Source organism: Actinoplanes sp. NPDC019969, from assembly GCF_055562375.1.
Window position 1 is genome coordinate 113,134 of sequence record NZ_JBVHFK010000002.1, and the last position, 46,808, is coordinate 159,941.

A 46,808-nucleotide genomic window follows, 5' to 3' on the forward strand; every position below is an offset into this window, starting at 1 on the left:
ACGCCGAAGCTTTCTTGATCTTGCTCGATCGCCTGGACGTCGTGCCTTTCCCCGGGGAGCGGGAACTGAGGTAAGGGGATGAGATGACCCATCAGATCGATCTCGAAGCCGAGATCCAGCGCCTGCTGACCGAGCACGAACGCATCGCCGAGCAGGGCATCACCGTGCACCGCCGGGAGAACGTGGTGGTGCTCGGCGGGGAGGTGGAGAGCGCCCAGCGGCGCGACGAGATCTGCCGGCAGATCACCGGCCACTTCCCCGAGATCGAGATCACCTGTGACATCGGCATCACCCGGGCGCAGGCGCCGAGCGAGGTGGAGGAGATTTCATGATCCGGATCGCCGCTGTGGGCGACGTTCACGTGGACAAGGATGTGGTGGGCCGCTACCGGCCCGCCCTGGAACAGCTGCCGGACCGGGCCGACGCGCTGCTGGTGGCCGGCGACCTGACCCGGCACGGCACCCCCGAGGAGGCGAAGTGCTTCGCCACCGAGTTCGGCGGGCTGGCCGTGCCGGTCGTCGTGGTCCTCGGCAACCACGACCACCAGAGTGATCAGCAGGAGCAGGTCACCGAGGTGCTCACCGACGCCGGGATCACCGTGCTGGAGTGCTCGTCGACGGTGCTGGAGATCCGCGGGCACCGGCTCGGGATCGCCGGCGCCAAGGGGTTCGGCGGCGGGTTCGCCGGGGCCTGCGCCAGCAACTTCGGCGAGCGGGAGATGAAGAACTTCGTCGGCACCACCGAGGACATCGCGGCCCGGCTGGGCGAGGCGCTGCGGTCGGTCGAGTGTGACGCGCTGGTGGCCCTCACGCATTACGCCCCGGTGCCGGAGACGCTGGTCGGCGAGCCGCTGGAGATCTACCCGTTCCTCGGCTGCTACCAGCTCGGGAACGCGATCGACTCGGCGCCGGCCGCGCTGGCGCTGCACGGGCACGCGCACCACGGCTCGGAGCGTGGGCGTACCCCCGGCGGGGTTCCGGTCCGCAACGTCGCGCATCCGGTGATCAAGCAGGCGTACAACGTGTACCAGTTGCTCACCGACTCGGTGGACGCGGAACTCGTACCCGCCTGAGCCAGGTTTCCGAATTTCGGGGTTCGGGTATCCGAGCAGACATGGACCTGTTGCTCTGGATTCTCGCCGTTGTTCTCGTGGTCGCCGGTGTGCTCGCGCTGTTCCGGCGGCAGATCCTCTGGGGTGTCGTGCTGATCATCGTCGGTCTCCTGGTGGGCCCCGGCGGCGTCAGCATCTTCACCTGATCCCCTCGCTCTCCCGACCCCCTGACATCGAACCGGGGTCGCCGCGGCCCGGTCCTTTCCGGACAAGGCCTCGGTGACTCCGGTTCTTCTCTTTCGTGCGCCGCCGCACACAAGGTGCGATGTGAGTCCGCCGATATCTGACTCAATCCCCTTCCGTGGCCGACGTTCATCACTTCACCTACGGCGCCTACAACCCGATAGCCGCCTACCTGCTGGCTTTCCTGGGTTCCTTCCTCGGTCTGCTCTGCACCGGCCGGGCCCGGGACGCGCACAACCGCGGCCGCCGCAACCGGTGGCTGGTGATCGCGGCCTTCGCCATCGGCGGCGGTGGCATCTGGCTGATGCACTTCTCCGCGATGCTCGGCTTCGACGTGCCGGACAGCCCGGTGCGGTACGACCTCGGCCTCACCCTGCTCAGCCTGGCCTTCGCGGTGCTGACCGTCGGCGTCGGGCTGATCCTGGTCGGCCACGGCAGGCGCAGTGTCGGCCGTACCATCGCCGCCGGGACACTCACCGGGCTCGGCGTGATCGCCATGCACTACACCGGCATGGAGGGGATCCGGCTCTCCGCGACCATCCACTACTCCCCGCTGCTGGTGGTCGCCTCCGCCCTGATCGCGGTGGCGGCGAGCACGGTGGCCCTCTGGTTCGCCATCTCGGTACGCGGCTGGGCCAAGGTCACCGGCGCCGCCGCCGTGATGGCAATCGCGGTCTGCGGCATGCACTACACCGGCATGGCCGCCATGTCGATCGAACTCCACCAGGGCGGCGCGCAGGCCGGCGGCATCCGCCCGCTGACCATGTTGGTGCCGATCATCGTGATCACCACGGCCACCATCGTCGGGGTGGCGCTGAGCGCGCTGCAGGCGATGACCGAGGAGGAGTTCACCGACGGGGCCGGCACCCCGAAACGCGGTGTGCACGCCGACCCGACGCCGCCGTGGTCGCTGCGCCCGTCGTCGTCGATCGGCGCCATGCGGATGACCCCGGCCGCACGGGCGGTGGCCACCGGACGGGCGACGGCCCGTCCCTCTCCCGGGCCACGGCCGGGGCCCCGGCCGTCCCCCTCCCCCGCTCCGGTCGTGCCACCGGCCACATCCGGTGGCTGATCGAAGCCCATCGCCGCCCGGCATCCGGTATACCTGATCGACATGGCGCCAAGGATGCTGCTCTCGATGCCACTGCACGCCATCACCGAGGTGTACGGCGAAGCCGGCCTACGTGACCGATTCGCCCTGGAGCTGGAGTCGTTCCCGGCCGGCGAGCGCAAGACCCTCACCGAGGCCCTCGATCTCGCCTCCGACCTGCACGCCGCCGACCGGCGGGTCCGTGAGCCGTACCTGAACCATCTGCTGCGGGTCGTCATCCGGATCATCCGCTACTACGGGGTCCGGGACGTCGACGTGCTGGTCGCGGCGCTGCTGCACGACGCGGTCGAGGACCATCCGGCGGAGCTGGGCGGGGTGGAGCCGGACGCGCCGTGGGCGGAGCGGAACGCGGCGGCGCTGGCCGAGCTGTCCCGGCGGTTCAACCCGCGGGTGGCCGAGCTGGTCCAGTCGGTCACCAACCCGGAGTACGACCCGGAGCGCGACAAGCACGAGCAGTACCGCACGCACGTGGCGGAGAATCTGGAGAACGACCCGTGGGCCCGGGTGATCAAGATCTCGGACTTCACCGACAACGGGGTCGGCGTCATCCACACGACGCTGGACAAGGCGTACCGGTCCGCCACCAAGTACCGGCCGCTCGTGCCCACGTTGCGGGAGCTCATCGGGCGGCCGGACACCCCGCTCTCCACCCAGGCCAAGGAGCACATCCTGGATCAGCTCGACCTGGCCGAGGAACGATTCGCCGCCATCCTCGACGACTGACCGCCCTATCGTGGGGCCATGCCTACTGACGCCTGGTGGCGCGATGCGGTCATCTACCAGATCTATCCACGCTCGTTCGCTGACGCGGACGGCGACGGCATGGGTGACCTGCCCGGCATCACCGCCCGCCTGCCGCACCTGCGCCGGCTCGGTGTCGACGCGGTGTGGCTGTCACCCTTCTATCCCAGCCCGCAGCACGACGCGGGCTACGACGTGGCCGACTACCGCGGCGTCGACCCGCGGTTCGGCTCGCTCGGCGACGCCGACAAGCTGATCGCCACGGCCCACGAGCTGGGCCTGCGGATCATCGTCGACCTGGTGCCGAACCACACGTCCAGCGAGCACGAGTGGTTCCGGGCCGCGCTGGCCGCCGGCCCGGGCAGCCCGGAGCGGGAGCGCTACATCTTCCGCGACGGCGACGAGCCGCCGAACTCGTGGCAGAGCGTGTTCGGCGGGTCCGCCTGGGAGCGGCTCCCGGACGGCCAGTGGTACCTGCACCTGTTCGACGTCTCGCAGCCCGATCTCAACTGGGACCACCCGGAGGTGCGGGCCGAGTTCCTGGACATCCTGCGGTTCTGGCTGGACCGCGGGGTCGACGGATTCCGGGTGGACGTGGCACACGGCCTGATCAAGGACGCCGAGCTCAGCGACTGGACGGCGCCGTCGGTGATCCTGGGTGGCCTGGAGCCGGCCGGGCCGCCACCGCCGATGTGGGACCAGGAGGGCGTGCACGAGATCTACCGGCAGTGGCGGGCCGTCTGTGACGAGTACCCGGGTGGCCGGATCCTGGTCGCCGAGGCCTGGGTGCAGCCGGAGGAGCGGCTCGCCCGGTACGTGCGACCGGACGAGATGCACCAGGCGTTCAACTTCCCGTACCTGGAAGCGCCCTGGAAGCCGGCCGAGCTGCGGGAGATCATCGACTCGTCGCTGGCCGCCAACGACGCGGTCGGCGCGACGACCACCTGGGTGCTGTCCAACCACGATGTCGTACGGCACGCGTCCCGCCTCGGTTTCCCGCCCGGCGCCAAGCGGGTGCCCGGCATCGGCATCGGCGACCCGCAGCCGGACACCGGGCTGGGCCTGCGCCGGGCCCGGGCGGCCACCCTGCTGATGCTGGCGCTGCCCGGCTCGGCCTATCTCTACCAGGGCGAGGAGCTGGGCCTGCCGGAACACACCCAGCTGCCCGACGAGGTCCGGGAGGATCCGGCCTGGGAGCGGTCCGGGCACGCCGAGCGCGGGCGGGACGGCTGCCGGGTGCCGATCCCGTGGGAGGCCGACGCCCCGTCGTACGGGTTCGGCCCGGCCGACGCGAGCTGGCTGCCGCAGCCGCCGATCTGGGCGGAGTACGCGCTGGACCGCCAGGTCGACGTGCCCGGCTCCACCTACGAGCTGTACCGGACGGCGCTGGCCGCCCGGCGCGAACACGAGCTGGGCACCGGTGAGCTGGCGTGGCTGGCGACCGATCCGGGGGCGCTGGCGTTCCGCAACGGCGATCTGACCGTGGTGACGAACTTCGGCGCCGAGCCGGTGGCGTTACCGGGTGGGGCCCGGGTCCTGCTGAGCAGCGAGCCCCTGGACGCGGACGGCCGGATCCCGTCCGACGTCACCGTGTGGGCGGTGTTCTGAGGCCACGGCCAGCAGGGCGGTGTGCGTGTCGGCCATGTCCTTCGCGACCGTCCTGCTGGCCAGCCAGTACATCACCCCGGTCGGGATGAAGAAGAACTGGAAGGCGGCCAGCCCGACCGCGTAGTTCAGCGGCGGCGGGTACGCCCCGGCCAGCGCGCCGAACGCGACGGCGACCAGCACGTTGCCCCCGGCCCGGCCGGCCCCGTTGACCAGGTTGCCGAGGCTGTAGACGGTGCCGCGGTGCTGCGGCGGGTTCACGTCGGCGATCATGGCGAACCAGTTCGGCGAGTTCGCCGAGGTCAGCGCCAGGGCGACCACCGAGACGGCCAGGCAGATCCCGACGGTCGGCTCGGTCACCAGGTTCGCCAGGACCCCGCGGATCACCGCGCCGGTCGAGCCGCCGTCCGGCACGGTGATGGTCATCGGGACGAAGAACAGGACGACATAGAGGGGTACGGCGGCGAGCACACCGATCGCGGCGACCAGGGCACGGCCACGGGGCGTACGCCGTTGCAACCGGTCCCCGGCCAGCCCGCCGAGGATCGACAGCGCCGCCCCGAGCTGGAAGATCGTCGCGAAGACGCTGCCGACCAGCACCGCCGTGCCGGTGGTGTACCCCTGGTCCTCGGCCCGGGCCCGGAACAGCACCGGCAGCCAGACCATCGACCCGAAGGCGATCTGCGCGGTGCCGCCCTGCAGGATCAGCCAGATGTTGGTCCGCCGCCTCAGGATGACCGGCAGGTCCTCGTGCTTGATCCGCTCGTCGTACTCGACCCCGGCCAGCTCCGGCTGGCTGTCACCGCGCGGCACGTCGTAGGTGAGCAGGTAGGCGACCGTCGCCACCACCCCGGCGGCCGCCGCGACCAGGAACGGGCGCCGCCAGTCGGTGTGCCCCAGGATGCCGCCGAGCAGGGTGCCGGCCAGCGTGCCGACACCCTGGGACAGGCCCCAGAAACTCATCACCAGGCCCCGCCGGCGCGGCGAGATGAGGTCGCTGACCACGGCGAAACTGACCGACGCGACGCCGCCGAGCCCGAACGCGGCGACGATCTGGCCGGCCAGGAACGGGCCGTAGCCGTCGGCCAGCCCGGACAGGGCGGTGCCGGCCACCCAGATGACGGTGCCGGCGATCAGGACCGGCTTGCGGTCGGTGCGGTCTCCCACGTACGCGAAACCGATCGCCGACACCGCGCTGATCAGGAACATGATCGTGGTCGCCAGGGCGATGTGGCCCTCGCTCACGCCGAGGTCCACGCCGATGCTGCCGTACAGCGGCGGCACCAGGCCGATCGCCACGTTGTCCAGGGCAGCGAGGATCACGAACACCACCACGCTGTACACGCGGTGCGCGGTCCCGCCCCTGCCCGTCACGCGGTAGAGGTTAGTCCCGGCTGGTTGTCAGGGCTGTCTCGGGCGGGTGGAGACAGCCCTGACAACCAGCCGGAGGGGTGACTTGTCGTTGATCATTCAGCGGGGGGTCAGCGGGGAGTCGCCGGGTGGACGGCGGGCCTCGGTGGTCTGAGGGCATGCGGATCGCCCGGGTCGCCAACTTCGTCCACGCCACCTCCGGCGGGCTGCGCACCGCGCTGCGGGAACTCGGCCGCGGCTATGCCGCGGCGGGACACGAGCCGGTGCTGATCGTTCCGGGCGACACGGCGGGCGAGGAGGAGACCGGGTACGGGCGGGTGATCACCGTGCCGGGGCCGCTGGTGCCGGGGCTCGGCGGGTACCGGGTGCTGCTCGACCGCAAGGCCGTCGCCGGGGTGCTGCGCGAGCTGCGGCCGGACCGGATCGAGGTGCACGACCGGAGCACGCTGCGCTGGCTCGGGCGCTGGTCGGCCGGGGCGGGCATCAGGTCGATGATGGTGTCGCACGAGAGCCTGGACGGGCTGCTGCGGCTGTTCACACCCGGCCGGGCGATCGGGCCGCGGGTCGCCGACCGGCTCAACGCCCGGACCGTGGCCGCGTACGACACGGTGGTGTGCACGACGGCGTGGGCGCAGCGGGAGTTCCGGCGGCTCGGGGCGGAGCCCGTACGCGTACCCCTGGGTGTCGCACTTGATCGTTTCTCGCCCGCAAGCCGGGATGCCCGGTTGCGGGCCGCTCTCGCCGGGGACGCCGCGGTCCTGCTGCTGCACTGCGGCCGTCTGTCGGCGGAGAAGGAACCCGGCCTGTCGCTGGCGACCCTGGCCGCGCTGCGGGCCGGTGGGCTGGACGCGGTGCTGGCGGTAGCCGGGGACGGGCCGTTGCGCGGGACCCTGTCGGCCGAGGCCGAACGCCGCCGGCTGCCGGTACGGTTCCTCGGCCACGTCACCGACCCGCGCGGCCTGCTCGCCACCGCCGACGTGGTGCTGGCGCCCGGGCCGATCGAGACGTTCGGGCTGTCCGCCCTGGAGGCCCTGGCCAGTGGAACCCCCGCGGTGGTACGCGCCGCCAGCGCCCTGCCCGAGGTGATCGGGGACGCCGGTGTGGCCGCGGACGGGGACGCTCCCGCGTTCGCCGCCGCCGTCCGCGAGCTGCTGGCCCGCCCGGCGGCCGAACGCCGTGCCGCCGCTCGCGCCCGCGCCGAACGTTTCCCCTGGTCCGGCGCGGTGAACGGTTTCCTCAACGCGCACGAGGCCGCACCCGCCGCCGAAAGCGTGTGAAGTTCGGCCGTCTATGACGCCCGAACTCCACACGCGGAAAACCGTGTTGATTTCGGGCGTCATGCGCGGCCGAACTCCACACGCGGAAAAGAGGCGGCGCCACCCCAGGCGGCGCCGCCTCTTCCTCACCCCCCGGTGAAGATCAGTTGCCGATGTTGGCCTGCGGGCCGGCGTACTTGGCCAGCAGCGCCGGGACGTCGGCGGCCGCGTCGAGGGTGTACGCGTAGAAGCTCTTCGGGTCGAAGGCGGAGCCGTTGGTCTGCTGCTTGCCCGAGGAGTTCTTGACGATGCTGCCGCTCTGCTTGAGCTGGGCGGCCGACGTGTCGTTGTAGTACGGGTTCACGACGTTGTCGAAGTACGAGTTCTCCAGAACCATCTTGGTGCCGCCGCGCGACAGGTTCCCGTACGACTTGATGTTCTGCATGTAGTTGTTGTAGAGGTGCGCGTACTGCACGTTGTCGGTGCTGGGGTTGCGCTGGTTGGTGTTCTTGATCCAGTTGTGGTGGATCGTCATCCGCGAGGTGACGTTCTCGGTCCAGCCGATGCCGAACGCCTTGTTCCCGGTGTCGAGCACGTTCCAGGACACGGTCAGGTACGTGGTGTCCTTACGGCTGTCGATCATGCCGTCGTTCATCCGGGTGATCTTGTTGTGGTCGATCCAGATGTGGTCCGCGGTGTCCATCTGGATGCCGTCGAAGTCGTACGTCTTGTCATCCGGGTCGTCCTCGGTCATCTGGGTGTCCCGGATGGTGAGGTTGCGGATGATGACGTTCCGGACGCCGGCCCCGAGGAAGAACCCGCCGCCGACGATCTCGCCCTTGGTGCCGGCGCCCACGATCGTCTTGTTCGACTTGACCTTGAGTTCGGTGCCCTTCGGGGTGATCGTGATGGCGTTCGCCACCTTGATCACGTAGGGCTCGGTGGCGGTGACGTACTTCGTCAGGTCGGCCAGGTTCGTCACGGTGACCGTCTGGCCGGCCGCGCCGCCCGTGGTGCCGCCGCCGGTGGAGGCGAAACCGTCCGGCGTGGACGCCCAGGTCCGCTCCGAGCTGCTGCCGCCGGAGACCTGCGTGAACGCCCACTGCTTGTTCGAGTTCGCGGTGCACGTCTCCTGAATGATCGACGCGCCGTTCGCCGTCGAGGCGCCCTGGTCGGAGATGCACAGACCATTCGCCACGTTGATGATCTGGAACGTGTCGGTACCCGACGCCGCGACCTTCCACTGCTGGTTGGTCTGCCCGCTCGCGCAACCCCACTGCTGCAACTGGGCGCCCGAGGCCGTCGACGCGCCCGGCACGTCGATGCACTTGCCGCTGCTGACGTTCTGGATCAGGAAGTTGCTGCCCGACGCGACCAGCTTGAACTGCTGCCAGGCCGCGCCGGTGGTGCAGCCCCACTGCTGCAGCAGGGCGCCGTTCGCGGCGGAGGCGGCCGGCACGTCGATGCACTTGCCGCTCTTCTTCACGACCAGCTGGTAGGTGTTGCCGGCGGCGGGCGCGGCCGCCGCATTCGACGGCAGGACCGACCAGCCGACGATCGCGGCCGGGACGGCGACGACGGTGGCGATGAGCGCGGCGCGCTTCTTGGAGAGCTTCATGATCAACCCACCGGGTTCCAGTTGTCGGTGCCCGCGAGGTACTTCTGCGGGGTGTAGTTGGCGGCCTGCGCGTCGGGCAGCTGCGGCCGGTTGCTGTTGGTGGTCGCGCCGGAGCCGGTGTTCTTGTACTCCAGGAACCGGGCGTTCTTCCACGAGTTCGACGACATGTCGGTCCACGGCTGGGCGGTCTTGATCGTCGCGCTCAGGCTGGACTCGCGGAACAGCACCTGCGCGTCCGGGCCCCACGGGCGGCCGAGCTGGGTGGTGTTGTTCACGGCGCCGGTGATCGTGCACTTGTAGAAGAGGAAGCCGTACGCGTTGCCCGCGTCCGTCCTGGCCGCGGTGATCGGGCCGCCGGTGGTCCGCTTCTCGTAGATCCTGGTGCCGTTAAAGACGCCGGTGCCGCCGCCGAAGATGAAGTCGACGGTGCCCTCGACGTACGAGTTCTTGATGTACGAGCGCCCGCTGTTGAGCAGGAACGTGTCCTGGTCACCGAGCAGCCGGACGTTGTCGAGCTGCGCCCGGTCGCCGCCCAGCTTCAGGGCCACCGCCTGGTCGCCGGTCTCGTACTTGTTCTCGTCATAGTCGTTCGAGATCGTCAGGTTCTTCGCGACGAAGTCCTTGGCGCTCACCGAGACCGAGGCGCTGCCCGAGGTGCCGTGCGTGTACGCCGAGTTGTTGTAGACGAGCACCGTGTCGGAAGCCGTGCCGGTACCGCCCTGGAGCGTGATGAACGGCTTGTTCGACGGGACGGTGATGACCTCGCGGTAGGTGCCCGGCTTGATGGTGATCGTCTGGCGGGTGGTGTTGTTCGCCGGCACCGCGTCGATCGCCGCCTGCACCGTCTTGTACTTACCGGTGCCGTCCGACGCCACCACATAGGAGGCCGGCGTCGTCGTTCCACCGGAGACCTGCGTGAACGCCCACTGCTTGTTCGAGTTCGCGGTGCACGTCTCCTGAATGATCGACGCGCCGTTCGCGGTCGAGGCGCCCTGGTCGGAGATGCACAGACCGTTCGCCACGTTGATGATCTGGAACGTGTCGGTGCCCGAGGCCACGACCTTCCACTGCTGGTTGGTCTGCCCGCTCGCGCAACCCCACTGCTGCAACTGGGCGCCCGAGGCCGTCGACGCGCCCGGCACGTCGATGCACTTGCCACTGTTGACGTTCTGGATCAGGAAGTTGCTGCCGGACGCGACCAGCTTGAACTGCTGCCAGGCCGAGTTCGCGGTGCAGCCCCACTGCTGGAGCAGCGCGCCGTTGTCCTTCGAGGCGGCCGGCACATCGATGCACTTGCCGCTCTTCTTGACGATCAGCTGGTAGGTGTTGCCGGCGGCGGGCGCGGCCGCCGCATTCGACGGGATGATCGACCAGCCGACGAGTCCGGCGGGCACGACCAGCGCGGCCGCCACGCCGAGCAGCGCCCGTTTCCGGGCCTTTCTCTCTGCCACTGCGCTCTTCCTCACGTGCGGGGATTGTCGGCCGAGGGGGAATGTCGGCCGGTGTTCCTGTGCACGTAGATGCGCCATCAGCAGGGCGACAACAAAAACTTCAAAAACTTTGCGGGGTACGGCCACACATGCACGCCTCGGGCGGACAACGGCAGCCCGCCCTCGCAACTCGCCCAACCCGCGTGTGGAGTTCGGCCGTCATGTGCGCCGCAACTCCACACGCGGGGTTGGGGTCAGCCGCGGGCGATCGCGTACTGCTCGCGGATCGAGGGGACGCTGTCGGCCTCGTACATCTCAGGGGTCTCCGCGGACCAGACCGGCGGAAGATCGCCGCCCGCCGTGACCCACGCGGCCTGCCGTGCCGCACCGTCGGCGACGTACTCACCGGGCGGCGGGACCACGACCGGCTTGCCGAACAGCGCCGGCGCGATGCGGCGGACCGCCTCGCTCCGTGCCCCGCCACCGACCAGCACGATCCGGTCGGCGACCGCGCCGGTGCCGACCAGCGCGTCGAGGCCGTCGGCCAGCGCGCAGAGCATGCCCTCGACCGATGCCCGGGCCAGGTGCGCCGGGTTCGACGTCCGCAGGGTGAGCCCGTGGAGCGAACCGGTGGCGTCCGGCCGGTTCGGGGTCCGTTCCCCTTCCAGGTACGGCACCAGGACCAGGCCGTCCGCGCCCGCCGGAGCGGACAGCGCGAGCCGGGACAGCTCGTCGTGGCTCACGTTCAGCAGCTTGGCGGCCGCGTCCAGGACCCGGGCCGCGTTCAGCGTCACCACGATCGGCAGGAACCGGCCGGTGGTGTCGGCGAACCCGGCGACCGTGCCGGTCGGATCGTTCGGCGCGACCTCCGAGGAGGCGAAGACCGTGCCGGACGTGCCGATCGAGACCATCACGTCGCCGGGGCGAGCGCCGGTGCCGAGAGCGGCCGCGGCGTTGTCCCCGGCGCCCGGTCCGAGTGGCGCGCCGTTGGGCAGGTGCCCGGCGATCCCGGTGGGGCCGAGCACCTCGGGCACTACCAGCCGGCGCCCGAACCCGAGTTCCAGCAGGTCATGCCGATATTCGTTGGTCTTCGCCGACCAGTAGAGAGTGCCACTGGCATCACTGCGGTCGGTCCTGATGTCCGAAATATCAGTGGATCCTGACAATTTCCAGGTCAGCCAGTCGTGCGGCAGGCAGACCGCGGCGACCTTCGCCGCGTTGGCCGGTTCGTTCCGGGCCAGCCACCGCAGCTTGGTGAGCGTGAAACTGGCGACCGGCACGATCCCGACCGCGTCGGCCCACGCCGCGCCGCCGCCCAGCTCCTTGATCAGGTCGGCGGCCGCGCCGGCGCTGCGGGTGTCGTTCCACAGCAGCGCCGGGCGGACCACCTCGCCGTTCTCGTCCAGCGCGACCATGCCGTGCTGCTGCCCGGCGACCGAGGCGGCGGCCACGTCGTCCAGGCCGCCCGCCTCCTCGATCGCCTGCTGGAGCGCGGCCCACCAGGCGTCCGGATGCACCTCGGTGCCGTCCGGGTGCGCCGCCCGGCCCTGCCGGACCAGTTTCCCGGTCTCGGCGTCCCGGATGACGACCTTGCAGGACTGCGTCGAGCTGTCGATCCCGGCTACCAGCGCCATGATCAGCGAGCCCCGAGGACGTGCTCGATCGCCAGCTGGTTCAGCTTGACGAAGTGGTAACCCTGGGCGCCGGCGGCGTCCGCGTCGTAGTCCTCGAAGGCGGACCGGTCGGCGAGCAGCTCGGTGTAGGACTCGCCCGGGTTCAGGGTCGGCTTGCTCAGCTCGGCGACCTTGGCGGCGGCGAGCGCCTCCTGGACCTCCGGGTCGGCCCGGAACGCCTTGGCGCGCTCCTTGAGCAGCAGGTACATCCGGATGTTGGCCTTGGCCGACTCCCAGACGCCGGTGTAGTCCTCGGTGCGCGACGGCTTGTAGTCGAAGTGCCGCGGGCCGTCGTAGGCCGGAGCGCCGTCGACGCCACCGTTCTCCAGCAGGTCGACCAGGGAGAACGCGCTGAGCAGGTCACCGTGGCCGAACACCAGGTCCTGGTCGTACTTCGGGCCGTGCTGGCCGTTCAGGTCGATGTGGAACAGCTTCTTGTGCCACAGCGCCTGGGCGATGCCCTGGGTGAAGTTCAGCCCGGCCATCTGCTCGTGGCCGACCTCGGGGTTGATGCCGAACAGCTCGGGACGCTCGAGCTCCTGGGTGAACGCGATGGCGTGGCCGGCGGTCGGGAGCAGGATGTCGCCGCGGGGCTCGTTGGGCTTCGGCTCGATGGCGAAGCGGAAGCCGTAGCCACGGTCCTCGGAGTACTGCGCGAGCAGGTTGAGGGCCTCACGGTAGCGGTCGAGGGCGGCCTGCACGTCCTTGGCCGAGTCGTACTCCGCGCCCTCGCGGCCGCCCCACAGCACCAGCGTCTTCGCGCCCAGTTCGGCGCCGAGGTCCATCTGGCGCAGCACCTTGCGCAGCGCGTAGCGCCGGACCGAACGGTCGTTGCTGGTGAAGCCGCCGTCCTTGAACACCGGGTGGGTGAACAGGTTGGTGGTGATCATCGGGACGATCAGGCCGGTCTCGTCGAGGGCCTTCTTGAAGCCGGCCACGATCCCGTCGCGGGTCGCCGCGTCGGCGCCGAACGGCACCAGGTCGTCGTCGTGGAACGTGATGCCGTAGGCGCCGACCTCGGCAAGCTTGTGAACGGCCTCCACCGGGTCGAGGGCCTCGCGGGTGGCGTCCCCGAACGGGTCACGGGCCTGCCACCCGACGGTCCAGAGACCGAAGGAGAACTTGTCGTCACGCGTGGGCTGGACGGACACGGGTTACCTCCCTGAAATTGTTTAGTGGTTGAATTATTTGGCTGGGGTATGGCACTGTCAAGGGCGTGTTGAGCCCCTCCACGACTCCGGTACGCCAGTCGAGCGTGCGGGCCCATAATCTCGCGCTGGTGCTGCACACTGTGGCGAACAGTGCGAATCACCCATCCCGGGCCGCTGTCGCCGCCGCCACCGGACTCACCCGCGCGACCGTTTCCGCCCTTGTCGACGATCTAGTGGCAGGCGGGCTCCTGGTCGAGGTCGACCCGCCACCACGCACCGGCGCCGGGCGGCCCGCGGTCGGCCTCACCCTCACCTCCGCCGGGCCCGCCGGGCTCGGGCTGGAGATCAACGTCGACTATCTGGCCGCCTGCGCGGTCGACCTGACCGGCACCGTCCGCCAGCGGTTCGTCGAGCACGCCGACCAGCGCCCCGCCGACCCGGGCCAGGCCCTCGCCACGCTGGGCCGGCTCGCGGCCCGCGCCCGGCTCGCCGCCGAAGCCGACGGGCTGATCGTGGCCGGCGCCGCGCTCGCCGTCCCGGGCCTCGTCGGCGACGACGGCCTGGTCCGGGTCGCCCCCAACCTGGGCTGGCAGGACGTGGACGCGATCGCCGCCCTGCGGGCCGTCCCGGAACTGGCCGACCTGCCGGTCACCGTCGACAACGAGGCCAACCTGGCCGCCCTCGGCGAACTCCGCGTCTCCGGCGGCGACCCCGCAGCGGGCCCGTCCCGGCCCGAGCCCGGAGCCGCCACGCCCGGCGCCCCGCCCGCCCACTCAGCCACACCCGGCGACTCGCCCTCGTCCGGCCACTCGCCCTCGTCCGGCCACTCCGCGATGCCCGGCGTCTCGACCACACCCGGCCACTTGTCCTCGTCAGGCCACTCGATCACGCCCGTCCGCGCCGCCACGCCCGCCCACTCGACCACGCCCACCCACGGGAAGGAACGTTCGTTCCTGTATGTCTCCGGCGAGGTCGGCATCGGCGCCGGGCTGGTCATCGACGGGGAGCTGTATCGCGGGGTGCGCGGGTGGAGCGGTGAGATCGGGCACGTCACGGTCTATCCGGACGGGCGGGAATGCCGATGCGGATCACGCGGGTGCCTGGAGCAGTACGCGGGACAGGAAGCTCTTGCCGACGACGTTCCGCTCGCCGCGGCGGCGCTCGGGATCGCGCTGTCCGCGGTCGTGAACCTGCTCGACGTGCCGGTGATCGTGCTCGGTGGGGCGTACGCGCCGATCTTCGGGTCCCTGCGGGACGGCATCGAGAGCGAGCTGCGGCGGCGGGTGCTGACCGCGGGGCTCGCGCCGGTGACGTTGCGGGCGGCGGCGCTCGGGGCGGACGCGGCGATGCGGGGCGCGGCGGACACGGTGATCCGCGGGGTCCGCGAGGATCCGGCGGCCTGGCTGCGCGCCCGCGGCTGACGGTCACGGCCGGCGTGTGGAGTACGGGCGCGTATGGCGGCCGAAACCAACACGCTGAAGCGGACGAGCCGGCGTGTGGAGTACGGGCGCGTATGGCGGCCGAACTCAACACGCTGAAGCGGACGAGCCGGCGTGTGGAGTACGGGCGCGCATGACGGCCGAAACCAACACGCTGGTTGACCGGCGCCCGGGCTGAGAGACGGGGGCTGTGCGGGCCTTTTGCGGGGAGTAGGGCGCGCGAGGGGCGTACCGCGAAGGGAAAAGGGTCAAGCGGTAGGCGGGGGGATACCGCGACCAGGGAAAGGCGGCGGCCGCCGCCCCGAGGGGACGACGGCCGCGTGGTGCCTGGTGCCGGGTGGTTACTGGACGCCGGTACGGGAGCCGATCGCCTGGGCGAAGATGCTCGTGATCTTGGTCGGGTCCTCGGCGATGAAGACGCCGACGTTCCTCGGGTCGACCGACTGGATCGCCTTCAGCTCTTCCTTGCTGACCTCGTTGCCGATGCCGATCAGGATGATCCGGACCGGCTTGGTCGCGTCCAGCTGCTTCTTGAACTGGGACAGGAACTGCGGCTGGGTCAGGCCACCGGTGAACGAGTTCTCGCCGTCGGTGAAGAGGATGACCGAGTTGATCTTCGCGGGGGACCAGCCCTTGAGGACGTGCTTGTGGGCGGCGAGCAGGGTGTTGTAGAGACCGGTGCCGCCGTCCTCCTTCGGGGTCAGGTCGCCGATCGACGCCTCGAGCCGGGGGCGCGAGTTGCTCAGCGAACTGATCTCCACGAGGCTCTTGTAGGGCAGCGAGCCGTCCTCCTCGGTGGAGAACCGCCACACGCCGACCGACCACTTCTCGCTGAACAACCCCAGACCGGTCCGGGCCGCGGCCTGGGTGACCTGGGCACGCGTCTTGTTCTGGGCGGTGGGCACCGGCTTCAGCATCGAGCCGGACGTGTCGAAGACGGTGAGGGCCCGGCCGGGGGTGGTGATGGCGATCCAGCTGCCGACCACCGCGCTCAGGGCCGCGCCGGAGTCCGCGCCGGCCGCCGTGCCGCCGTTCGCCGACTTGGTCGAGGTGGGGGTGACCGCCGGGGAGGCCGCCGGGGCGCCCATCGGGGCGGCGAAGCTGGCGCCGTACGTGCCGTCCGGAGCCCGCAGGCCGGCGGCGGCGAGCACGTCCTTGGAGTCAGCGGCGAGGAGCCGCTCCAGCAGGCCCTTCGCGGCGGCGGACTTCTGCGAGTCGACCACCTGCGGCATCACCGTGAACGGGTAGTCCAGCGGCGCCGGGGCGGGGTCCAGGTAGATCGCGCTGAGCTTCACGGCCGGACGCTCGCCGTTGTACGCCACGACGTCCTGCTCGGAGATCGGCGCGAGGCTCACCGAGTCGGGGCTGCCGATCTCGGTGACCGCCTTCGGGAAGCCGGCCATCAGCTCGTCACGCAGGGCGAACTTGTTCTCCGCGAGGAGCGTCAGCGCCTGCGTCTTGGCCTGCACCGCGGCCTGCGAGCCGTTGCCCACCGACTTGCTGATCGCCAGCAGGCTGCCCAGGCCGGTGGAGTCGACGGTCGGGTTCATGATGCCGACCGTCATCGGCTCCTTGGACTGGAAGTTCTCCATCAGCGCGGTCCAGCTGACCTTGCTGTTCGGCCAGCCCAGCTTCTTCTCCGCGAGCGGCTCGGGAGCGGCCAGGACCAGCGGGCTCTGCGCCACCGAGGTCACGGTGCTCGGCAGGAAGCCGGCCGCCTCGGTCTGCAGGCGCTGCAGCCAGGTCGCCGAGTCCGGCAGCCAGACGTCGGGGACCTGCACCGCGTCGGGCGCGTTGTTCAGCCCGACGAGGCCGACGGAGTGGTCACGGGCGACCGCCCCGGCAATGGTCGACGAGGTCTCCTTGGAGACGGAGACGGCGACGCACGTGCCGTCGACCGCCGCGCCGTCCTGACGCCACTTCGCGGCGACAGTCTCGACAGCAGGGGCGATCTCGGGGGAGGCGGCGACGGTCAGGGTCACCGAGCCGGTGCAAGCGGAGTCGGAGAGTTGCTGATAACCGACGTACGTCCCCGCGATGACGACGACTAACGCCATCGCACCTCCGACGACGCTCGCTCCCTTGGAGTTGAAGTTTCTACGATGGCGGCCAGACACGCGATCTATAGTGCGCATGTCCGAAGCTGAATGCCATATACGTTCGGACGAAAATTACTCAGATTGGCGTTTCCCGATCTAGATAACACAGAGCGTGATGACGCCGTCTCGATCGGTATCAAGATTGACCTGCGGCGCGCCAGTTTTGGTGTGCTTCGTGACCGACGCGCCACAGTGTCCGATCTTCGCTTCTGTCAGATCATCGGCGGATTCCAGCGGAGCAGGCACGTCGGTGTCGGCTCGCCTGTCGGATCCCCTTGCGGGGCGGGAATTCCGGTCTCCCGGTCGATACGGAAAACGGTCACGTTGTGTGAGCGTTGATTGGTTACGTAGAGGTGATCCCCGAGCAGGACCATGTGCCTCGGCCACACCCCGCCGGTGGGCACCTCGGCGATCAGCGTGGCGCTCTCGCCGTCCCAGGCGAACACCGAGACGGTGTCCGGGCCGCGGTTCGCCACATAGACGAACCGGCCGTCCCGGCCCATCACGATCTCCGACGGGTAGACCTGGCCCGCCGAGGTGCTCGACGGCGTCTCACCGATCTGCTCCAGCGCCGGGCCACCGGCCGGGCGGAACCATCCCAGGTTCCCGGAGAGCTCCCCGACGAGCAGCAGCGCACCGTCCGACGACCGCAGCAGATGGCGCGGCCCGGTGCCCGGCCGCGCCTCGACGGCGACGTCCGGCAGGCCGAGACGTCCCGTGTTCGGGTCCAGCCGGGACCGCCACACCCGGTCCGATCCCAGGTCGGAGATCAGCACGTCGGCGCCGTTGCGCTCCGGGACCACCTGGTGGGCGTGCGGACCGGCCTGACGCTCCGCGTCCGGGCCCTTGCCGGACAGGGTGAGCAGATCGGAACGGTCACCCGGCGCCCCGTCCGAGTCGAGCGGGTGCACCGACACCGACCCGCTGGAATAGTTCGCCACGACCAGGTGCCGGCCGTCGGGGGTGACGGCCAGGTGGGCCGGGTCCGACCCGCCGGTCGGGCGCACCGTCCGGGGGATCAGCGAGCAGTCGGGAGCCACCGAGAAGGCGGAGACGGTGCCCTGATCCAGTTCGTTCACCGCGTACAGGACCGGAAGGGTGGGGTGCTGGGCCAGGAACGAGGGCGAGGGGGTACGGGCGGCCAGGCCCAGCCGGGTCAGATCCCCGGTCGCCGGATCACGCCGCAACAGCGTGATGCCGTCCCCATCACCTCCCTTGTCCCCGGTGTAGCAACCGACGAAGACGTACTCATGGCTCGAACCCATAGTGCGATCCCACCACAGAACCGCCGGTTCGCACGGCAGCACAGCACGACGGCATCGCGGGCCCCCGTGCTCCCCACGATGCCGCCGGCTCCCCCGGGTCAGCTGTTGAACATCTCGTAGACCGCTGCCGGGGCCGCCACGCCGTCGGCCGGAGCCGTCAGGGCCGGGGTGCTGCCGTACTTGTCGTAGACCACCTCGTAGGTCGCGGCCTTCGCCTTGCCCGCCGCCGGGATCTTGACGAGGGCCTTCGCGACCCGGCCCTGGGAGTCCAGATTCACTTCCAGCGGTACGGTCTTCGCCTTCTCCCCCAGCGCGGTCAGCGTCGCCGTGTCCACGATCTCCGCCTCCGTCGACTGCGTGAGATCGGTGGTGCCGGCGTACGCGTTCGGGCCGGTCTCCTTCAGGTCCGCGGCGGCCAGCAGCAGGCTGCTGACGTAACCCGGGTCCGACTTACCGGTGAACTGGAGGTCCTTGGCCAGTTCCGCGGGCAGCTTCGCCTTGTTCAGCTTCATCCAGCTCTTCGGCAGCTTCGGGAGCGCCGCACCGGCCGGCGCGCCACTGAACCCGATCTTCGTCCAGGAGTCGTCGCCGACCACCAGGAACGTCATCGACATGGTGAAACCGTCCGGGTCCTTGTCGGCGAACGCGGCCGTGGTCGCCTTGTTCGGCCCGTCCACCACGCCGGAGAACGGCTGCACGCCACCTTTGACCGTGTAATGGAACGCCGGTGTGCCCGGGGTCGGCACCCCCTCCGCGAGCTTGGCCGAGACCGAGATGGTCTGCGCGGTCTCCCGGACCGCCTCGGCCGTTCCGCAGGCGGCCAGCGTCACGCCGGCGAGCATCAGTACACCCAGGGTCTTCATTCGTACGTTCATCGCTTCGTCTTCCTTCACGGGGCTTCCGTCATGGGCCTTCGCTGCTTCCGTGACCAGAGCCTCCGGTAGACCGCTGCCGATACGCTGCGGCTATGCTGCGGTCGGCTGCGGTTCCGCTGCCGCCGTCACTGCCATCGGAGAAACTGCTGGTCAACAGGGGGTGTGCGGGGTGACGGAGCGCCCGGCTGCCGACCCACCTCGGTTCGAGATGCTCGGCGCCGTGCGGGCCTTCCGGAGCGGACGGCAGCTCGATCTGGGCCCGGCGAAACAGCGCGCCGTCCTCGCCGTCCTGCTGCTGCATCCCGGCAAGCCGGTCCCGACCCACCGCATCGTCGACGCCGTCTGGGGCGACGAGCCGCCGGAGAACGGGGCCAACGTCGTCCAGAAGTACGTCGCCGGCCTGCGCCGCGTCCTCGACCCGGATCGGTCGCCGCGCACCCCCGGCGAGTTGCTGGCCCTCACCGACGGCGGCTACCTCCTGCGAGCCGGTTCCCTCGACGTCGAGGACTTCCGCAACGGGCTGGCCCGCGCCGACACGTCCCGCCGGGCCGGCCGCCTGGAAGAGGCCGCCACGATGGCCCGGGCCGCCCTCGACCTGTGGCAGGGTGACGCGCTCGGCGGGCTGAACGGGCCGGTCTTCGAGGCCGCCCGCAACCGCCTGACCGAGGAGCACGCCAGCGCCTGGGAGCTGTGGGCGGAGATCGAGCTGTCCCGCGGTGGGTTCTCCGGCCTGGTGTCGGAACTGTCCCACCTGGTGGAGGAATATCCGCTCCGGGAGGGTCTGCGGGCGCAGCAGATGATCGCGCTCTATCGCAGCGGGCGGCAGGCGGAGGCGCTGGCGGCGTTCCGGGACGCCCGCGAGTTCTTCCTGGACGAGCTGGGCGCGGAACCGGGCGAGCGCCTTCAGGAGATCCACCGCCGCATCCTGCGCAACGAACCTCTGGACGACGGCCCGGTCCCCGTCGCCGCGCCGCCTTCCTCGCCCCCGCCTCCTCCGGATGATCCGGTGCCGGCCGTCGTGCCGGCGCCTCCGTCCGTTTCGCAAGGATGGCCGGGCGGGGCGCCTCAGCCGGTCACGCCCGGATGGCCCACCGGGTACGCCGTGCCGATGGGACCGCCGGTCTCACCCGGCGCTGCTCCGCACGGTTGGCCCACCGGGGTACTGCCCGGGGAGCTGCTCGCTCCACGCCGGGAGCGGATCCGCTGGCTCGCGGTGCTCCTCGCCGCGGTTCTGCCGGTGGCGACCTGCACGTCCGGCGCGTGGCTGTACTTCGCGTGGGAGGCGGTCCAGCGGCGCTCCGGCCGGCACTGGGCCATCGCCGCCGGATACCTGGGCACCTTCGTGCTGGCGTTCACCCTGATCGTCACCGACCCGGCGCCGGAAGGCTCCATCGAGTCCACCGCCCAGGGCGCCCTCGGGGTCTTCCTGGGACTACTGCTCCTGGTCACGTCCTCGGTGCACGGCGCGCTCCTGGCCGCCCACCCCGGCGACACCGTGGACGCCCGCGCCCGCCGCGACCTGGCCCGGCGCTTCGCCACGATCGACCCGTCAGGCGCCCGGCAGTCCGGCATCGGCCGCCCCGACCTGCTGCGCCTCTTCGACGACGGCGGCCTGATCGACCTGAACCACGCTCCGCTCCGGGAGATCGCCCGGCTCCCGGGCGTCACCCCGTACGAGGCGCACCGCATCGTCTCCGACCGCTACGAGACCGGCCCCTACGTTGCCCCGGACGATCTGGTCCGCCGCGGCCTGCTCCGGGCGAAGACCTTCCGCCGCCTCTCCCCCTGGCTGATCTGCGTCGGCCCCGGATCGCCGCCCTAGGCGAGGATCGGCCGGACGGAATCCGGCTAGAAGAAGGTCTTGTCCCAGTCGTCTTCCAGCAATGCACGAAGACTGGCTTCAAACCCGTTCCCGACCCGTTGCAGGCCGGCATCACCGCCGAACAGGATGTCGCCGTTGTCCGCGAGCAGCAGACGCTCTTCTGTCGAGAACGCCATCCCCACCGGGAACACCTGACGGCCCAGCTGCCGCGAATAGTTCCCGATGTTACGCGGGTTGGCATCGAGCGCATCCTCGATCGTCGTGCTCAACGAGGTCTCGCCGCCGACGACGGCGAGCCATGTCACGACGACTTCGCTGTAGTTCTCGATGAACTCGTACAACACCGGCGGCACCGAATAGCCTTCCGCCTCGAATCTGCGGCATGCGCCAGGCACGTCGACATCTCCGACATGCAGGCTGATGAGTGACGGGATGCCACTCATCGATTCAGCAAGGTTCAACCTCATCCGTCCTGTCCCTCAGCCAGTGAGGACGTCGCGTACGACGCCGGGCACCCAACTCGCGCAGTTCTGGCACATCTTGAACTTCTTGCCCTTCGGATTCAACGTGATGATGTCCAGGTTCCCGGGCTGCGACCCACCCTGGATGGCGTTCGTGCACATCCGGGGCTCGGCACAGACCTCCGGCGGCCGATTGTTCGGCATCAACGACGTACCGGGCAGCGCGGCGCTGATAGACGGGTCAAGGTTCTGGCCAGAGCCGCTCTCACCGTAGTGAACACGTCCGTTGGTCCGGTCCCGTCCGACGCTGAAGGCTCCAGGCGCGTTGGCGCCAGGGGCCAAGCCGGCGTTGACCTGGTTGATCCGCTCCCTGCCGAGATCAGTCAAGTCTTTGCGGACGTCGTCGTCGGAGAGGTGCCGGCCGACGTAGTCGTAGTTGCGGCTGGCGACGTCGTCCGACCGGTGCCGGCCGCAGTACGCGCGGTTGTTGTTGTGGACCAGGACCGGCTCGGTGCCGGCGAGGACGTAGTAGGTGTGGAGGTCGTCGACCGTCAGGTCGTCCATCCACTTGAGGCCGGTCCAGATCTTGATCGCGGTGACGGTCTGGGTGGTCTCGCCGTCGGCGCTGCGGAGCTTGTCGCCTTCCTTCAGGTCGGCGGCGTCGGTCCACTCCTTCTTCTCGGCGTTCCAGAAGGGGTGGTTGGCGGTCGTCTTCAGGGTCGAGGACTTGCCGGTCTTCTCGTCCGTGACGGTCACGTCGGTCAGGTCGGTGTCCTGGTGGTGGTGCTTGACGCTGACCGGCTTGCCGGTGGTCTCGCCGGTCTTCGGGTCGGTGGCCAGGACCTCGTCGCCGAGGCCGACGTCGCTGATCGCCTTGGTGGAGCCGTTCGCCATCAGCACCGGGGTGGCCGGGTCGAAGCTGTGGCACCGGGCGGCGCCGCCGGTGACCGCGCCGATCGCGGCGCCCGTCGCGGCGGCCTGGGCGGTCTGGGACCAGTTGACCCGGCCGGTGGTGGCGAACTGCTCGGCGGCGTCGGAGACACCGCCGGACACACCGCCGCCGACCGCGCCGGCCGAGGCCCGGCCGAGCAGGCCCGCGCCGAGCTTGCACGCCACGAAGCCGGCCGCCTTGCCGCCGATCGCCGAGCCCAGGCCACCGGTCAGGGCGCCGATGGTGCCGCTGATGGCTCCGGTGAGCAGGGACTTCCCGAGATCGCCGACGCTGTGGATCTCGCCGAGCATGGCGTCCTTGGCCACGTTGATGGCGATGCCGGCGAGGACGCCGCCGACCGGGCCGAGGGTGGCCACCGCGACGACCGTGGCCACCACGGCGACCGCGGTGATGATCGTCTTCTTGTGCTTGGCGACGAACTTGACGACCTTCTTGTGGGCGTCCTTGACCTTGTTGTAGGTCTTCACCACCGCGCGGATCGTGCGCTGTTTCAGCGCGTGACCCTTGCGTTCGACCTCTTTCTTCTTGGCGTTCTGCTTGCGCTGGTGGTAGTTCTGCTTCTTGGTCGCCTTCTTACGGCCCTTGTCCGCCCACTTGGCGACCTTCTTGTAGCCGTAGTGCTTGGCGACCCGCGACACCGTGGAGTACGCCTTGGCCTTGGCCTTGTAGTAGTACTTGGCGCCGGCGGAGTAGGCGTAGGAGGCGTAGCTCCGCGCGTACGAGAAGGCCTGCGACGAGTACGAGCTGACCGAGCGGCTGACGCTCTGGACCTTGGACACGCCCTTGTTCCAGGCGCTGCTGATACCGGATCCGACCGAACTCCAGAAGCCCTTGTGCCCGGACGGGTCGGTGACGGTCATCGGGTTGCCGTCGCCGTACTGGTAGCGGTTGGCGTTGATCGAGTCCGGGGCCGGGCTGTTGGACCAGGTGTCCCGGCTGTCGAACTGCCCAGTGCCGGTGTTGTACCAGCGGGCGGCCATGTTGACCCGGCCGGTCGACGTGTCCGTCCACTCCGACTGGTAGCCGAGGCTGCCGAGCATGCCGGTGGACGTCTTCACCGCGCCGAGCGGGTCGTAGACCGTCGAGCCGGTCAGGGCCGTTCCGGTGGCGGTGAACTGGCCGACGATGTCGTCGTGCAGGTCGGTCCAGACCAGCCGGTTGCTGCCGCCGGCGACGGTGCCGACGACGGCCTGGCCCGGGTCGCGGACATAGGTCGCGGTGGTGTCGGCGGCCAGGTCGTTGCCGGTGCCGGTGTACGAGTGACCCGCCTGCAGGGCACGTCCCAGGGCGTCGTACTCGTACGTCTTGGCCGCGCTGTTGCTGCCGTAGGTCTGCCGGATCGTCTGGTCGAACGCGTCCGCCGTGGTGGTCTGCACCCCGGCCGGCGAGGCGACAGTGCCGAGGGTGCCCCGGGCGCTGTAGGTGTAGGTGACCCCGGTGGTGTCGGAGACTAGGCGGTTGCGGGCGTCGTACGTGTACGTGGTCGAGCCGTTGCTCGTGCGGTTGCCCGACTCGTCGTACGTGTACCCGATCTTGGTGCTGCCGTTGTTCCACGAGGTCAGACGGTCCGCGTGGTCGTACTCGTAGATGTTGGCGATCGTGGTGTTCGTGCCGAAGTTGGTGGTCGTCTTCGACGTCTCGTTGCTGTTGGCGTCCCAGGTGTACCCGATCTTCGCGATCGGCGTGCCGGCCGGGGCCTTCAGCTCGTCGCTGAGCAGGCGGCTCATGCCGTCGTACGCGAAGTTCCGGGTGTTGCCGGTCTGCCCGTAGGTGATCTTCTTGACGGCCGAGTTCTCGTTGTACTCGTACGTCAGGTCGGTCCCGGCGCCGGCGTTGACCAGCGTCTTCATCCGGCCCGCGGTGTCGTAGCCGAAGCTGGTGACCCCGGCCGCGTCGGTCCGCTTGGCGAGCTGGCCGTCACCGGTGTACTCGAAGGACGAGTTCCCGGACGGGCCGGTGATCGACAGGGCCAGGCCGCGGTCGTCGTAGGTGAGCTTGTTCTCGGTTGCCGTGGTGGCGAACGACGTCACCCGGCCGGCCAGGTCGTAGCCGAACTTCCGGGTGGCGGTCGCCGCCTCGGCGCCGGCGCCGGACTGCTCCTTGAGCCGGCCCATGTCGTCGTACGCGAAGGTCTGGGTGACCCCGCCGGGCAGCCGGGCGCTGACCGCGCGGCCGGCCGCGTCGTAGGTGGTGGTGTAGGTGCGGTCGGCGTTCGCCCCGTACGCGGCCGTGGCCGGCTCGATCGACGACTCCGCCAGGCCCCACGCGTTGTACGTCGTCCAGAACGCGTTCTTGCGCCCGTCGGTGAACCGGGTCCGGTTGCCGTTGAGGTCGTAACCGAACGTCGTGGTGATCGCCTTGCCGGCCTCGGTCGGCTGCTGCTCGGAGATCAGCATGCCGGACGCGTCGTAGGTGTACGAGGTGACGTAGCCACGCCCGTCGGTGCTCTTCAGCACCCGTCCCGCCGCGTCGTACGTCTGCGTGGTCCGGGTCAGGAACGCCCCGCCGCCGGCCGGGTAGGCGGCGCTCGCGGCCAGGCGCGACAGCATGTCGTACGCCGCGGTCTGGTACGAGCCGTCCGGGTTGGTCACCTTCACCGTCCGGCCGAGGCCGTCGTACTCGGTGCGAGTGACCTGGTTGGCGCCGTCGGTGCTGGTCAGGGGCTCGCCGAGGTTGTTGTAGGTGACGCTCTGGGTGACGCCGTCCGGCGACTTCACCGAGGCGAGACGGCCGCTGGCCTCGTACGTGTACCGGGTGGTGTGGGCCTTCCCGGTCTGCCGCACGGCCTGGGTGGTGGTCTCGCGGCGGCCCATGAAGTCGTAGGTCGTCGCGGCGACCGCGCCGGTCGGATCGGTGACCGTCAGCGGCAGGCCGGACCGGTCGTGGACCGCGGTGGTGACGCCACCGTCCGGGGCGACCGTCCTGGCGAGGTTGCCGAGCTGGTCGTAGGTGTAGCTGGTGACGTTGCCGAGCGCGTCGGTCGAGGTCGTGGTCTGGCCGAGGGTGTCGTACTCGGCCTTGGTGACCGGCGTGATCTTCGCACCGCCGGGCGTCTCGTACTCCGCGCCGCGGGTCTCGTAGACACGGCCGGCCCGGTCGTAGACGTTGACGGTCCGGTTGCCGTTGGCGTCGACGCTCTCGGTCTGCCCGCCGAACGTGTCGTATCCGATGTAGGTGACCGGGCGTGCCGTCACCGACGTGACGACCAGGTCCTTGTCGATCTTCTCGGCGGTGATCGCCGGCCCGGTGCTGACCGCCGGCCGCTCCGCCTCGTCGTAGACGACGTCGGTGATGTCACCCAGCTCGTTGATGCTGCGGGTGACCAGGCCACTCTCGTCGGTGACGGACGCCGTCCGGGCGACCGTGCCGGTGGACGGCACGGTGCCCCCGTAGATGCCCGAGACCTGGCTCGCCGTGAGCGCCCGCTGGTAGGCCTGCACATCGGCGACCTGGCCGGGCCACGCGTCGGCGTTGCCGCCCCACTTGCCGCCGCCGATCACGAACGGTCCGCTGGTCGGCATCGACGTCGTCGTGGTGCTGCCCTGGGCGGCGCCGTTGACGTACAGGGTGACGGTCTTGGCGGCCGCGTCGAAGACCGCGCTCAGGTGGGTCCAGGTGTTGAGCGCCGGCGCCGCGGTGGAGTCGACGGTGTACGACTCGGTGGAGCTCTTGCTGACCAGCATCCGCCAGCGGTCGTTGCCGGAGCCGTAGCCGAGCAGGAACGCGCTGCGGACCGGGCCGTCCTGGGAGACGGCAGCCCGGTTTCCGGACTTGCCGGTCAGGTAGACCCAGGCGGAGACGGTGTACGAGCGGGCCGTGTCCAGCACCGGCGCGGCGGTGGCGATCCGGGACGTGTTGGCGCCGGTGAACGCCGCGCTGCCGGTCCGGCCGGCGGGTGCGGTCGCCGACCAGGTCATGTCGGCCGCGGTGCCCCGGCTGTTGCCGGCGGTGTCGGCGACGGTCGTGCCCGCGGTCTGGTCGAGCTTCCACCGGCCGACCGGCGTGGTGGCCGGGTCGCCGTTGTACTCGGTCTCGGCGAGCATCCGGCCTTCGGTGTCGTACGCGAAGTCGGTGATCTCCAGCGCGCTGCCGGCGCCCTTGGCCTGGCTGGTGCTGACGATGTTGTCGTCGGCGGACAGCTCGTTGGTGAGGACCCGGTTCTCGCCGGCCGGGTCCAGGATCGTCCTGATCTGGCGGCCGGCGTTGTCGTACTGGAACTCGGTGCGGCTGGTGCCGTTCGCGGTCACCTGCACGGTCAGGTTGCCGTCACCGTCGTACTCGTTGCGTTCCTGCAGGAAGCTGCCGGCGCCGTCGGTGACGGTGACCGTGGCGGTCAGTCCGTTGTCGGTGTACGTGTACGCGGTGGTGCGGCCCATCGCGTCGGTGGTGCTCGCCAGCCGGCCCGCCGGGTCGTACTTGTTGGCCTCGGTGACCAGGTCGACCGGGTCGGACGGGTCGTTCGGGTCGCCGGTCCAGCCCTTCATCGTCTCGGAGAGGACGTTGTCCTCCGCGTCGGTGACGAACTCGGTGACCCCGCCGTCGGCGTCGGTCTCGGTGACGACCTGGCCGTACGCGTTGTAGGTGAAGCTCGTCCTCCGGCCGACCGCGTCGGTGATCGACTCACGCTGGCCGAAGGTGTTGTAGGTGACCGTCTGGGTGCGGGTCACGTCGCCGCCGCTGACGTCGGCGACGCTCTGCGACGTCATGTTGCCGTCGGCGTCGTAGACGTTGGTGGCCTGCAGGGTGTGCTTGACGCTGGTGACCCGGTTGGTGACCGGCGGGTCGGTCTGAGTCAGCACCCGGCCTTCGGCGTCGTAGCTGTACGACGTGGTCCGCCCCGCCGGGAACGTCGACGTCACCACGGTCTCGGTCAGCTTCCGGCCGAGCCTGTCGTAGGTGTACCGGGTGATCTCACCGGCCGGGGTCACGGTCTCCGCGAGATCGCCGTTGGCGAAGTACTTGACGGTCTGTACGCCGCCGGCGGCGTTGACCACCTTGACCGGCAGGCCGGCCGGAGCGAACCCGGAGTCGGCCGCCGCGACGGTCGTGCCGTCGGAGTACGTCGTGGTGGTGGTCCGGCCCAGCGGGTCGGTGCTGCCGAGCGGGTTGCCCTTGGTGTCGTAGCTGAACGTGGTCCGGTACCGGGTGTCGGACTTGTCGGTGGAACGGCCGTCCAGGCTGGCGGTCATCACGTCGTTGCGCGGGTCGACCACGCTCGCGGTGTTCAGGAAGTACTCGAAGTACGTGCTGGAGCACTTGTTCGCGGACTGGTCCTGGCAGGTGATCTGCTGGACCGTGTTGCCGCGCTGATCCTGGACGGTCTGCGTGCGCGTGCCGTTCGGGTCGTAGACGAGGCTGTCGAAACCGCCGGTGTCGTACCCGTACCGGGTCACGTTGCCGAGGGCGTCGGTCTCCGCGACCGGACGGTTGTTGATCAGGTCGTACGCGTACGAGATCGTCTTGCCGCCCGGGTCGGTGACGGTGACCGTCTTGACCGGCATGGTGATGTTCTTGACCGTGGTGTCCACCGTGGTCACCGCGACCGGCACGGCCTGCTTGCTGGCCGCGAACTGCGCGTCGACCTGCTCCGCGGTCAGCTCGCCGGCGTAGAACGCGGCCTCGGCCAGCGAACCGGCGAAGTACGAGGTGGTGTTCGCGGCCAGGCCGGACCAGCCGCTGCCGGTGTGACCGGCGCCGAGGTACGCGAACGGCTGCGGGCCCGGGTTGAACGCCACCGAGGTCGGGCTCGACGTGGCCTTCACGCCGTCGACGTACAGGGTCTGGGTGGTGCCGCTGGAGGCGAGCACCGCCGAGTGCCACTTGCCGTCGTTGACCGCGGCGGCCGACACCAGCGACATCGTCCACTTCTGCGGCCCGCTGCCGTTGCAGGTGTAGATCTGCAACTGGGTGCCGTTGGTGGTGGAGCCGCCCGGGTTGTCCAGGCACTTGCCGGAGTTCGGGTTGCGCAGGCCGCCGTTGTGCTGCTCCCACACCTGCGCGACCGAGTTGTTGCAGGTGTAGAGCTGGACCAGGGTGCCGTTGGCGGTGCCGGAGCCCTTGATGTCGAGGCACTTGCCGTACGAGCGGACCGAGCCGTCGGCGTTCAGCGTCCAGTTCTGCGGCAGGGTGTTGTTGCAGCCCCACGCCTGGATCTTGGTGCCGTCCGGGACCGCGCCGTTCGACACGTCCATGCACATGTTCGCCGCGCCGTTGCGCAGCGGGCCGCTCGGCGTGGCCGACGGGGCGAGGCCGCGGAGCCTGCCGTCCGCGCTGATCCACAGGCTGGGCAGGCCCGGCGCGGTGGTCTCGCCGAGCGCGCCGGCCTGCGAGCCGAGGATCACCTGGCCGGTCGCGGTGGTCTTGAACCAGACACCGGCCGACGAGGCCCCGGAACGGGTGACGCTCGGCGGCAGGGCGACGCTGGAGGAGGTTCCGTTGAACAGGCCCGCGGTGGAGTCGGCGAACGGGCCGGTGTCGCCGACCGTGACGGTGCTGTAGGTGGCGGTGTCACCGGCGACCTCGTTGACCGCGTCGGTGGTGTCCCGGTCCAGCTCACCGAGCCGCCAGTAGTTCAGCGGCTTGCCGCCGAGCACCGAGGCGACATAGACGTCACTGCTGCCCGCGATGGCCGGGGCGCCCATCGTCCAGACGCCGCCGTCGGCGTCGGTGACCGAGGTGACCTGGCCGGTCACGTTGCTGACCGCGACCTGGGCCTGGTACCGGCCGGCCGGGCTCTTGACGTAGCGGATCGCCGAGTTGGAGTTCCGGGCGACCCAGTGCGCGTTCTCGACGTCGGCCTTGGTCAGCGTCTTGGTGTAGAACGCGACGTCGGAGATCGAGCCGTTGAAGAAGCGGGCCGGGGCTGTCGTGGCGCCGGTGTCCGCGTGGTCCGGCCAGCCGCCGCCGATGAAGCCGGCGCCGATGTACTCGTACGCCGCGCCGCTGGTCTGGAAGAGGCCGATGGCGCCGCCGAGGGTGGCGTTCTGCACGCCGTCGACGTACATCGTCTGGGTGCTGCCGGCGCCGGAGACGACGACGTGGTGCCAGTTGCCGTCGGTGACGGTGGCGAGCGACTTCATCGGGCTGACGCCGCCCTGCCAGAACTGGCCGCGCAGGTAACCGTTCTTGTCCACGTACAGCGCAGGGGTGTAGTTGCTCGTCGTGGTGCCGTTGGTGATCGGCGATCCGCTGTAGCTGAACAGCACGCCGTTGGGGGTGGACGTCTTGAACCACATGCTCAGCGACTGGTACGACCCGTCGTTGACCAGCTTGCCGGGAAGCTGCACATAGGACGAGGCGCCGTTGAACCCGGCCGTGGTCGCGCCCGAGTCGACCAGCGAGGGGGCGCCACCGAGGGTGACGTCCCGGTAGGTGCCGTTGTCCACGCCCGCGTTGGTCAGCACGCTGCTCACCGCGGACTGGCCGGACGCCTCGTTGAGCCGCCAGTACGAGTACGGGTTCAGGTTGAGCGTCGTGTTGGCGTACTGGTTGTTCCAGTTCGCCCAGTTGTAGATGGTGCACGCGGTGGTGGTGCCCGGCGGGCAGACCGAGGTGAGCCGGTCGTAGGTGCCGTAGCTGTAGGTCCAGGTGTAGCCGGTCCCGCCAGCGGCCGGGGCGTCGGTAGTCACCGAGGCGACGTGCGCCGCGCCGACCGTCTGGCTCGCCGCGGTCGTCCAGGTCAGCGTGAGCTTGCGGCCGGCGGCGCTGGTCACCGTCGAGATCAGGTCGGTGGTGCTGTCGTACGCGAAGGTCAGCGCCCGCCCGTTCGCGTCGATGATCTGCGTGATCCGGTAGACGCCGCTGCCGCTCGTGGTCCGGTTGAAGACGTACTGCGTGGCGTCCTTGTCGGTCAGCGTGTAACCGGAGGCCGTCTTGGTGAAGATCGCGTACCGGCCGGTCGGCGGGGTGAAGGTGCCGTCGGCGTTGCGGCCGAACGCCACCTCGGCGCCGGTCGGGTACGTGATGACGACGGTCTCGGCCCGCTCGGTCGCCTTGGTGTCGAGGATGCTCGACCAGCCCTGGCCGAACGCGCCGGACCGGCGGGTGTCCAGGCTGTTGTAGTTGCGGGAGATCTCCAGCGCCGGGCCCGGGCCGGGGATCTGGACGTCGGACGCCGAAGTGGTGTAGTTGCCGTTGTTCGGGTCGTAACCGACACCCTGGTTCTGGGTCAGGTCCGAGGTGACACGCGGCTGAGGGACGGTGGTGGCGAACGCGTACGCCACCGACTCGGCCGACGTGCCGACCTTGTCGCCGACCTTGATCGTGTAGAGGTACGTGGTGTTCCAGGCCAGCTTCCCGGCCGGCACCTGCCAGGCCGGCGTGGTCAGCGCGCCGGAGCTGACGACCGCGGTCCCGGCGGTGTTGTAGACGGTGTACGTGTAGGTCAGGCCCTTCGCCGGGTACGCGTCCGGGTCGTGCGCGCGGGACACCAGCTGCGGGGTGAGGGTCTCGACGATCTGGTTGTTCGCCGGGTACCGGGTGTCGACCTGCGGGGTGACGTTCCCGGTGTAGGTCAGGCTCAGCTGCGGCTTGTACGCGCCCGACGAGTAGTTCGCGGCGGTGAACCGCTTCCAGGCGTTCGAGTCGGTGACCGAGGAGACCAGGGCGAGACCGAGGTTGCTGCCGCCGGACGACCAGTCGTTGAAGGTGGCGACGTTCAGCGGGACCGTGACCCACTTGCCGACACTGCGGTTCGCGCCGGTGTTGGTGCAGGCGCTGCCGGGGTCGGTGACCGTCAGCGTGCCGATCGGGTCGGTGCTGATGTCGGTGCCCGGGTACGCCGTGGTGCTCAGGTTCGCGACGGTCCAGGCCTTGCTCGCCGTGTGCACGGCGAAGGGCCGGTCGACGGTGCAGGAGTACTGCCAGGTCAGGTACAGCTTCAGGCTGGCCGCGGTGATCCGCTTGCCGGTCAGCCCGTCGGTGTCGAACTCGTCGAAGTGGATGAACGACCGGGCCTTCGTGGTGCCCGCGTCGTAGGTGCCGACCGGCAGGTTGTCGCCGTTCTGGTCGCTGGCGGAGGTGTCCTTGTCGTTGTCGACGTAGACGTCACCGGTCGCCCCGGTGGTGACCGTCGGGTCGACGCGCACCGGGTAGACGCGGGCCGGGTCGTCCAGCCAGGCGCGGTCCGCGACCACCCGCAGCGCGGGCGCGCCGTTCAGCGTGGTCAGCGACATCGCGACCGCGCCGGACCGGGTCATGTCACCGGACCGCGGGTCGAACCTGGAGTCGGTCATCGACCCGGTCGGGAACAGCGCCTGCACCTTGCCGGCGGCGTCGATCAGCTCGATCGAACCCTCCGCGGTCTGGCGCGGGGTGAGCCCGTCGAGACGCAGCGGGAAGACCCACTCGTTGCCGGCGGCCGGCGAGTCGAGGATCATCGTCTCCTTCACCCCGTCGGTGAAGGTCTGCAGTTCGAGGGCCGTGCCGGGAAGGATCTCCGGGTAGACCGCGGTGGTGCCGTCGATGCGGGGCGTCACCGCGGCGGCGCCGTCCAGGTCGTAGGCGACGGTCTGCCCGGACGGCAGCGTCATCGACACCAGCGGGCCGGCCTTGGCGGGCGCCGGGGGCGCGACCGAGGGAGCGGCGGCGGCCGAGGGAGTCGCGGCGGCCGGGGTCGCCTCGCCCAGCGACACGTTCAGCGAGTTCGCCCGCATCTTCCAGCGCTGCCCGGAACGGACCAGGGCCGGGTCGATGGCCTGCCAGCTGCCGTCCGCGGCACGGTAGTTGGTCCGGCCCGCGGTGTGGACCCGCGTCACCGAGCCGTCCGCGTTGGCGAACTGGTTCATGCTCGCCGCGGACGCCCCGGCCTGCCGCTTGCTCGTCGAGGAGACGTAGCCGCGCTGGTCCGGGTCGGTAACCGCCGGGGCGGTCGACGGGTCGTACGGCCGGTACCCGTCGAGCCCACCGGCGACCTTGGCCGGCACCCGGCCGGTCCCGCCGTTCGCGGTGGTCTTCGACGCCGGGACGTACCCGCCACGGCCCGGGTCGCGCCGCTCCTGCACGGGCAGACCGGTCACCGCCGCCCAGGCCCGCGCCAGGGTGAACTGGTCGGTTAGCCACCCCAGGGGGAAGCTGCCGTCGTTCGGCACCGCGCCGGGAGGAACGGCGACGGACAGTCCGAAGACGATGGCCGTGAAAACGGCACAGCGCCGCCACCAAGACATCGGAATTTCACTCCCCGTGCAGAACGCAGATGGGCACGGAGAGTGTCGATGTTTAAGATCATCGAAGTCAATAGAAACTGCCAGGAAATCCACAGCGGATACTGCGCGTCCCGGCTTGACGGCCGCGCCGTCCGCTCACCCGCCGGCGGTCAGCCGATCCGCGACGGCGTCCGTCACACCCACCGCGTCCACCCGGGAGACATTGCCGGCCCCGGGATCGTCACCACCGACGACCAGGAAACGCTGATCCGGATGGGCGGCCGCCAGCTCACGCACCGCCGCGTCGGCGATGCCCGGCGCGGCCAGAATCACCGAGCACCGGCCCAGCAACAGCGTGCCCACGAACGTCTTCGCGTTCTCCACGGTCTGCTCGCCGGTCACCTCGAGATAGCGGGCCTGGCCGCGGGTCCGCTCGGACGCCGCCTGCATCCCGGCCCACACCGGCGCCGCCCGCTCCCCCGCCACCCCCTGGCCGTCGGTCAGCAGGCAGGCGGTCACGTCCCGGTACTCCCGGGCCCGCGGCTCCACCTCGGCCTCCGGCCACAGCGCCCAGACCAGGAACCCCGCGGCGAGCAGTCCCACCAGGCCCCCGGCGACGGCCCGCGTCCGTCTCCGGTCCTTCAGCGATCCACGCAGCCGCTCATCGATACGTCCACCCAGCACGCGGCAGAGCGTAACCGCCCTGTCCAGACCCGCCCGCCGTCAACGGCTGGCGGCCGCCGCCATCTGCCGCCGGGCGACGTACTCCACCAGCTCGATCAGCACGTTCCGGGCGGACGACTGGTCCCGGGCGTCGAACAGCACCACCGGCACCCCGGGATCCAGGTCGAGGGCCCGGGCCACCGCCTCCGGCGCGAACCGGTGCTCGGTGTCGAAACAGTTCACCGCCACCACGAACGGGGTGCCCCGCTGCTCGAAGTAGTCGATCGACGGGAAGCAGTCGGCCAGCCGCCGGGTGTCGGCCAGCACCACCGCCCCGAGCGCGCCCTGCGACAGCTCGTCCCACAGGAACCAGAAACGGTCCTGCCCCGGCGTGCCGAACAGGTAGAGCTGCAGGTCCTCGGTGATGGTGATCCGGCCGAAGTCCATGGTCACCGTCGTGGTGGTCTTGCCCTCCACCCCGGAGACGTCGTCCGCGCCCTCCGCCCCGGTGAGAACCTCTTCGGTCTGCAACGGGCGGATCTCACTGACCGAGCCGACCATGGTGGTCTTGCCCGCGCCGAACCCACCGGCGATCAGGATCTTCAGAGCGACGGGGATGCGCGACGAGCCATTGCGGTCAGAGCGCACGGAGTCCATTGACAACCGCCTTGAGTACGTCGACGTCGTGCGGCTGCGTGGCAGCCGGGGGTTCGTACAGCGAGATGAGACCCGCTGAGCGTAGATCACCGAGGAACACCCGGACCACGCCGATCGACAGGTCGAGCTGGGAGGCCAGCTCGACCACCGAGATCGGCTCCCAGGCGGTCGCCACGATGGCATGGTGCTCCGGTTGCAGCTGCTGCCCCGGCGGCAGATCCGGCACGGTCGCCACGACGAAGGCGACCAGGTCGAAATCGCAGTCCGCCGGAGCGACCCGCCCCTGGGTCATCGCGTACGGGCGGACCACCGGGCCGGCGTCGTGGTCGAGCCAGTCGTGCGGGGTCACACGCGGCTGCTCAGAAGACGTCGGACGGTGTCAGCACCGACCGTTCCGGGGCGGCCATGGTCTGACCGACCCGGGTCACCAGCATGGCCATCTCGTAGGCGATCAGGCCCAGATCGGCGTCGGCGGAGGCGAGCACGGCCAGACAGGCGCCCTGCCCGGCGGCGGTGACGAAGAGGAAGGCCTCCTCCATCTCCACCACCGTCTGGCGTACCTGCCCGGCGCCGAAATGCCGGCTCGCCCCCTTGGCCAGGCTCTGGAAACCGGCCGCCATCGCCGAGAGGTGCTCCGCGTCCTCCCGGGCCAGCCCGGCCGATGCGCCGAGCATCAGCCCGTCGGCCGACAGCACCACCGCCTGCTGCGCGGTCGGCACCCTCTCGATCAGATCGTCGAGGAGCCAGGTGAGATTCGCGCTCTGCTTCGTCTGTGCCACTTATGCGTCCTTCTCCAGCAAGAGGTTCTCCCCGGGACCTTCGGCGTGGTCGCCGTCCACGCCGGCCTCCGGCCCGGATTCTGCTTTCTCCCCGCTCGCCTTCTCCCCGCTTGTGGCGGGCAGCGCGAGAGCCGGGAAACTGACGGTAGCCGCATCGTCGGACGTCACCGCGGCAGGCCCCACGGCGTGTCCCGTGTCCTCACGGGCTGCCGCGACGCGGCCACGCCGGGTACCCGACTGGAGGGCGCTCATCAGACTGCGAGCCTGTTCGGGGGTACGGGCGGGAGCGCTCGGCTCCGGCTCCACCACCGGCTTGCGCAGCTGCGGCGCCAGGTTCGCCTGCCGCACCCGCCGGGGCAGGCCGTCCTCCCCGGCCGCCGGCGCCTCGGTGGCCTCCACCGATGGCATCTCAGCGGGCACGGGCTCGACCGGCAGGGCCTGGGTCACCGGCTCGTCGGCCGCCGGAACCTCGACCACCGGTTCCTCGACCGCGGGCGCCGAGTTGCGCGGCACCGCGCGGGGCGCGACCGGCAGGCCCGCCGCCAGCTTGTCCAGCATCGACAGGTCGACCGTCCGGTCCGGGTCGGTGAACACCGCCGGGTCCGTGCCGTTCGCCGGTTTCGGCAGCGTGGGCTTGCGCACCCGCCGCCGCTGCACCAGACCCTCGGCGCTCAGCTCCGCCGCGACGATGCTCGGCGCCGGGCCGGTGATCTCGGGAGCCTGGCGTTGCGGGCCGGCCGGCAGCGCCACACCGTTGGACCGCCCGTTCACGATCACGCCGTTGATGGTCCCCGGCGCCGCGTCGTCCGGAGCCGTCCGGTGGCCCGGCGCGGTGATCTGGCGCAGCTCGCCGCTGCCCTGCCACTGCAGTGCCGCCAGCGAGTCGCGGGACGGGTCGTCCGTGCCGGTGCCGAGCAGCGGGCCGCTCTCCGGGCCGGTCGCCACCAGCTCGCCCGGGACCAGCACCACCGCGGTGACCCCGCCGTAGGCGGAGGCACGCAGCGACACCTTGATGTGGTGCCGGTGGGCGAGCTGGGACACCACGAACAGGCCGAGCCGGGCGCTGTCCGCCGGGTCGAAGTCCGGCGGCTCGCTCAGCCGGCGGTTCTGGTGCTCGATCGCCTCCGGCGTCATGCCGAGACCCCGGTCCTCGATCTCGACCGCGTAGCCGTTCGGCAGCACCTGGCCGCTGACCTGCACCCGAGTGTGCGGCGGGGAGAACGACGCCGCGTTCTCGATCAGCTCGGCGAGCAGGTGGATCACGTCACCGACGGCCCGGCCGACCAGAGCGGACGTGGCCACCGCGCGGATGTCGACGCGCTTGTAGTCCTCCACCTCGCTGATCGCGCCACGGATCACGTCGATCACCGGGACCGGGTTGCGCCAGCCTCGCCCGGGCGCCGCGCCGGCCAGAATGACCAGATCCTCGGCGTGCCGCCGCATACGGGTGGCCAGGTGGTCGACCCGGTAGAGGTCCTCCAGCTCCTGCGGCCCGGTCTCCCGGCGCTCCATCTTGTCGAGCAGGGACAGCTGACGGTGCAACAGCGTCTGGCTGCGCCGGGCGATGTTGAGGAACACCTCGTTGATGCCGCGCCGGACGTCGGCCTCGTCGACGGCGGACTGCACCGCTGTCCGCTGCACGTCGTTGAAAGCCCGGCCGAGCTGGCCGATCTCGTCCTGGCCGTACTCCAGCGGCGGCGTCTCCACGTCGACGTCGACGCTCTCGCCGCGCTGCAGCCGCCGGACCACCGACGGCAGCCGCTCCGAGGCCAGCTCCAGGGCGTCGCGCCGCAGCCGGATCAGCCGGCCGACGAGCGAGCGGCCGAGCCGCACCGAGACGTAGATCGACAGGCCCAGCGCGGCCAGCCCGAGCAGGGCGGCGGCGATCAGGCGGGCGATGATGTCGATGGCCAGCGGGGTGGCGTCCTCGGCGATCTCGTCGACCACCCGCTCACCGAAGGACTGCAGCTCACCGGCCACATAGTCGTACGTGGACTGCCACTCCACCCCGGCCAGCGGCGGCGGCCCGTTGACGTAGCTGGTGGTGAGCAGTTTGTTCTTCAGCTCATCGAGCTTGATGAAGCTGGAGTTCGTGATCAGCTTCGCGTAGTCGCCCTGGGACTCCTCCGGCATGTCGGCGACACCGGACGCGATCAGGTAGTCGGCCGCGCCGATGCACGCGATCAGCTCCCGCCGGGTCTGGGCGTCGATCCGGCCCTCGGCGGTCGCACCGCCCAGCAGCGCGTCGATCCGGCTCAGGTACTCCAGGCCACGGAAGGCGGCGATCAGGCCACGGGTCTCCCGGTCCACCCGCTCGTGGAAGAAGACCGCCGCGGTCCGGGACACCTCGAACGCGCTGTCGATGATCCGGCTGAAGTCCTGGACCGAGTCGTAGTAGCCGACGTCCCGCTTGTCGACCTGCTGCCGGATCCCGGGCAGCTCGGCGTCGATCAGCCGGAGCAGCTCGGCGACCCGGGCCTGGACGTCATCGTTCGCGTCGGCGCCGGCCGCGGCCATCCGGAACTGGGCGATGATCTGGTCGGTGGCGCCGCGCTCGCGGGCCAGTTCGGTGCGCGCCGGGCGTACCGCGCTCTCGTAGATCGCCGAGAAGTGCCGCTCGCGCTGCAACTGCGAGATCAGCCGCAGGCCCGGCTCGCCGAGCTTGACCACGGCGTCGCGCGCCTCGAGCAGGTTGAGGGCGGGACCGGCGGTCACCGTGGTCGCGAAGAGCCAGAGCGCGAGCAGCGCCGACAGCGGCACCGCGACCATCGCGATGATCTTCGCACGGATCGACCAGTTACGGCTTCTCATCAAGCTCCGCCCGAGGGGTTCGGCAGCAAACGATCAGCGGCTCCGCCGGCGCTGCCGACCGCGCGGAGGGGACGACCAGCACGCCGGTGGCAAGCGCTGGCGGAAGAATACGTAATGAAGTACGTCTCAGCTAGCACCCGGCCTCGCCTGATCCGGCTCCTCCCTCCTGTTTGTCCAGCCAGAACGGCCCGCGATCTTTTTCCGAAGATCGCCGGGCGGCCGGACCGGGCCGGCGGCCGCGCTGTCCGGTTCACACCCTGCCGCGCCTATTTCGCCGCAGAGGGATTGGTGTCCTGGCCCCACGGGGCATACAGGCGGTGGAAGAAGGAGGAACCTGATGTCCACCACCGCCATCATCGTCCTGACCGTCGTCCTCCTGTTAGCTGCGATCGCGGTCGTGATCGGGATCCAGCTCGGGCGCCGTCGCCGGCTGCAGAAGACGTTCGGCCCCGAGTACGACCGCGTGGTCGCCGACACCGGCAGCCGCGCCGAGGCCGAGAAAGAGCTGATCGAACGCACCAAGCGGCACGCGCAGCTGGAACTCAAGCCCCTCTCCGCCGAGTCCCGCACCCGGTACGCCGCCGCCTGGGAAGAGGTCCAGATCCGTTTCGTGGACAACCCCGGTGAGGCGGTCTCGACCGCCGACGAGCTGGTCACCCGCCTGATCGCCGAGCGTGGCTACCCGACCGGCGACTACGACGAGCGGCTCGCCGACCTGTCCGTGGAGCACGCCGCCACCCTGGAGCACTACCGCGCCGCCCACGACATCAGCCGTCGCAGCCGGGACGGCGAGGCCGTCACCGAGGACCTGCGCCAGGCGCTGGTCCACTACCGCGCGCTCTTCGCCGACCTGCTCGGCGAGGACCCGGTGGGACGCACCACCCCTGCGCCCCGCCCGTCCACCGACAACACCACCGAACCCGGCGTCGCCCGTACCCGCCCCGACGCCACCAGCCGCTGAGGAGCTTCCGCGATGCGCTTCTTCTCCAACGAGGCCAAGGACAACGACGAGCGGGAAGCCGAGTCCCGCGACGAGCACACCCCTGCCGAGCCCGCCGTGCCGCAGCAGCGCGCCGGATCGCCCTGGCACAACCCCCGCACCGACAGCGAGCCGGCCACGAAGCCCGTCGCCGTCGGATCCTCCACGGTGACCGGCCCCACCACCCCGGCCGCTCCCGCATCCGGGCATGACGACGACCCGGACCGGACCAGCCCGATCCCGGGCGCCGGCGACCGCACGGTCGCCTTCGAGGACGGCGCCACGGCGAAGCCGGGGAGCGAAAACCCTGACGACGTCACGGATCACCCGGCCGGACACTCCGGGCAGACCCCGGCGGCCTGGCCGGCGGGCTCCGCCTCCGCCCGGAACGACGATGCGGCTCTCACCGACAGCGGCACGTTCGACGATCCGCATCTCACCCAGCCCATTCCCGGCGGTACGGGCACCCCGCGCGACACTGCCGACCGCGACCACGACGGCATCGCGGACATCGACGAGGGCAGGACCGCCACCTCCCGGTCCACGGATCACGACCACCTCAGCAGCTCCGGAAAGACCGACTCCCTCAGCGACTCCGCGAAGGGTGACCAGGTCGGTGGCGACGCTTTCGGTGGCGACGCTTCCGGTGGCGACGCTTCCGGTGACGACGCTTCCGGTGGCGACGCTTCCGGCAGCGCCGCGAAGGTCGACGCCGAGACCGACCGAGCCGCGGCCGACAAGGGCGAGGAGCCGTTGGTGCCGTCGGCGTCCGAGTCCACGATCTCCGGCCCCGCCCCGTTCTTCCCGTCGGCCGACACCCAGCCGTTGCGGGACCGGTGGCGCGACGTACAGCTGCGCTTCGTCGACGACCCGAAGAAGGCCACCGCCGAGGCCGCGGGCCTGGTGGACGAGGCCGTCGACAAGCTGTCCAAGGCCCTGCGGGACCAGCGCGGCGCCCTCGCGAAGGGCACCGACGACACCGAGTCGCTGCGTGTGGAACTGCGCAGCTACCGCGACATCCTGGACCGCCTGCTCGGCCTCTGAAAGCCCTGGCCGGCTGTCATGCGCGGAAGGGGGAGCATCCGCTCCCCCTTCTCCTTACTATCCGGCTTCTTTACTGTGACTTCGCTACCGCACTGCCTCGCCTCGGGCCTATCCGGCTCACTGGACCATCCGGTCGCCGGCCTGCTGGGCGGTCCGGCCATCGGCCTGCTGTGGGATCTCGCTGCCGGTCGGCTCATCCGACGGCGACGGGTCCTCGTCCGGGCTCGACTCCGACGGGTCCGGCTCGGCACTGGACGAGGTGCTCGGGTCCTCGGAAGGCGGCGCGGGATCGCTGGTCGACGGGCCGGTGCTGGGATCCGGCGACGGCGTGCGCGACGGCTCGCTCCGCGACGGGCGGGGAGTCGGGCCCGCGGACGGCGGAGCGCTCCTCCGCCGCGCGGGAGCAGCGGTCGTCTCCGAGGTCAAGGGCTCATAGGTGTACGGCTTCACAGGATCAGCCTGCTCCGCCGGCTCGCCGGCGCCCGCACCACCGAAGTCCATGTCGACGCCGGGGATCTGCTGCTCCACCTGCACGGGACGCTGCGGCGGCGGCCGGTTGACCACGCCGAGCTGGGCGCCGAGCCACAGCGCGGGGCCGAGGCCGACCGCAACGATCGCCCCGAAAAGTCCCAGCGGCCCTCGTTCCATGGTGGCCCTCCCCCGCGTCCCAGACGATCGTCCCGCCGCGCTCGGCACCTTGCCTACCCATTTCCGATGCCGGCGAAGCGAACAACCGCTGAGCCTATTGTGACCTAAAGTGACGCCACGGTTGCGCATTCGTCGCACAGTCGACTGGCGTCACGTTCAGGTACGAGAGAATCACTCCACCCGGTTCACCACATCATCCGAAGCGAAGCATCCGCGATCAGCGGGTACCCGCCAGGAAAGTGACGGCTTCCTCCCAGGCCGCCCACCCACCCGGCAACTCGTCGGCGTCGAGACCGGGCCGGACGACCAGCTCACCGCCGCCACGCAGGCCGATCGTCCAGCCTTTACGCAGCCCTGGCAGGACGGTCACACCGGCAACGTCGGCGAAGGGCAGGAATCGGCCACCTTCCGGCAGCAGCGCGGCAGCCGGCCCGGTTCGCTCGCCCGGTGCGGCTCCGGAGGAGGCAGCGCCCACAGAACCCTCGGCCGGCGATGCCGGAACGGCAGATCCGGGAGTCGCCGTGACACCGGACGCCCCAGCCGAGGCAGACCCGACTCCGGCCGATCCGGAAGCGGCGAACCCCGCGCCGGAGGCCGAATAGGCGGAAGCGTCGCTCGAGGCGGCTGTATCGCCAGTGGCAATGCCACCAGCAGCAGGCACACCGGCAACAGCGGCACCAGCAGTAATAGTGCCCCTAGCAGCGGGGACAGCAGCAACAGGGGCACCAGCCGTAGTGCCGCTGGTGGTAGCAGCGCTGCCAGCAGGGGCGTCAGTGGTAGTGCCGCTAGTGGTAGCGGCACTACCACTAGGACCACCAATGGCAGTGCCGTCAGCGGCAAAGGCACCGCTGGCAGAGACGCTCGCCCCAGTGCCGCTAGTAGTAGCGGCGCTAGAGGGAGTGGCGCTAGAGGGAGTGGCGGCAGAGGGAGCGGCAGCGCTTGCGGCGGTGGCGATAGCCGCACCCGTGGCGGGGGCTGTGGAACTGGTGACGTCGGCGGATGCGGTGGGGTTGATGGCGGCGCTGGTGGGGATGCCGTCGGCGGCGATGCGGGTCAGGCGGCGTTTCGACTCGTGGGCGCGGGCTCGTGGCAGGCCCGGTACCAGTAGCAGGCCCAGGTCGGTGATCAGCAGGTCGGTGCGTTCGCCGTCGGCGGAGAGGTTGACCAGGCCGCCGAGCACCTGGGCACGGGCCGCGCCGGGGCCGGACCCGGTGGCGGTGAGATCGACACCGGCCTCGGTCAGGTAGGCGCGGACCGCCTCGGTGGTTCGCGGATCTGCGGCGGCGGCAGCGAGTTCGGCCAGGTTGAGGTAGGCGCCGTCGACAGCTACCACCTCCGCGGCCCCGGTCCAGCTGTGCCGCCAGCGGGCCACCCCGCTACGGAGTGCGGCGAGGGCGAGCATGAGCGCCAGGAGTTCGACGATCCGGGAGGTGGTCTCCTCGGGTGGGACGTCCGGGAAGACGGCGTTCGCCGCTGCGCGCAACCGCCCGTCGGCGGCGAGGGTGAGCAGGTGGGCCGCGTCCGGAACGCCGGTGCCGACAGCCCGGGAGATCGCCGCCAGCGCCGCTTCCGCTTCGCGTTCCATTTCTGCGGTACGCGCCACGCTGAGGCATTCGTCCCAGCTCACCACGGTCCGGCCGCGCGGCGGGAACGCCACGTCCTGCAACGCCCGGCCGAGCCCCGGCAGATCCGGCACAAGATCCGCGATGCTCCGTTTCGGTCCGCCAGCGGGCGCCCCGCCCCGTTCGCTTCCCGCTCCGGAACGCGATTCCCCAGACTCCGACGTCGAGCCTGGCACAGCATCCGGCGCGAAGTCCGGCACCGAGTTCGATGCGGAGCCCGACGCCGAGTTCGGTGCCGGGTTCGCCACAGAGCCTGACGCGGGGTTCGCTGCAGAGACCGACGCAGGGTTCGGTGCAAAGTCCGGCCCAGGGTTCGATGCAACGTTCGGCGCGAAGTCCGGCCCAAGGTTCGGCGCAGAGTCCATCGAGGACGACGGGCTGTCCTCGGAGGGCGGCTCGAGAGAGCCCTCCGATCCGGACGAATCAGAAGAATCGGGATGAGCAGGAGGCTGGTCGGAAGAGCCGGACGCAGAGGGGCCGGATGAAGCAGAGACACCGGACGAACCGGGCGTGGCCGCCGTCGGGGAACCGGGCCGCAAGGCGGCGAGCCGCTCCGCCAGGGGCGGATGGGTGTCCCAGGGCCCGGCCGGTTCCGGTTCGCGGGTGCGCAGCAGCGTCATCTCGGCCGTCCGGGCCGCCAGCACCCGCAGCAGTCCGCCGAACACGTCGTCCGGCACGTATCCCGCCTGCCAGCCGGGTCCCACGTACTCGGCGTGGAACAGCCGCTGCATCCCGGCCAGCGCAGGCAGGTCCCGTAGCGCCGAGGCCGTCGCCCCGGCGCCGGCGTGGGAGGCCGCGATCCGGTCGGCGGCCAGTTCCTGGGCCCGGCTGACGGGAGCGTCGATCCGGCGGTAGAGGCCCGCGTACGCCCGCAGCACCGCCCCCGCCGGGTTGCGCCGGGAGATCCGCGGGATGGTCCGGCCGACCGCGACCCGGCCCCGGTGGGCGAGCGGCGCCCACCGCCCGAGGACCGGCGACCCGTGGGCGAGTTCGTGGGTGACGATCGCCGTGAGCCGGTCCGCTTCGAGGGCCTGGAGCAGCGGGAGGCCGAGGTAGAGGTCACGCCGGCCGCCGAGGAACCCGAGCAGGCGGGTGCGTTCGCCGAGGGCGGCGGTGGCGTCGGCGACCACGGTGACGCCGTCGGGCGCCGGTACGCCGGCGGCCGTGGCGGCCCCGTCGATCAGCTCCCACAGGCGCGGGGCCTGGGCGCGGGGCACGGCGACGCCGGCCGGCCGCCGGTGCCGGGTGTGCAGGGCACGCCAGGTCGCGTACCCCAGCGCACCGACCGTGGCGATGCTCAGCGGCACGACGGCCCGCAGCGCGAAGGCGCTGGGCAGCAGTGACAGGACGGCCCAGAGGACGGCCAGCGCCACGGCCAGTTGCAGGCCCGCGACGATCAGGAATCCGGCCAGCGCGGCGACCGACTTCGCCGCCGCCGGTGCACCCTTGCTCAAAGCCGCGCTCCTCCGATATCGAACACCGAACCGCCGATGGGCCACCAAGACTAGGGGCAAAACTGCGCGTAACCGTTTCGCGCACGTGCGGTGGGTTATACGCCAGGCATGGCTGACCTCGATCAGACACTTGCGGTGGCTCTCAAGGGGTACGCGTGGCTGCCGGATCTGCGGCGGCGGGCGGGCGGCGGCCCGGTCCGGACGCGGGTGATGGGACGACCGGCCGTGGGCATCTGCGGTCCGGCGGCGGCGCGGTTCTTCTACGGCGCGGGCAATCTGGAACGGCACGGCGCCCTGCCGGAGCTGGTGGTGCAGACGTTGTTCGGCCGAGGTGCGGTGCACACCCTGGACGGCGCGGCGCACCGGCATCGGAAGGCGCTGTTCACCTCGCTGCTGATGGACGGTGACGGCGTGGACCGGCTGGCGGAGCTGGCCGGGCAGGAGTTCGATCTGGCGGCACGGCGGTGGCGGGGCGGCCCGCCGGTGCGGCTGTTCGACGAGTCGGCGCGGATCATCGCGGGGGCGGTGGCGCGCTGGGTGGGCGTACCCCCGGAAAATCTTGCAGTGAATGCCCTGGCCAGGGACTGTGTGGCGATGGTGGACGGGTTCGCGACGGTCGGGCCGCGGTCGTTGCGGGCGCTGGTGGCGCGGCGGCTTCAGGAGCGGCGATTCACCAAGATCATTGCGGCGGTACGGGCCAAAGCACCCACCCGCAGCCCCCTGTCCGTCGTCGCGCACCATCAGGACGAGAACGGCCTGCTCGACCCGCACACCGCGGCCGTGGAGCTGCTCAACATCATCCGCCCGACGATCGCTGTGGCCTGGTTCGTCGCGTTCGCCGCGCACGCCATGGACATGTGGCCGCGTCATCAGGCCCGGTTGCGGGCCGGCGACGACGCGTTCGCCGCCGCCTTCACCCACGAGGTACGGCGTTTCTACCCGTTCGCCCCGTTCCTCGGCGGCCGGGCCGTGCGGGACGCGTTCTTCGAGGGCGAGCCGATCAAGGCCGGTGACCTGGTGCTGCTGGACGTCTACGGGCAGAACCACGACCCGCGGCTGTGGACGGATCCGTACCGGTTCGCCCCGGATCGTTTCCTGGATCGGGAGATCGGCGAGTTCGACCTGATTCCGCAGGGTGGCGGCGATCCGCGGACCGGGCACCGGTGTCCCGGCGAGCAGATCACCGTCGCGGTGCTCGGCACCCTGGTCCGGCGGCTGGCCGAACTCGATCACTATCTGCCGCCGCAGCGCACCCGGATCGACCTGTCCCGGATCCCGGCGCTGCCCCGGGACCGCATCCTGCTGGTCGTCCCGGAGCAGGAGACGTCCGCCCCGCTCAGTGCCAGTCGATCTCTGGCGACCGGTGGAAGCTGACCCCGTCCGCGTCCCAGACCGGGCCGAAAGCGGCCAGCCGTTCCCGGAACGACGCCCAGTCCCTGCCGTCCCGCGGTGACCAGCCGATCTCAGCCACCGCGGGCAGCCGGGGGAAGGTGAGGTACTGCAGGTCGGCGACGCTGCGCAGGGTCTCCGACCAGATCGGGGCCTCGACGCCGAGGATGGCCTCCTCGCCGACGCCGGGCAGCCGTTCCGCCGGGTCCCAGTCGTACGCCTGCCGCACCCCGACGTGCCCGGCCCACTCCAGCCCGATCGGGGTGTCCGCGTCGTACTTCATGTCCAGGTAGGTGCGGTCGGCCGGGGAGACGATCACCCGGTGCCCGGCTGCGGCGGCACGGGCCACGGCGTCGTCGGCGGCCTCGATCCGCCAGTACTGGACGATCGCGTCGCCGGGCAGGTCGGTGGTGGCGATCTCGTGCCAGCCGATCACCCGCTTGCCGAGGTCGCCCGGGATCGGCAGCACCCGGGCGAGGAACGCCCGGTAGTCCTCCGGCGGCGTGGACAGGCACTCGTCTCCGCCGATGTGCAGGTAGGGGCCGGGGGTCAGGTCGGCGACGGTCTTGAGGACGGCCTCGACGAAGGCGTACGTCTCCTCCTTGCCGGCGACCAGCGAGGAGTACCCGACCTCGGCGTCGGTGCGCGGCGCGACCGGCTGCCCGTCGGCGGCGAGTTCGGGGTAGGCGACCTGCACCGCGTTGACGTGCCCCGGCATGTCGATCTCGGGGACGATCGTGACGAACCGGTCGGCGGCGTACGCGACCAGGTCGGCGTACTCGGCGACGGTCAGGAAGCCCGGCCCGGCCCCGTCGCAGCCGGTGCCGGCGCCGCCGCTGACCTCGGTGAGCCGGGGCCAGCCGGGGATCTCCAGGCGCCATCCCTGGTCGTCGGTGAGGTGCAGATGCAGGTGATTGATCTTGAACTGGACCAGCCGGCCGATGTGCGCCTTGATCTCGTCCGGGGTGAAGAAGTGCCGGGCCAGGTCGAGCATCGCGCCCCGGTACGCGTACCGCGGCTCGTCCTCGATCACCCCGGCCGGCAGCACCGGGTCGAGCTGGCGCAGCGTCTGCACCCCCCAGAAGACGCCCTGCGGCGACCCGCCGGCCAGGGTGACCCGGTCCGCGTCGATCTCCAGCCGGTACGCCTCGGGGGCCAGCGACCCGTCCAGGCCGAGCCGGATCGCCCCGTCGGCCGACAGTGGCCGGCCCAGGTGCCCGGCGACCGCCTCGAGGGCCGGCGGCGCGCTCACCGCCGTACCGGAATGGATCTCGAACGGCGTTCCGCCGGCCTGCCGTACCGAGGCCGGCCTGGGGATAACATCGCCGAGTCGCTTCGCCCGTTCGCTCACTCTGAAGATTGTAAACAGTTTCGCCATGACGATCACCACACGTATCGCCACACCGGGTGACGAGACGGTCCTGCACGACCTGGCCGCCCGGACGTTCGGGCTGGCCTGCCCGCCCGGCACGACCCAGGCCGACATCGACCTGTTCATCGCCACGAACCTGTCCGCGGAGAGCTTCCGCCGCTACCTCGCCGACCCCGACCGGATCCTGCTGCTCGCCTTCGCCGACGGTGCCCCGGCCGGCTACGCGATGCTGATCGGCGGCCCGATCCACGACCCGGACGTGACCGCCGTGGTGGACGCGGCGACGACGGTCGAGCTCAGCAAGTTCTATCTGCTGCCGGAGCGGCACGGCGGCGGGACCGCTGCCGTGCTGATGGCCGAGACCCTGGCCGCCGCCGCCCGGACCGGCGCGAAGACCTGCTGGCTCGGCGTCAACCAGCAGAACGCGCGGGCCGCCCGGTTCTACGACAAGTACGGTTTCGCCGTCGTCGGCGTGAAACGGTTCCTGGTCGGCTCCGAGTGGCACCACGATTACATCCGGCAACGGGACCTATCCTCCGACGCATGACTGTGGTGCGGGCGGCCCGGGACTCCGACGCGGCGGCGATCACCGGCATCTGCCGGAGCGGATACCGGCACACCTACCCCGGCCTGCTGACGGCCGAGTTCATCGAGCGGATGCTGGACGAGTTCTACACCGTCGAGCGGGTCGCCAAGGAGATCGCCGCGACGCCGCCGGGCTGGCTCGGGTACCAGGTGGCCGAGGAGGACGGGCGGATCGTCGGCGCCGCCGCCGGCGGGATCACCGGGCCCGGCACGGGCGAGCTGTTCGTGCTCTACCTCGACCCGGACGAGCGTGGCCGCGGGCTCGGCACGCTGCTGCTGGACAGGGTCACCACGCAGATCCGCGGACTCGGCGCGACCGAGATGTGGGTGGCCGCGCTGGACGGCAACGAGAGGGGCATCCCGTTCTACGAGGCGCGCGGGTTCCGCAAGGTGGAGCGGCGGCGCACCTACGGCTCCACCGAGGCCGACGACGCCTGGTCCTGGCGTTTCTCCCGCCCCATCTGACCCCGACCGCGTGTGGATTACGGGCGCGCATGACG

Annotated in this window: 33 protein-coding genes (1 of these 33 running past the window's edge); 15 read left to right on the top strand and 18 right to left on the bottom strand. The window is 70.7% G+C overall.

Features of this window, described 5'->3' with window-relative positions; all coding sequences use genetic code 11:
- From ACZ3II_RS07115 to ACZ3II_RS07145, 7 genes are all read left to right on the top strand, one after another.
- Positions 1-74: the 3' portion of a nucleotidyltransferase gene (locus ACZ3II_RS07115; protein ID WP_465516723.1), read on the top strand. It extends 502 nt beyond the left edge of the window; 74 of the gene's 576 nt are visible here — the last part of the coding sequence; the start codon falls outside the window, past its left edge; it ends in the stop codon at positions 72-74.
- A gap of 9 nt (positions 75-83) precedes the next feature.
- On the top strand, positions 84-332 hold the full coding sequence (locus ACZ3II_RS07120; protein WP_465516724.1) for a hypothetical protein: 249 nt from the start codon (positions 84-86) through the stop codon (positions 330-332).
- Positions 329-1,072 (top strand): metallophosphoesterase family protein, encoded by a 744-nt coding sequence (locus ACZ3II_RS07125; RefSeq protein WP_465516725.1) that lies wholly within the window; start codon positions 329-331, stop codon positions 1,070-1,072. The genes ACZ3II_RS07120 and ACZ3II_RS07125 overlap by 4 nt, the downstream gene beginning before the upstream one ends.
- Before the next feature lie 41 nt (positions 1,073-1,113).
- Entirely contained in the window at positions 1,114-1,257 is a 144-nt protein-coding gene (locus ACZ3II_RS07130) for a GPGG-motif small membrane protein (RefSeq protein WP_173476724.1), read from the top strand.
- Between the two features lie 155 nt (positions 1,258-1,412).
- Complete coding sequence (locus ACZ3II_RS07135; protein ID WP_465516726.1) at positions 1,413-2,366, top strand: MHYT domain-containing protein; 954 nt, start codon at positions 1,413-1,415, stop codon at positions 2,364-2,366.
- A gap of 66 nt (positions 2,367-2,432) precedes the next feature.
- Positions 2,433-3,128, top strand: coding sequence for an HD domain-containing protein (locus tag ACZ3II_RS07140; RefSeq protein WP_465516727.1), 696 nt, complete (start codon positions 2,433-2,435; stop codon positions 3,126-3,128).
- Positions 3,129-3,146: 18 nt separating this feature from the next.
- Positions 3,147-4,754, top strand: a complete 1,608-nt coding sequence (locus tag ACZ3II_RS07145) for a glycoside hydrolase family 13 protein (protein ID WP_465516728.1) — start codon at positions 3,147-3,149, stop codon at positions 4,752-4,754.
- Here ACZ3II_RS07145 and ACZ3II_RS07150 read toward each other — a convergent pair.
- Entirely contained in the window at positions 4,662-6,125 is a 1,464-nt protein-coding gene (locus tag ACZ3II_RS07150) for an MFS transporter (protein ID WP_465516729.1), read from the bottom strand. The two genes, ACZ3II_RS07145 and ACZ3II_RS07150, sit on opposite strands and share 93 nt — an antisense overlap.
- 155 nt (positions 6,126-6,280) lie before the next feature.
- Between ACZ3II_RS07150 and ACZ3II_RS07155 the strand changes: the two genes are divergently transcribed.
- The gene (locus ACZ3II_RS07155) at positions 6,281-7,399 is read left to right on the top strand and encodes a glycosyltransferase (protein WP_465516730.1); all 1,119 of its coding nucleotides are present in this window, start codon (positions 6,281-6,283) and stop codon (positions 7,397-7,399) included.
- A gap of 142 nt (positions 7,400-7,541) precedes the next feature.
- Here the strand turns inward: ACZ3II_RS07155 and ACZ3II_RS07160 are convergent, their stop codons facing one another.
- The 4 genes from ACZ3II_RS07160 to xylA form a co-directional block, all read right to left on the bottom strand.
- A complete protein-coding gene (locus tag ACZ3II_RS07160; RefSeq protein WP_465516731.1) occupies positions 7,542-8,996 on the bottom strand; it encodes an RICIN domain-containing protein in 1,455 nt (484 codons plus the stop codon).
- 2 nt (positions 8,997-8,998) lie between these two features.
- Positions 8,999-10,447, bottom strand: coding sequence for a pectinesterase family protein (locus tag ACZ3II_RS07165; protein WP_465516732.1), 1,449 nt, complete (start codon positions 10,445-10,447; stop codon positions 8,999-9,001).
- Positions 10,448-10,680: 233 nt separating this feature from the next.
- Positions 10,681-12,060: a xylulokinase gene (gene xylB, locus ACZ3II_RS07170; RefSeq protein WP_465516733.1), complete on the bottom strand. Its 1,380-nt coding sequence runs from the start codon at positions 12,058-12,060 to the stop codon at positions 10,681-10,683.
- A 2-nt stretch (positions 12,061-12,062) separates the two neighbouring features.
- Positions 12,063-13,250, bottom strand: a complete 1,188-nt coding sequence (xylA, locus tag ACZ3II_RS07175; protein WP_465516734.1) for a xylose isomerase — start codon at positions 13,248-13,250, stop codon at positions 12,063-12,065.
- Between the two features lie 128 nt (positions 13,251-13,378).
- Between xylA and ACZ3II_RS07180 the strand changes: the two genes are divergently transcribed.
- Complete coding sequence (locus ACZ3II_RS07180) at positions 13,379-14,671, top strand: ROK family protein (RefSeq protein WP_465516735.1); 1,293 nt, start codon at positions 13,379-13,381, stop codon at positions 14,669-14,671.
- A 359-nt stretch (positions 14,672-15,030) separates the two neighbouring features.
- Here the strand turns inward: ACZ3II_RS07180 and ACZ3II_RS07185 are convergent, their stop codons facing one another.
- The 3 genes from ACZ3II_RS07185 to ACZ3II_RS07195 all read right to left on the bottom strand — a co-directional run bounded on the left by ACZ3II_RS07185 (position 15,031) and on the right by ACZ3II_RS07195 (position 18,928).
- On the bottom strand, positions 15,031-16,746 hold the full coding sequence (locus tag ACZ3II_RS07185; protein WP_465516736.1) for a substrate-binding domain-containing protein: 1,716 nt from the start codon (positions 16,744-16,746) through the stop codon (positions 15,031-15,033).
- Positions 16,747-17,000: 254 nt separating this feature from the next.
- Positions 17,001-18,053 (bottom strand): lactonase family protein, encoded by a 1,053-nt coding sequence (locus ACZ3II_RS07190; RefSeq protein WP_465516737.1) that lies wholly within the window; start codon positions 18,051-18,053, stop codon positions 17,001-17,003.
- A 98-nt stretch (positions 18,054-18,151) separates the two neighbouring features.
- A complete protein-coding gene (locus ACZ3II_RS07195) occupies positions 18,152-18,928 on the bottom strand; it encodes a hypothetical protein (RefSeq protein ID WP_465516738.1) in 777 nt (258 codons plus the stop codon).
- A gap of 169 nt (positions 18,929-19,097) precedes the next feature.
- Between ACZ3II_RS07195 and ACZ3II_RS07200 the strand changes: the two genes are divergently transcribed.
- A complete protein-coding gene (locus ACZ3II_RS07200) occupies positions 19,098-20,750 on the top strand; it encodes a BTAD domain-containing putative transcriptional regulator (RefSeq protein ID WP_465516739.1) in 1,653 nt (550 codons plus the stop codon).
- 26 nt (positions 20,751-20,776) lie between these two features.
- Here the strand turns inward: ACZ3II_RS07200 and ACZ3II_RS07205 are convergent, their stop codons facing one another.
- From ACZ3II_RS07205 to ACZ3II_RS07235, 7 genes are all read right to left on the bottom strand, one after another.
- Complete coding sequence (locus ACZ3II_RS07205; RefSeq protein WP_465516740.1) at positions 20,777-21,217, bottom strand: SUKH-3 domain-containing protein; 441 nt, start codon at positions 21,215-21,217, stop codon at positions 20,777-20,779.
- A 12-nt stretch (positions 21,218-21,229) separates the two neighbouring features.
- Positions 21,230-32,326, bottom strand: a complete 11,097-nt coding sequence (locus tag ACZ3II_RS07210) for a LamG-like jellyroll fold domain-containing protein (protein ID WP_465516741.1) — start codon at positions 32,324-32,326, stop codon at positions 21,230-21,232.
- Between the two features lie 135 nt (positions 32,327-32,461).
- Entirely contained in the window at positions 32,462-32,989 is a 528-nt protein-coding gene (locus tag ACZ3II_RS07215; RefSeq protein ID WP_465516742.1) for a type 1 periplasmic-binding domain-containing protein, read from the bottom strand.
- Between the two features lie 39 nt (positions 32,990-33,028).
- Entirely contained in the window at positions 33,029-33,625 is a 597-nt protein-coding gene (locus ACZ3II_RS07220) for a GTP-binding protein (RefSeq protein WP_465516743.1), read from the bottom strand.
- Positions 33,606-33,917 carry a DUF742 domain-containing protein gene (locus ACZ3II_RS07225; protein WP_465517243.1) on the bottom strand — a complete coding sequence of 104 codons (312 nt, stop codon included), beginning with the start codon at positions 33,915-33,917 and terminating at the stop codon, positions 33,606-33,608. The genes ACZ3II_RS07220 and ACZ3II_RS07225 overlap by 20 nt, the downstream gene beginning before the upstream one ends.
- A gap of 67 nt (positions 33,918-33,984) precedes the next feature.
- Positions 33,985-34,404 carry a roadblock/LC7 domain-containing protein gene (locus ACZ3II_RS07230; protein ID WP_043529826.1) on the bottom strand — a complete coding sequence of 140 codons (420 nt, stop codon included), beginning with the start codon at positions 34,402-34,404 and terminating at the stop codon, positions 33,985-33,987.
- Complete coding sequence (locus ACZ3II_RS07235) at positions 34,405-37,215, bottom strand: sensor histidine kinase (protein WP_465516744.1); 2,811 nt, start codon at positions 37,213-37,215, stop codon at positions 34,405-34,407.
- Between the two features lie 337 nt (positions 37,216-37,552).
- Here ACZ3II_RS07235 and ACZ3II_RS07240 point away from each other — a divergent pair, with 337 nt between their 5' ends.
- Complete coding sequence (locus ACZ3II_RS07240; RefSeq protein WP_465516745.1) at positions 37,553-38,176, top strand: hypothetical protein; 624 nt, start codon at positions 37,553-37,555, stop codon at positions 38,174-38,176.
- Between the two features lie 12 nt (positions 38,177-38,188).
- On the top strand, positions 38,189-39,238 hold the full coding sequence (locus ACZ3II_RS07245; RefSeq protein WP_465516746.1) for a hypothetical protein: 1,050 nt from the start codon (positions 38,189-38,191) through the stop codon (positions 39,236-39,238).
- A 117-nt stretch (positions 39,239-39,355) separates the two neighbouring features.
- On the opposite strand, the gene ACZ3II_RS07250 is transcribed toward ACZ3II_RS07245, so the two are convergent.
- Both ACZ3II_RS07250 and ACZ3II_RS07255 read right to left on the bottom strand, forming a co-directional pair.
- The gene (locus tag ACZ3II_RS07250; RefSeq protein WP_465516747.1) at positions 39,356-39,886 is read right to left on the bottom strand and encodes a hypothetical protein; all 531 of its coding nucleotides are present in this window, start codon (positions 39,884-39,886) and stop codon (positions 39,356-39,358) included.
- Positions 39,887-40,103: 217 nt separating this feature from the next.
- Complete coding sequence (locus ACZ3II_RS07255) at positions 40,104-42,962, bottom strand: M48 family metalloprotease (RefSeq protein WP_465516748.1); 2,859 nt, start codon at positions 42,960-42,962, stop codon at positions 40,104-40,106.
- 108 nt (positions 42,963-43,070) lie between these two features.
- On the opposite strand from ACZ3II_RS07255, the gene ACZ3II_RS07260 reads away from it, so the two are divergent.
- A complete protein-coding gene (locus tag ACZ3II_RS07260; protein ID WP_465516749.1) occupies positions 43,071-44,336 on the top strand; it encodes a cytochrome P450 in 1,266 nt (421 codons plus the stop codon).
- On the opposite strand, the gene ACZ3II_RS07265 is transcribed toward ACZ3II_RS07260, so the two are convergent.
- Positions 44,299-45,702 carry a beta-N-acetylhexosaminidase gene (locus tag ACZ3II_RS07265; RefSeq protein WP_465516750.1) on the bottom strand — a complete coding sequence of 468 codons (1,404 nt, stop codon included), beginning with the start codon at positions 45,700-45,702 and terminating at the stop codon, positions 44,299-44,301. The two genes, ACZ3II_RS07260 and ACZ3II_RS07265, sit on opposite strands and share 38 nt — an antisense overlap.
- A gap of 25 nt (positions 45,703-45,727) precedes the next feature.
- Between ACZ3II_RS07265 and ACZ3II_RS07270 the strand changes: the two genes are divergently transcribed.
- Both ACZ3II_RS07270 and ACZ3II_RS07275 read left to right on the top strand, forming a co-directional pair.
- The gene (locus tag ACZ3II_RS07270) at positions 45,728-46,270 is read left to right on the top strand and encodes a GNAT family N-acetyltransferase (RefSeq protein ID WP_465516751.1); all 543 of its coding nucleotides are present in this window, start codon (positions 45,728-45,730) and stop codon (positions 46,268-46,270) included.
- Positions 46,267-46,773, top strand: a complete 507-nt coding sequence (locus ACZ3II_RS07275; RefSeq protein ID WP_465516752.1) for a GNAT family N-acetyltransferase — start codon at positions 46,267-46,269, stop codon at positions 46,771-46,773. The genes ACZ3II_RS07270 and ACZ3II_RS07275 overlap by 4 nt, the downstream gene beginning before the upstream one ends.
- Positions 46,774-46,808 lie beyond the last annotated feature (35 nt).

Bases quoted from the DNA above. Each gene is read 5' to 3' on its own strand.
- ACZ3II_RS07245 (WP_465516746.1), top strand. From the start codon at position 38,189: ATGCGCTTCTTCTCCAACGAGGCCAAGGACAACGACGAGCGGGAAGCC.
- ACZ3II_RS07140 (WP_465516727.1), top strand. From the start codon at position 2,433: ATGCCACTGCACGCCATCACCGAGGTGTACGGCGAAGCCGGCCTACGT.
- ACZ3II_RS07125 (WP_465516725.1), top strand. From the start codon at position 329: ATGATCCGGATCGCCGCTGTGGGCGACGTTCACGTGGACAAGGATGTG.
- ACZ3II_RS07205 (WP_465516740.1), bottom strand. From the start codon at position 21,217: ATGAGGTTGAACCTTGCTGAATCGATGAGTGGCATCCCGTCACTCATC.
- ACZ3II_RS07155 (WP_465516730.1), top strand. From the start codon at position 6,281: ATGCGGATCGCCCGGGTCGCCAACTTCGTCCACGCCACCTCCGGCGGG.
- xylB (WP_465516733.1), bottom strand. From the start codon at position 12,060: ATGGCGCTGGTAGCCGGGATCGACAGCTCGACGCAGTCCTGCAAGGTC.
- ACZ3II_RS07250 (WP_465516747.1), bottom strand. From the start codon at position 39,886: ATGGAACGAGGGCCGCTGGGACTTTTCGGGGCGATCGTTGCGGTCGGC.
- ACZ3II_RS07240 (WP_465516745.1), top strand. From the start codon at position 37,553: ATGTCCACCACCGCCATCATCGTCCTGACCGTCGTCCTCCTGTTAGCT.
- ACZ3II_RS07120 (WP_465516724.1), top strand. From the start codon at position 84: ATGACCCATCAGATCGATCTCGAAGCCGAGATCCAGCGCCTGCTGACC.
- ACZ3II_RS07195 (WP_465516738.1), bottom strand. From the start codon at position 18,928: ATGAACGTACGAATGAAGACCCTGGGTGTACTGATGCTCGCCGGCGTG.
- ACZ3II_RS07185 (WP_465516736.1), bottom strand. From the start codon at position 16,746: ATGGCGTTAGTCGTCGTCATCGCGGGGACGTACGTCGGTTATCAGCAA.
- ACZ3II_RS07130 (WP_173476724.1), top strand. From the start codon at position 1,114: ATGGACCTGTTGCTCTGGATTCTCGCCGTTGTTCTCGTGGTCGCCGGT.
- ACZ3II_RS07145 (WP_465516728.1), top strand. From the start codon at position 3,147: ATGCCTACTGACGCCTGGTGGCGCGATGCGGTCATCTACCAGATCTAT.
- ACZ3II_RS07210 (WP_465516741.1), bottom strand. From the start codon at position 32,326: ATGTCTTGGTGGCGGCGCTGTGCCGTTTTCACGGCCATCGTCTTCGGA.
- ACZ3II_RS07190 (WP_465516737.1), bottom strand. From the start codon at position 18,053: ATGGGTTCGAGCCATGAGTACGTCTTCGTCGGTTGCTACACCGGGGAC.
- ACZ3II_RS07270 (WP_465516751.1), top strand. From the start codon at position 45,728: ATGACGATCACCACACGTATCGCCACACCGGGTGACGAGACGGTCCTG.
- ACZ3II_RS07220 (WP_465516743.1), bottom strand. From the start codon at position 33,625: ATGGACTCCGTGCGCTCTGACCGCAATGGCTCGTCGCGCATCCCCGTC.
- ACZ3II_RS07160 (WP_465516731.1), bottom strand. From the start codon at position 8,996: ATGAAGCTCTCCAAGAAGCGCGCCGCGCTCATCGCCACCGTCGTCGCC.
- ACZ3II_RS07260 (WP_465516749.1), top strand. From the start codon at position 43,071: ATGGCTGACCTCGATCAGACACTTGCGGTGGCTCTCAAGGGGTACGCG.
- ACZ3II_RS07275 (WP_465516752.1), top strand. From the start codon at position 46,267: ATGACTGTGGTGCGGGCGGCCCGGGACTCCGACGCGGCGGCGATCACC.
- ACZ3II_RS07225 (WP_465517243.1), bottom strand. From the start codon at position 33,917: ATGACCCAGGGGCGGGTCGCTCCGGCGGACTGCGATTTCGACCTGGTC.
- ACZ3II_RS07235 (WP_465516744.1), bottom strand. From the start codon at position 37,215: ATGAGAAGCCGTAACTGGTCGATCCGTGCGAAGATCATCGCGATGGTC.